We start from the raw sequence: 56,365 nt of genomic DNA on the forward strand, positions 1-56,365 counted from the left end.
TCCAGGTTGAATGCTTAGACACACTCATCCCAGCAGGGCCACGGGCCCTTTTTTCAGCTACGACACGGAATCATTTCCCCACGAACCACGAAGAGCCCCTTTTGTGCACTCCCGGCGGAGTGCACAAGGATCATTTCAGCATTCTGACGATCGGCAAAGCGCGCCGCGTCCGGCACCGCAAACTAGTACAAGCGCCCGGCAACTTGACTATAGGAACATCTCCTCGGCCTGCTGGCACTGGCGCAACCTCTAGGGTTTCACCTTGATGTTTGAGACGGACAGATTAATGGCGCGCCATTTTGAAAAGGCAGATCTTGACGACTTCGCAGCACTTTGCGCGGACGTCGAGGTCATGCGGTTTGTCGGCGATGGTACAACGCTGGAGCGGGCAGAAGTCGCTCATTGGATAGATGTATGTCAGGAAAAGCGAAACGTGGATATGGCACGTCAGCCATTTTCGAACGATCCACCGTCCGTGTTCACCGGGCGTCTGGGACATTGGCGGAATGCGCGAACCCTACGTACATGAGGCCACCGTGGCGATGGGGCCGGACAGTGACGTGCGGGGCCCCGGGGCGGCCGTCACGCTGGAGCTGTGCGGCAGCTGGGCACACCGGCCGCACTCGCCGCCCACCACACCAAACCCGCCAGGGACGGCCAAACGGTGGTCCTGCGCGTAGTTTTCGCCACGGAGCCGGAGCACGAAAAAGACGTGCGCCTGCGGATCGATCGGGCGCTCCGCACGGGTTCGGTCACCGGCCCGGACGGCATCACAACCTATTGGGAATTCCGCGCCAGCAAGGCCGGCGCGCTGAGCCCGGCCGAGGCCGGTCACGGCCGCCGCATCGCGGACACCTAAACGCGCCTCCGCAGATCCTTATCCGCTGCGCAGCTTCGGCCGGCGGCGCATCGTTGATCCGCCGAGGTTTTGTTCCGCTGGCGTGCGGTGAACGGGCCTAGGCCTCGTCGTGCCACCATCCGGCCCAGGCAGTGGACGTCAACTGGCCGCTGGGGAATTCGGAGCCGGCGCCACCAAATTCGTGCCGGTCATACCGGTGGGAGTCAAGAAAGAGGGTAAGGCTGTTCCAGATCATCATGGCTGTGTCCTTCCATTCGCCGTCCTGACGACGGGTTCCAAGTAGGCATCAGCGTAGCCATGCAGTGTTTCGGGGGTTCGACGCCACGTTTCGGATTTGTATCTGGAATCTATCGTGGCTGCGAAAGGGCCCTGTCCGGTCCGTTCAAGACGGGCGGTTTTAGTCGAATCCCATGCTGGACGAAGTGAGGCCGGGGCCCAACCGTTCACCGGGGGCCGGCTCGACCGGGGGCGGCGCTGGCGACCGCCCCCGGTCTCAACTCGCGAGTCAGGCCGTTGAGTGGTCCGCTGCTACGGATATCCGCTGACGGGACGGTGCCGCGGCAATCAGGAGGGCGGCGACAGCCACGGCTGCGCTCAGGATCAGGCCCGGGCGGTACTGTTCCAGCATCGCCGCCGCATCCACGGCGGCACCGGCGACGGGCGCGTTTCCGTGGCTGCTGACCATGGCCGTGGTGACGGCCAGCACCAGGGCTGCCCCCACTTGTGTGCTCGTCTGGATTAGGCCGGCCGCCAGGCCTTGCTCAGTATTTCGGATGCCTGCGGTGGCCTGGACGTTGATGGATGGGAAGGCCAGGGCAAAACCAACGCCCAGCAACAGGACCGACGGCAGAATGTCCGTCACGTAATTGGGCGACGTGCCCACGCGAAGGAACAGCACATAGCCGAGCGCCAACGACGCCAGTCCCGTCAGGATCAGCCGCGGGGCGCCAAACCTGTCGATGAGCCGGTCCGCGAAGGGTGCGCTCGAGGCAACCAGCAGGCCGGTGGGAAGTAGGGCCAGGGCCATGCCGAGGGGACTCCATCCCAGCACAGACTGCAGGTAGAGCGTCAGGATGAACTGGAAGCTCAGGTACGAGCCGAACAGCCCCACGGCGCTGAGGTTGGCCCGGGCAACCCAGCCTTCCTTGAGGATGCTGAACCGGATCAGGGGGTGCCTGACGCGGTTTTCGATCACGGCGAAGGCTGCCAGCACCGCTGCGGAGGCCACGAATCCGGCGATAGTTGCCACAGATCCCCAGCCGTTCCCGGGTGCCGAAACCAGCGTGTAGACCAGCCCCAGCATGCCGGCCGCGAGTGTCACGGCGCCCCAAACGTCATGCCCGCTGTCTTGGTCCTTGCCCGCGGCACTGTCCCGGGGGATGTACTTCAGGCCAAGAATCACGACGGCGAGCGCCACAGGCACCGAGACCAGGAAAGTCCAACGCCAACTCAGGGCAGTCATGAGGCCACCGACGACAAGGCCCAGGGAGAAGCCGCTAGCGCCGAAGGTGGTGAAAATGGACACGGCACGGTTTCGTTCGCGCCCTTCCGCGAAGTTGGTGGTGATGATCGAGAAGCCGGCAGGAGCCGTGAACGCGGCGGCCAGCCCTTTGACGAAGCGCGTGGCGATCAGCAGGGCGGGGTCATCCACCAAGCCGCCGAGCAGGGAAGCGGCGGCGAACACGCTGAGCGCAATGAGAAAGATGCGCCTCCGGCCGAGCAGGTCCGCCATCCGCCCGCCCAGCAGGAGCAGACTTCCGTAGCCGAGCACGTAGGCGGAGACGATCCATTGGAGGGATTCGGTTCCCAGGTGGAGTTCGGTGCCGATCGAGGGCAGCGCCACGCCCACCATGGAGACGTCCAGCGCGTCGAGCGCCAGAACGGTGCACAGGACCAGGAGGAGCATCCACTGCGCACGGGTCCAGCGGACGGGTGTAAGCCGTTCGCCGGCAGATCTTTCAAGGGTGGAAGTTGAAGTCATGGATTCAACTTATATGACACGTCATTGAATGACAAGGAATATTATGACGTGGACTTTTAATTCGTCATGAACTAGAATCGCAGCATGGCAACACCGCAGGACCGCCAGCTGGTTGAGCAATGGCGCAGCATCCAGAGCACCTACTTCCGCACCGCGGCCGCGATCGACCGCGCCCTGGAAGCGCGGTTCAGCATCGGCCTGACCGAGTTTGAAATCCTGGACCTGGTGGCCGAAAGCGCGGACGCGGCATGCCGGATGAAGCAGCTCGGTGAGCGCACGCCCATGACCCAGAGTGCGATGTCCAAGGTGGTGGACAGGCTCGAGAAGGCCGGACTCATATCCCGCCATTCCTGTGCGGATGACCGGCGTTCACTATTTCTGGAACTCACGGACGCGGGCCGCGCCCTGCACGGGGAAGCGGCCGTCGAACACCGCGCCCTGCTGAAGGAAAACCTGGCCTGAGAGCGTCACAGGCTTTTGCGCGATCCTCAAAATCGAAGCCGGACAACCTGAACGGATAGGCGCATGACGAGACTACTGATCATCGGCCCTCCGGGATCGGGCAAAGGCACCCAGGCCCACCGCATCAGCGAACAGCTGGGCATCGTGGAGATCTCCACCGGAGACATGTTCCGCACCCATCTGGCCAACCGCACGCCCTTGGGTGTCGAGGCCCACAAATATCTGGATGCCGGTGACCTCGTGCCGGACCATCTCACCACGGCCATGGTGCGCGAACGGCTGCAGCAGCCGGACACGAAGGACGGCTTCCTCCTGGACGGCTACCCCCGGACGCTGAGCCAGATGGAGGATCTGGACGGCATCCTCGAGGAGAACGGCGACACTCTGGACACCGTCCTGGAAATAACGGCGGACGACGACGAGATCGTCCGCCGGCTGTTGCTGCGTTCCCAGGCCGAAGGGCGCAGCGATGACACCGAGGGCGTCATCCGGCACCGCCTGGAGCTGTACCGGCAGGAAACCGAGCCGGTCATCGCGCGCTGCGCCGAGCGCGGCCTGCTGGTCCGGGTGGACGGGACCGCCGACGTCGACCATGTCACCGCGGACGCGCTGAAGGGCATCGAAACCGCCACAGCGCGCACGGACACCTGACGGCGGCCGCGCCGCCAGGGCGTCACGCGCTCTTCCAGGCGTACCGGCGTTCGGGGCGTCCGACGCCGTACTTAAGGGTCACGTCCACCATCCCCTCGTCATTGAGGTACTCAAGGTAACGCCGCGCGCTCACCCGCGACGTGCCGACGACGACGGCCAGTTCGGCGGCCGAAAGATCGCCCTTGGAGGCGAGCAGCGCCCGCTCCACGAGCTGCAGCGTCTCGGCGCTGCAGCCTTTGGGCAGCGGCCGGTCACTCCGCTCCAGCCCGAAGACCCGGTTGACGTCAGCCTGTTCCGCCACGTCCTTGGAGGAAGCCAGGCTTTGATAAGTATTCCGGTAGTGCTCCAGGCGCTCCTGCAGGTCCGTTTGGGAAAACGGCTTGATCAGGTAGTGAACGATTCCGCCGCGGAGTGCCCGGCGCACCGTGTCCACCTCCCGCGCCGCACTGATCACCAGGACGTCCAGCTCGGGCGCCACCTCCCGCAGCTGGTGCATCAAGTCCAGCCCGTTGATGTCCGGGAGGTGGATGTCCAGCAGCACCAGGTCCGGCTGCAGCCGCTGCGTCTCCAGCACCGCCTGCGCGCCGGTATGGGCGACTCCGACGACGGCGAACCCCGGCGTGCGCTGGATGAACCCGGCGTGGACCTTGGCCACCATGAAATCATCATCAACAATCAGGACGCTGATCATGGCTGCTTCCCCTCGTTGCTCTGTTCGGCGCGCATCTGTTCGGCGCGCATCTGTTCGGCACGCACCGGGCCCGCCCCGAACAGTTCCGCCGTGAACACGGCGCCGCCGTCGTTGTGCACGGTCAGCCGACCGCCGCGGCGCTGGCAGACCACCCGGGCGAGCGCGAGCCCGTAGCCGCGGCCGCCGTCGGGCGAATTCTTCGTGCTGAACCCCTGCCGGAAGATGTCCTCCATGACGTCCGCCGGGACTCCCGGTCCGGAGTCCCGCACAACAACCTGCACGCCGCCGTCGTCCTCCTCGATGAGCACCTCCACCTCCGCGTCGGCAGCGGCGTTGGTGACGGCGTCGAGCGCGTTGTCCACGAGGTTTCCCACCACGGTGGTCAGGTCCCGGGACAGTCCCTCATCAATCCGGCCCAGCCGGGACTCGCCGGCCAGCTGGAGCGACACGCCGCGCTCTGTGGCAAGGCTCGATTTGGCGATGAGCAGGGCGGCCAGTGCCGGGTCCTGGATCCGGCTGGTGACCTCATCGTTGAGGCGGGTGCGGTTCGACGCGGTGCCGTTGACGAACTGCACGACGGCGTCATACTCGCCGATCTGGATCAGTCCGGAAATCGTGTGCAGCTGGTTCGCGAACTCATGCGCCTGGGCACGGAGAGTGTCCGTGGCTGTCCGGGTGGTGCCCAGTTCCCGCTCCAGGGAAGCCAGCTCCGTCCGGTCACGCAACGTGGTCACCGACCCGATGACGCGGCCGTGCGAGCGCATGGGCATCCGGTTCAGGACCACCAGGCTCTCGCCCACCAGCACCAGCCTGTCCGGACCGGGCTGGTCCTGCGTGAGGACCTCCTTGAGCGCGGGCTGCACCGCAAGGCTGCGGAGATCCTTCCCCACGCAGTCGTCGGGGAGGCCCAGCAGGCGCCGGGCGCTGTCATTGACCACGGTGATCCGCTGCTGGGGATCCAGCGCCACCACACCCTCCTTGAGCCCGTGAAGCATGGCTTCCCGGTTCTCGACGAGCCCGGTGATCTCATCCGGCTCCATGCCCAGCGTCTGGCGCTTGACCCGCCGCGCGAGCAGGAGTGAACCGGCCACCCCCAGGACACTCGCCACGCCCAGGTACGTCAGCAGGTTCGGCACGGCATCGCCCAGCCGCTCCAGCACGGACGGGAAATTCCTGCCGACGGCGGCGATGCCCACCATCTTTCCGCCGTCGTCCAGCACGGGAACGTGGGCGGAGAGCGCCTCGGCGCCCCCGATGTCCACCAGGCCGGTCCAGGCCCGCCCGGTCATCACGACGCTGTCGCCGAGCTGCATCTCGCGTCCCTCCTGGGAGGGGTCCGATGAGGTCACCACCGTCCGGTCGGCGCGGGCCAGCGCAACGTGCGAGGAGCCCGAGATTGTCCGCACGGATTCGGCGACGGCGGGCAGCGCGGACCCGCTGCCGGGCTGGGCGTTTGCCAGCAGGTTGCGGACGGCCGGGTGTGCCGCAAGCGTTTCCGCCGCCGACAACGCGCGGCGGCCTTCGATCCGTTCGAACGCGGCCGCGGACTGCGCGAGCGAGATCGCCACCACGGCCACCAGAACGGCCAGCACGATCAGCAGCTGCAGCCGGAGATACTGCCCCGCAAGGGACATTCCTCGCCGTCGAGTCATGTTGCTGCTGTCTTTCTGTGTGTGTTCGGTCCGCGGTGGTGCGGGAGGTGAGGTGCGGGCCGGTTCACCGTGCCCGCGATTCCGCGCCGTTTCCGTCGCGGTGGGGTGAACTATACCGCACGTGCCGTGGCTGGTTTTCGCGGGCCCCTGGGCCGCGTCCGGGCCCAGTTGGGCCCGGATCGCCCGGCATACCAGCTCCACGGAATCAGACGTCGATAATGCCCTGCCGCTGCCTGGCTTCGATGACGTCGTCGACTTCGAGGGCCATTGAGACGCGCGTGAGGTCGGAAACGCGTGAAAGGTTAAGTGCGAGCAGATCCTCGATCCGTCGGCGGGCTTCGGCGACGACGTCTTCCTGGACATGCAGCTGCTCCGCCGTCTTACTCGCATTGAGATTATTGTGAATGAGAGCTGACAAGGTCGGCAGGAGCGCCGGATCCTGGGCTAAGTCGTTGGCGCGTAAAGGGCCAAGCACGTCGTCCGCATAGTGGCTCAGGGCGGACACATCCGGGAGCTGAAGCAGAAGCCCGGTCAATCCCAGATCGCGCAACACCAGGGTTCCGGGGGACCCTTGCGCAGGGCCGCCAGCTCAATGGCTCCGCGGGCCGTTGCAAACGCCGCAGGATAGTCAGCGATGCTTGTGACCGGTCCCGTGATGGCAGCGTGCGCCTGCTCCGTGCTTTGGGCGCGTTCTGAAAGAATCCGCCTGACTTCGTCGCCGACGCCTCGCACGTCGTCGATCGGCGTCGTTGGCCCCAGCGGCCAGAGAGCAACAACGTACCCCTCGTGAGATCCCAGCAGCGGCCTTGGTGAGGTTTGTCGTGCCATCCGTGCGAACGTGGCGGCAAGCCAGTAGGGCAAGGCTCTTTCGTTACGGGGTTCAAATCGGACCGCGACGACTGCGTGGGGAAGTGACAGATCGTGGCCGAGGCGTGCGGCTTCGGCCACGAGCGCCGTGGCCGCGTGCCCTCCGCCTGACAGGAGCCCGGAGAGAATCTCGCCCGTGTCCCGCCACTCTGCCTGGGTCGCTGTCCGGGTCCGGAGGAGTTCCAGGGCCAACGGCGCCGCGGCCCGTTCCATCGCCTGGCGATCCAGCGGTCGGAGCTCGGAGACCTTCCCGCTCGTCCAGATCCACGCGACAACCTTCTCCTTGATCATCACCGGAGCCCGAACAAGAGTCCGCGTCCCTGTTGTATCCGGAAGATGCACATCGGCCAGCAATCCGGCACTGCCTGCGGACATGACATCAGGGAGGGCGAGGCCAGCCGTGTTCGCGAGGAGGGCAGCCGGAAGCGAAACGCCCTCACGTTCGGTGTTGTAGAGGATGGTCCCGTTGGTCTCGCACACGGCGACGGGGCGATCCAGGATCTCTGCCAGGGCTCCGCCAAGGGCCCCAATTCCGCCCCCTTCGAGCGTCAGGGCCGTCAACCGCTCGTGGATCGCTTCGGCTTGCCTTTGCAGTTCATACTGCTCCTCAAGCGACGCGTTCAGCTCGTTGAGGACCGTGATCCTCTTCGCCTGTTCGGAGCGCAGACGATTGGTGGTGATGGCTACGGCCGCTTGGTCTGCCAACATCAAAAGGCGCGATTCTTCTTCCTTAGTGAAGTGATGGGTCGACCGGGTGTAGCAGTTGAGGGTCCCGAGTGTTTCATCGGCGGAGTTCAAAGGCACGGCGATCATGGAGTTAAAACCTTGGTCTCTTGCCGCAGCTCTCCAGATGAGCATCGCCGGATGACTTCCGAAGTCTTCGATCTGCACGGGAACGCCCATGGCGAACGCCTGGCCCGACGGCGTGGGGGTGTGAACGCCATGAAGTCGGATCGGGTGCGTTGCGTTTATTTCTCTGATGTAGTCGGCCGAGAGGCCGTAGGAGCCTTCGATCACCAGGACTTGCGACGCCGCGTCCGGGAGAGTGATCGCGCAGAAGTCGTAGGACATCAATTTGCCGGCGGTCGTGGCGATCAGGTCCAACAGCTCGCTCAGCGAAACGCCACGGTTGACTGCCGCACCGATATCGGCCAGCGCCTGCAGCCATCCCCGAAGCTGCTGGGCCATACGATCCGGTCCCATTTTCACACTTCGAGTTTTTCACGGTTTCCCTGGACGAGCGAGAGACTTTCAGCGCTGGGCGGGAGGCAGTTGGGTGCCACCAATGCTCAAACCCGAAGTGCGAAGGCGGGACCGCTCCCCCATCCCCTAAACACGCGGCGGGTAGGATCGGCGCATGGAATTCGTCGTGATGTACAGCCTCAGCGAGGGCGTCGAAGGCTCGCGCATTCTGGAAACGTACCCCCGCCATAAGGCCTACTTCGAAGCGTTCCGCGCCGCGGGCGGCGGGCTCATCGCACTGGGCCCGTTCCAAACGACGGATCCGGCCGGCGCATCGATGGGGATCTTCACTTCACGTGAGGATGCCGAACGCTTCATCGCCGGAGATCCGTTCACAGTCGAGGGGCTGGCCGTTCCGCGCATCCTTGAGTGGAACGCCGTGCGTTTCGATTAGCGCATCTGATTTTGTAGAGAAGGAGGAGCGGTGGCGCGCATTTTCATCACCGGCTCAACCGACGGACTCGGACGGGCTACCGCACAGTCCCTCGTCGACAACGGCCACCACGTTCTTGTGCACGCCCGCAGCGTCCAACGCCTGACCGCGGTACAGGATCTCCTTGACCGCGGCGCGATAGGCGTGGTCGGCGACCTGTCAGACATCGAGCAAACGCGCGACGTCGCCGAACAGGTGAACCGAGGCGGTCCTGCGGACGCCGTGATCCACAACGCGGGAGTGCTCAACGGCGCACATATCTTTCAGGTCAACGTCGTCGCCCCCTACCTTCTCACCGTCCTCATCCACCGCCCGCGCCGGCTGATTTATGTCAGCAGCGGCATGCACCGCGGCGGCCGCACCGCACTTACCGGCGTCGGCTCGAGTGGACAGAGACGCAGCGTGTCCTACTCGGACAGCAAGCTCTACGTCACCGTCCTCGCCGCGGCCGTCGCCCGGTTATGGCCGGACGTTCTCAGCAACGCTGTCGATCCCGGCTGGGTGCCCACCAGGATGGGCGGCCCCGGTGCCCCGGACGACCTGCGACTCGGTCACCTCACCCAGGAATGGCTCGCCACCAGCGACGACCCGGAAGCACGCACGAGCGGCGGCTATTGGCACCATCAGCACCGGGAGAAAGCACACCCCGCCGTCTATGATCACGGGTTCCAGAGCGAGCTTGTGAATCATCTGGCCCGCATCACCGGGGAACGCCTCACCTAGGGCCAATCTCGCGCAGCGTGAACGTTGGTAAGCAGCCAGAGCTCAAGCAAGGTCCCTGTTCTAGAGGTAGTCGCCGGCTTGTTTGCGGGCGATTTCCAACAGGGTGGAGTGGAAGGCGACCTCTGCCGGAGAGTAGACCTTGTCCTGGCGCTGTGCCAGCAGTATCCGCCGCAGCGGGGCGGCAGGACCGAGGCTGAGCACCCTCACGTCGGGGTGCTGGAGTGCCACGGCGGTCTTGGGCACCATCGCCACGCCCATTCCGACGCTGACCATGGCCTGGGCCTCCTGGTAGTCGTTGGCCAGGAAGCCGATGGTGGGTTCGAACCCGGCGTCATGGGCGGAACGCTGCAGTACCTCCACCACCGGGTGGGCCTCCGCGCGGACGATCCACGATTCGTTGCGCAGATCCTCCATGCTTACCTGCTCCCGGTCGGCGAGCGGGTGGCCGCGGGCTACCAGAATCACGGTGCTCTCGAGGAAGACTTCTGTTACTCGGATGGACTCGTCATGGAAGCGATTCCAGGGGTAGTCCCAGAGCAGGCACAATCCGGTGACCCCGGACTCCAGGTCTGCCACGAGCTCGTCGAAGCGGGCGCTGCGCAGCGAGAGGCTGATGGCCGGGTAGCGCTTCTTGAAGGTCCGGATAACGATGGGCAGGAAGGACCCGGCCAGGGTGGGGAAGGTACCGACGGTCAGGGACCCGCGCTTGAGGCCGGCAATCTGGTCCAGATCGGACTGGGCTGCCTGCATTTGCCGGACGATCTTGCGGGCGTGGCCGGCCAGCACCTGGCCGGCTTCGGTGGGCACCACCCCGCGGGAGCGGCGGTTGAGCAGAGGCTGGCCGACCTCTTGTTCGAGCTTGCGCAGCTGCTGGGAGACGGCCGAGGGCGTGTACATCCTCAACTCGGCCGCGGCCGTGATTGATCCCTGCTCGACCACCTCCAGCAGCAAGGCCAGCCGCCGCATGTCGAACAGATACCCACCCTCTTCGTGAAGCAACCTTTGACCCTTCTGCGAATTTGGTTCATTCCCTGTATGAAGACGTAAGAACCGCAGGACATCGGGCGACTCCGACGGCAGGAAAGGCCGAAGAATCGGAACTATATCCTTTGAAAACCCAGTGAATTAAGCAATTCTACATCCCTATCCAAGAATTGAACATTGTGCTTAATGTGTGATCTGGCTCAATCTCTTCTCAGGCCCTGAACGAAGTCGAGGAACGAGGAGATGTGGAAAGACCATGAAGATCGAAGCGGAATGGATGCGCGGAGGCACCAGCAAGTGCTGGGTGTTCGAAGCCGAGCATCTTCAGGAGCGCGGCACCAGCCTGGATGTGCTGCTGCCGCGGCTGTTCGGCAGTCCCGACCCCCGGCAGATTGACGGGGTCGGCGGGGCGACCTCGACCACCAGCAAGGCGGTGATCCTGCACCGGCCCGCCGGCGAAGACGTCGACGTCGAGTTCACCTTCGCCCAGGTGGGCATCGAAGAGGCCGCGGTGGACTGGGGCAGCAATTGCGGGAACTGCTCGGCGGTTGTGGGTCTGTACGCGATCGAGAAGGGGTGGGTGATCCCCAGCGGCGATGTCACCCGGATCGTCACCCGCAACACCAACACCGGCCAGGTCATCGTCCAGCGCGTGGCCACCCCGGCAGGCGCCCTGCCCGTCATTCCGGATGCGGAGATGCCCGGGGTGCCGTTTCCGGGTTACCCGGTGGGGCTCGGCTTCCAGAACCCTGCCGGCAAGACCACCGGGGCCTTGTTGCCCACCGGCGCGGCGACCGACACGATTACCGCCGGCGGAACCCGCTGGACCGTCTCGATGGTCGACGCCGGAGCACCGGTGGTGATCGTCCGCGCCGAGGAGCTGGGCCTGGACCCGGCCCGGTACGACCGCTGGCGCACCGGCGTGGAACTGCAGCTGGATACTCTGGAGCAGATTCGCCGGCACGCGGCGGTGAGAATGGGGTTGGCCCCCACGATCGCCCAAGCGGCCCGGGCGATCCCCAAGCTCGCCGTCGTCGCCGCCCCCACCAAGACGGACCCCGGCTGCGACGTCAATGTCATGATGCTCTCGATGGGCAGGCCCCACCCGGCCCTGGCCATCACCGGCAGCATCGCCCTGACCCTGGCCGCCCGCACCCGCGGCACCGTGCTGCACACCATCACAGGCGACACTGTGGGAACCATCCTGCGGCTGCGCACCCCCGCCGGGGTGATCGAGACCTGGACCGAGGAGCACGACGGGTCCCCGCTCGTGGGCGTCGACCGCACGGCCCGCACCATTGCCACCACCATCATCCACCTCCCCGAGGCCTCCGGCAGCGCCGCCGCGGCCTCCCTCGCGGGAGCTACTCTCTGAGGAGACCGCCATGACTAAGACTGCGCACCGCACCGATGCCCCCGCCGTCGACACCCGGGACGACCGTCCCGAGCGTCCGGCCCGCCGCCGCCGCCGTATCCTGCTGATGGCGGTGGCCGGTTTCGCGATCCTGGGTCTGATCGCCCTCGTGTTTGGGGGTGACATCTTCAACCCTGCGGCCACCCCGGAACCGGAGCCGACCATGACCGCTATCCAGATCATCCCGCTCGTCATCCTCGTCGTGATGTTCATCGTCGCCACGAAATGGCCGCTGAACATCGGCGTAATGGGGCTGGTCGCGTCCTTCGGCGTCGGCTACTTCATGCTCGGAATGACCGACAAGGAGATCCTTGAGGAGTTCCCCGCCAGCATCGTTCTGACGATCATCGGAGTCACCTACTTCTTCAGCATGGCCCAGAGGAACGGCACCATCGACATCATCGTCCAGACCTGCGTGCGCCTCGTCAGGGGCAAGACGCTGGTGCTGCCCTGGGTGTTCTTCCTGCTTGCTGCCTCGCTGACGGCACTGGGCACCTTCTCCCCGGCCGCCGTCGCGCTGCTGGCACCGGCGGCCCTCGGATTTGCCTACGAGTCGCGCATCCATCCCGTACTGATGGGGGCGTTCATCATCAACGGAGCCCACGCCGGCGGCTTTTCCCCGTTGTCCGTGGCTGGCGTTCTGGTGCACAACATCGCACTGGAGAACGGCTTTCCAATCTCCCAGGGCGCACTCTTCACCGCCAGCTTCGCACTCAATCTCATCCTCTCCGTACTGACCATCGTCCTGTTCGCCCTCCTGGGCAGGCTCCGCGACGGTGAGAGCGGCCAGCATGTCGATCTCGACGCCCCCCGTACCGGGCGTCCTCACGGCCAGCAGATCCTCACGCTGGTGCTGATCGCTGTGATGCTTGTGTGCACCCTGGGCTTCCACATGCCGATCGGCTTTGTTGCCCTCTCCGCCGGCCTCCTGCTGGCACTGGTCAACATCAAGGAACACCGAACGTTCATCGGCGGCATCTCCTGGTCCACGGTTCTGCTGGTGGCCGGCATGATCACCTACGTCTCCCTGCTCCAGCACGTGGGCGTCATCGACACCCTCGCCGAGCAAGCCCTGGCCCTGGGTGCACCGCTGCTGGTCGCACTGGTGCTCTGTTATGTGATCGGCGTCGGCTCAGCCTTCGCCTCCTCCACGGCTTTGCTGACCGCGTTCATCCCCTTGGCCGGTCCCCTGCTTGCCACTAGTTCGCTGAGCGCCTCCGGAACGGTCGCGGCACTGGCCATCGCCGCCACCGTCGTGGACGTCTCCCCCTTCTCCACCGACGGTGCGCTGGTCGTCGCCAACGCCCGCGAGAACGATCGGCAGCGCGTCTACCGCCAGCTGATGATCTACGCCGGGGCAGTCGTGCTGGTCGCCCCGGCGCTGGCCTGGGCCCTGCTGGTACCCACCGGGATTATGTGACCGAACCCGTCCGGCGAACTGGATCCCGCACCCATCAATCGATTAAGGATTGCGCGGCTTCAGGATGGGAAGATTTCTTTGGCCACTGTGATGGCGGACATTGCTTTGGGCCACCCCGCGTAGAAGGCCAAGTGGATGATGGCTTCCTTGAGTTCGGCTTCGGTCAGGCCGTTGGCCCTGGCCCGGACGAGGTGCCCTCGGAGCTGTTCGGTGCTGCCGCTGGTGACCAGACTGGCAACCGTGACGAGGCTGCGGTCCCGTGGGGAGAGTTCCCCGCGCTCCCATATGTCTCCGAAGAGCACATTGTCTGTGAGGTCGACGAGCTTGGGGGCGAAGTCGCCAATGAGTTGCTGGGCGCGGGTCTGATTGGAGTCGTTCAAAAGGTCAGTCCTTCCGTGGGGTGGAGCATGCTGGGCGGATAGGTCCGGGTCTGGCTAGCTTTTGAGGAGCCCGGTGCGTTGCAGCCAGGACTCGATGTCCGGTCCGGCGTCTTGGACTTCCTCGCCCCGCACGGCCAGTCCCTCGCCGATGGCCGCGCCCGGGCAGGACCTGGCGCAGTCCCGTTCGGTGGTGCCGAGCCCGCTCATGGCGTAGGTGGTGACGGGGTAGATTGTCTTGCCGGCGAAGTCGTAACGTTCGGCGAATGTCGTCATGATCATTGGTGCCCGGACGTTCCAGATACCGCTGGCGAGCAGCACGGTGTCGTACTGGTCGATGGATGGCAGCGGGGTAGCGATGGCTGGGCGGGCGTCCGCGTTTTGCTCGCGGACGTTGCGGGCGACGGTGCCGTCGTAGTCGTCGGGGTAGGGGTCGGTTGCCTCGATGCGGTGCACATCGCACGTTATGAGCTTGCTGATCATTCCTGCCAGGACCTCGGTGTTGCCGGTGTTCAGGCCGGTGCGGCCGCCGTAGTAGTAGTTCTCCCCGGCGCGGGAGAAATAGGCGAGCAGGATCCGCCCGTTTTCCCGGGGACTCGGGGTGTCTTGGACGGAGAGGGACGGCGCTGTTTCTTGCGCGGGCATGCGTGCGTTCCGTTCTCCCGTGGCGCAGCCTGACGTTCCGGCGGTGATCATGGCAGCGCCCAGACCCGTGACAGCTGTACGCAGGACGGAGCGCCGATCGATAGTCCTGTGGTTCATGGTCATGACGGTCTTTCTCGTCGGTTTGGTTTACGTTGCTGGCCGGGTTGCCCGCGTAATGCATGCGGGACAGTGCCGCCGTCGGGGTGCCCCAGACGGTCACCCCGACGGAAGGCGGCCGGATCAGTTGATCCTGCGCCCGCCCAACCAGCTCACCATCGCGGGGTCGCGGTGGTCGAAGAACAGGCTTGCGCCTGTGTCCAGGGCGGCGATCCGGCCCATCTGCTCATCGGTGAGGGCGAAGTCGAAGACATCGAGATTCTGGGCCATCCGCTCCGGACGTACGGACTTGGGGATGACGACGACCTCGCGCTGGATGAGCCAACGGAGCACCACCTGCGCGACAGACTTACCGTGTGCCTCGGCGATAGCACTGAGAACAGGATCGGTGAAAAGGTTGTTGCGGCCCTCGGCAAACGGCCCCCAGGACTCGATCTGGACGCCGCGTTCGCGCATCAACGCCTGATCAGCGCCGCGCTGGTGGAAGGGATGGGTCTCGATCTGGTTAACGGCCGGGACGATCTCGTTGTGGTCGATGAGGTCGACAAGCCGGTCGGGGTGGAAGTTCGACACGCCGATCGCACGGGCCAGGCCTTCCTTGTTCAGATCCTGCATGGCCCGCCACTGGCTGTAGTAGTCCCCGAGCGGCTGGTGAATCAGGTACAGGTCGAGGTAGTCCAGTCCGAGCCGGCGCAGGGAGTTTTCAAAGGCACGCCTGGTGTCGTCTTGAACGCTGCCGGCGGGGGCGTGCTGGATCCAGAGCTTTGTAGTGACGAAAAGGTCTTCGCGGGCGATTCCGCTCGCCTTGATCGCCGCGCCGACGGCCGCCTCGTTGCCGTAGGACGCTGCAGTGTCCAAGTGCCGGTAGCCGGCCGCGAGCGCGGCTTCGACGGCGGCCTGAGTTTCGTCGTCGGGGATCTGGAAGACGCCGAAACCAAGGATCGGCATCTGGACGCCGTTGTTGAGGGTCACGTTATTCATGGGTTTCCTTTGTATTCGTAGGTGGCTATCGGCCGGTTTGAGTGTGGGCGGCCGCGTAGTCCGGGTCGCTGACGGGTTCCAGCCAGGTGGCGCTCTCCCCGTGGTGGTGCTCGACCAGGGCCAGGTGGCACATCATGTTGTCCTGGGTTGCTCCGTGCCAGTGTTCCTCGCCGGGCGGGGTGTGGACCGTGTCTCCGGGTCGCATGAGGGTGGCATTGCCGTCGCGCGTGGCGACGATCCCGGTGCCGTCCGTGCAGTGCAGGGTCTGGCCGAGGGGGTGGGAATGCCAGTTCGTGCGGGCCCCGGGGGTGAAGCGGACGATGGCCGCGACGAGGGCCGAGGGAGCCTGGCCATGATGCAGCATGTTCAAATAGACGTCCCCGGTGAACCTGTCCCCAGGGCCTTTAGCGGTGGGGGTGGTGGGTATGAGTTGCATTCTGCCTTCCGTGTCGTTTGGTCGTTAGTGCTGCGGTTGTTTTGCCTGCCGCAGTGGCAGGGACGCGGCGATGAGAAAGAGAAGGACGACGGCGGTGGTGCCGAGGCCGATGCGGAGCCCGTCCATGAAGTCCTGCCCGGCCAGTAGGGCGCCGTAGATTGCGACGCCGAGGGAGCCGCCGACCTGCCGGGCGGTGTTGATGACTCCGCTGGCGGTCCCGGCTTTCTCTGCCGGCACGTGGTCCATGACCAGGGCGATGATCGGGGGCACGGTGAAGGAGCCGCCGACGCCGACGGGGACCATGATGAGCGCCACCAGCAGGGTCGGAGCGTCGGCGGGCAGCGCCCACAGGCCGGCAAGGCCCAGGGCCATGAGCAGTTGGCCGGCGGCGATCATCGCAACACCGCCGTAGCGGACCATGAACCGGGCCGCCAGGGGGTTGAGGAGGGCGACGAGACCGGTCATGGGCAGGAACAGCAGCCCGGTCTCCAGCGCTGTCGCGCCGCGTTGCTGCTGGAAGTAGAGGCTTTGGAGGAAGACGACGCCGTAGAAGGCCGCCATCGTGACGACCGCTATGGCCAAGGCAGTGGAGACAGTGCGCGAACGGAACAGGTCCAGCGGGACCATCGGGTGCGGTCCTCGGGCCTGCGCAAGCACGAATGCGGCCACTGACCCGGCACACACAGCGAACGGGATGAGGATTTCGGGTCTTCCATAGCCGACCGCCGCGCCTTCGATGATGCCGTAGGTCAGGCTGGCCAGGGCCAGCACGGCGGTAATCTGCCCGAACCAGTCAAAGGGCATCGGGCGACGCGGCGAGGGGGCGACGCGGATGAGCACGAGGAGCGCGGCCGCTCCGACGGGAAGGTTGACGAAGAAAATCAGCCGCCAGTCGATTTGGGTGAGGACGCCGCCGAGCACAGGGCCTGCGGCCGCGGCGACGGAGCCGCCCAGGCCCCAATACACGATGGCCCGGCCGCGCTGGGCCGCGTCATGGTAGGCCTCCCGGATGAGCGCCAGAGAGCTGGGGGTGATCATCGCCGCGCCGATGCCTTGCAGGATCCGGCCGGCGATGAGGGCCGGGAGACTCGGGCTGAACGCGCAAGCGGCGGAAGCGGCAGTGAACAGGATCATGCCGAGGCCATAGGCGCGGCGGGCCCCTACCCGGTCGGAGAAGGTCCCGGAGAACAGTTGCAGGGCAGAAAACATCAGGGTGTAGCCGGTGACGATCCACTGCAGGCCGGACAGGCCGCCTCCGAGGTCGTTCCGGATCTCGGGGAGGGCGACGTTGACGATCTGGGCATCCAGGGCAACAACGAAGAACCCCAGCATGGCTACCGCCAGCGAAACGCGCGGCCGGGCCATGGTTGTCGTCGGGCTGACAGCCGACACGGACATGGTGTCCTTTCAGGCAGGGGAAACGGGACTCATTCAAGAAAACCAGCCCATTCCCACGCGTGGGAGTGCCTGCTGTGCGGTGTACTGCCAGTTCCTGTTAGGCCGGCCGGCCCCGTCGTAGCGTAGAGACCATGGACAAAAGCAAAGACGTCCGCGAATTCCTCATGAGCCGGCGATCGCGCATCACCCCCGCCCAGGCCGGGCTGCCCGCCTACGGCGGAACCAGGAGAGTGGCCGGCCTCAAACGCGAGGAAGTGGCCATGCTCACCGGCGTCAGCACCGAATACTACGCACGGCTCGAACGTGGGAACCTGCGGGGAGTCTCCGAGAGCGTCCTAGAGTCGCTCGCCGGCGCCCTCCAGCTCGACGAGGCCGAACGAGCCCACCTGTTCGACCTGGCCAAGGCCGCCGCGCCGTCGCGGGCATCAGGAACGCGCAGGGTCCGGGCAGAAGTGCGCCCCAGCGTTCAAAGGATCCTGGCTGGGATGACCGGCACACCCGCGTACGTCCGTAACTCACGCATGGACATCGTGGCCGCCAACGACCTCTGCTTCGCCCTCTACACGGACATCCTCAGCCCCGATGCGCTGCCATTGAACCTTGCCCGGTTCATGTTCCTTGACCCACGATCCCGAGACTTCTTCCTCGAATGGGAGACCATCGCTGACGATCTCGCCGCGGCGCTGCGTGCCGAATCGGGACGCAACCCGCGCGACCGGGCCTTGAACGGCCTCATCGGCGACCTCGCCACGGGAAGCGCGGAATTCTCAACACGCTGGGCACGGCACAACGTCCGCTTCCACCGCTCAGCCCGCAAGACACTGCACAACCCCATAGTCGGTGACATCGAACTCACAGGCGATGCACTCGAACTCCCCGGAGAAGGTCTGACCCTCATCGCCTACACAGCCGAACCGGGAAGCGAGTTCCAGGAAAAACTCGACTTCCTCACCATGTGGAGCACCACCCACAAGCGTCCGGTTGAACCGGCTTCGCGAACGCCAATGATCTCACCGCCTGAAGCTGACGCACGGGACTGACGGACGGACTGAGTACCTTATTGCGCTGCGAATACCGCGCCAAATGACTCCGCGACTCACGCGCCAACCGACCTTTCATTGGGCACGGAGGCGCCGCATGATAGGCACATGACTGAAATCACATCAGCCGACGAATCCGCCGTGGCAAGGGCACAACGCGAACTCCAAGCGGCCGGTATCCGCACCGTGATCGGCACTGTGGTGAATGCTTCGGGCATCACGCTGGCCAAGAGCGTTCCGTTAGCCCGGCTCGGAACCTTCCACGATTCCGGGATGGGTGCTGCCCCTGTCTGGCATGTCTTCACCATCGACGGCGGGATAGCGTTCACGGACACCATCACCCCCGTTGGGGATATGCGCCTCAAGATCGATATCGCGGGACTCCGTGTCCTGCAGGGGGGCCGGGCGTGGGCACCGGCCAGCCTTTTCGAACAAGACGGAGCCCCCTCTCCGGCCTGTGCCCGCGGCCTTCTGGCCGACGTCGACGGCAGTCTCGACGCGGCCGGATACCAGGCACTCGTGGGCCACGAACTTGAGTTCTTCCTCATCTCCCCGGACGGTTCAGCGCTGGAAACCACGCCCTGGGTTCCGTATGGGGCAACCGGTCTTCTGGACCGATCGGAATTCCTCGACGATCTGCTGTCAGCGCTGAACCAGGCCGGCATTCCCATGGAGCAGATCCACGCCGAGTATGGCAGAAACCAGTTCGAGTTTTCCCTTCCCCCAGCATCGCCCGTCCAGGCCGCGGACACCGTGGTCCTCGCCAAGATCATCGTTGGCATCGTCGCCAGGGCCCACAGCATGCAGGCCTCGTTCTCCCCGTCGCCCTTTCCCGGCACCGTCGGAAACGGTGCCCACCAGCACATTTCGTTGCAAAAGAACGGCCTGCCGCTGTTCTCCGGCGGCAGCGGACCGCATGGCATCTCCGACGACGGGGGCGCAGCCATCGGAGGAATCATCGCAGGACTCCCCGATATCCAGGGTTTCCTCACGGGATCAGTTTTGTCCGGCAGCCGGCTGGCACCCGGCACGTGGTCGGGTGCCTACTTATGCTGGGGCCTGGAAAACCGCGAAGCCTCGGTGCGCTTTCTGAACGAGGGCAAGAGCAATCCGCACGGCGCCAACGTCGAGGTGAAAATCGTCGACCCGTCGGCAAACGTGTATCTGGCCTCCGCGGCCATCCTTGCACTCGCCCTTGACGGCATCCGCAGCGGGCGCAAGCTTCCGGCAGAGATCCCGGGTGACCCGGGAAGGCTTTCCGATGACGAGCGGCACCGGGCCAACGTCCGGTTGCTCTCAGACTCCCCCGCCGCCATCATCAACACCCTGGACAAGTCACGCCTTGCACGCGGGCTTCTCGGAGACGCCATCGTCGATGCCACGGTGGCCGTCCGGCGCTATGAACAGCGGACCTCCGCGGACCTCGCGCCGGATGAGCTTGCCGAGCGCTTTCGACTTGCCTGGTCGATCTAATGGCGGGCGCCTCCTTCCCGGACTTCGTCGAACAAGTCAGCCTCATTGATCACCACGTGCATGGCGCGTTTCACGCCGACGGTGATGAGGCACGCTTTCAGAACTCACTCAACGAGGGGAACAACCAACCCCTGACCAACCCCGAGGACACCTACAACACGCAAATCGGGCTCGCCATCCGGCGCTGGTGCAGCGGCATTCTTGATCTGCCACGGCACGCCTCACCGGCGGAATACTGGAGCCGGCGCTCCGAGCTTGCAGAACTCGAGGTCAGCCGGCGCATGACCCGCGCTGCCGGCGTGAGCGACTGGCTGATCGATACAGGATTAACAACCGCTGACTACCTCGGCCCGGCCGGCATGGCCGACGTCTCCGGCGGGCGAACCCACGAGATCGTTCGCCTGGAAGTGGTCGCCGAGTCGCTGATCCAGGAAATTGCCAACCCGGCAGATTACGTCGAAGAGTTCGGCCAGCGGCTTCAAAACCTCACCCTCAGCGCTGTGGGCGTCAAAACAGTCCTCGCCTACCGCGCAGGATTCGACCAGAATCTCAGCCGACCGACCCCGGCTGCGGTCACTGAAGCAGCCCGCCGCTGGCAGGACAACCTGGGCACCGGCATGAATACGAAGCTCACCGACGTGACACTCATTGCCCACGGGATCCATGCGGCGGTGTCGATGAAGCTTCCGTTGCAATTCCATGTCGGATTCGGTGACCGCGACCTGGACCTCCACAAAACCAATCCCCTGTACCTCCTGGACTTTCTCAGGTCCCCCGAAGTCCGAGACACACCAATCATGCTGCTCCACTGCTATCCGTTCGAGCGCGAGGCCGGTTATTTGGCCCACGCCTTTGAAAACGTCTACATCGATGTGGGCCTTGCCGTGAACTTCACCGGGTCACGGAGCCCGGACCTGGTGGCCCGCTCATTCGAACTGGCTCCGTTTACGAAAATCCTTTACTCCTCCGACGCTTTCGGCCCAGCCGAACTTCACTACCTCGGAGCGAGGCTATGGCGCAACGCAGTCACGAAGGTAGTGGGCGGATGGATCGACGACGACTGGTCAGAGGCGGACGCCCGCAGGATCGTGCAGCTCGTCGCCCACGACAACGCCCGCCGCGTGTACGCGCTCCCCTGAGCCACCGGCCTTGATCGGGACCGCAGTGCGATCCGGGAAACGTGAACGCAATGAACTTAACGTTCTCTGGTTACACAAGAGTGAGCGGCGTCACTTTCGGCCCTAGCATCGGAGAACCCCCGATCAAACGGACCAACGAGAAGAGGAACAACATGCGCGGATTGAGCGCATTGCGCGTAGCTGCAGTCGCGGCAGGCATCGCCCTGATGGCTTCAGGCTGCGGAGCAACCGGCAAGACTGGCGCCGGCCCCTCCACCACCGGCGCGGACACCGCCCCCCTCGCCGGGCTGCGGATCATGGTGCCCAACACCCCCGGCGGCGGCTACGACACCACGGCCCGTGCAGCAGCGAAGGTTCTCGAAGACGAGAAACTCGCCACCAACCCCGAGGTCTTCAACCTCGCCGGCGCCGGCGGCACCGTGGGCCTGGCCCGCATCGTCAACGAAAAGGGCAACGGCGACCTGGCCATGCTGATGGGCCTCGGCGTCGTCGGAGCGAGCTACACCAACAAGTCCGAGTCGAAGCTGACCGAGACCACCCCGCTGGCCCGGCTCATCGAAGAGCCCGGCGCCATCATGGTGTCCAAGGACTCCCCGTACAAGACCATCGACGACCTCGTCAACGCCTGGAAGAAGGACCCGTCCAAGATCAGCGTCGGCGGCGGCTCATCGCCCGGCGGACCGGACCACCTCCTGCCCATGCAGCTCGCGGGCGCAGTCGGCATCGACGCCACCAAGGTCAACTTCGTCTCCTACGACGGCGGCGGCGACCTGCTCCCGGCCATCATCGGAAACAAGCTGGGCTTCGCGGCCTCCGGGGCCGGCGAGTACCTCGAGCAGATCAAGTCCGGGGCCATCCGCGTCCTGGCAACCAGCGGCGAGAACCGGCTTGAGGGAGTGGATGCCCCCACGCTCAAGGAATCCAACATCGACCTGGTCTTCACCAACTGGCGCGGCATCGTGGCCCCTCCCGGCATCAGCGACGCCGACCGCGACGCCCTGATCGCCACGCTGAAGAAGATGCACGAATCTGCGTCCTGGAAGGAAGCCCTGAAGACCCACAGCTGGACCGACGCCTTCATCACCGGTGACGAATTCAAGTCCTTCCTCACGGACCAGGACAAGCGCGTAGCCGACGTCCTGACGAAGCTCGGCCTGGCGTGACCTCCTTGTCATCCCGCCTCAAAGGCCGCTCCGAGCTGGGCATCGCAGCCCTGCTCGGGGCGGCCGGCGCCCTGGTCCTCATCGACGCAGCGCGCCTGGTCACGCCCTACTCCCAGTCAGACCCGGTGGGCCCCAAAACCGTGCCCATCATCGTGGGAGCACTCCTGCTGGTCTCTGCCGTGATGCTGGCAGTGAACGTCCTCCGCGGCGGCCACGGCGAGGCCGAGGCCGGCGAAGACGTCGACCTGACCCACCCGAGCGACTGGAAAACCGTCCTCCCGCTCGCCGGTGCCTTCATCGCCAACATCCTCCTGATCGACTGGGCCGGCTGGGTCATCTCCGGCACGGTGCTGTTCTGGGGCAGCGTCTGGGCACTGGGAAGCCGCCACTACGTCCGGGACGGCCTGATCTCGCTGGCCCTGTCGCTGCTGACGTTCTACGGCTTCTACCTCGGCCTGGGCATCGCCCTCCCGGCCGGACTCCTGGAAGGGATTCTCTAAATGGACATCCTGTCCTCACTCATGGGCGGGTTCGCGACGGCGCTGACCCCCATGAACCTCCTTTACGCCCTGATCGGCGTCATCCTGGGCACGGCCGTCGGCGTCCTTCCCGGGATCGGTCCGGCCATGACCGTCGCGCTGCTCCTGCCGGTGACCTACGTCCTCGAGCCCACCAGCGCCTTCATCATGTTCGCCGGCATCTACTACGGCGGCATGTACGGCGGCTCCACCACCTCGATCCTGCTGAACACACCCGGAGAATCGTCGTCCGTGGTCACCGCGATCGAGGGCAACAAAATGGCCAAGGCAGGCAGGGCCGCACAGGCCCTTGCGACGGCGGCCATCGGTTCGTTCGTGGCCGGCACCATCGGCACCACGCTGCTGGTGGTCGTTACCCCCATCGTGGTCGAGTTCGCCGTCAGCCTCGGCTCCCCCAGCTACTTCGCGATCATGATGCTGGCGCTGCTGGCCGTCACCGCGGTCCTGGGCGCATCCCGGCTGCGCGGCTGCGCGTCGCTGGGCCTCGGCCTGGCCATCGGCCTCGTGGGCATCGACTCCGTCACCGGCCAGCGGCGCCTCACCTTCGGCCAGCCGCTGCTGGCGGACGGACTGGACATCGTCGTCGTCGCCGTCGCGATCTTCGCGGTCGGCGAGGCCCTGTGGGTCGCGGCGCACCTGCGCCGCACACCGCTGCAGATCATTCCCGTGGGCCGCCCGTGGATGGGCAAGCAGGACTGGAAGCGGTCCTGGAAGCCCTGGCTTCGCGGAACGGCATTCGGTTTCCCTTTCGGCGCCCTGCCCGCGGGCGGCGCCGAGATCCCCACGTTCCTCTCGTACGTGACGGAAAAGCGGCTCTCCAAGCACCCCGAGGAATTCGGCAAGGGCGCCATCGAAGGCGTCGCCGGACCGGAGGCGGCCAACAACGCCGCGGCCGCCGGCACCCTGACGCCCATGCTCGCGCTGGGCCTGCCGACGAACGCCACGGCCGCCGTCATGCTGGCGGCGTTCACCCAGTTCGGCATCCAGCCCGGACCGTTCCTGTTCGCCAACGAAGGTCCGCTCGTCTGGGCACTGATCGCCAGCCTCTTCATCGGCAACACGCTGCTGCTGCTGGTCAACCTGCCGCTGGCGCCGGTGTGGGCGAAGCTGCTCCGGCTGCCCCGCCCCTACCTGTACGCGGGCATCCTCTTCTTCGCCACCCTGGGTGCATACTCGGTCAACCTCCAGGCGTTCGACCTGATGGTCCTGCTGGTCCTGGGCGGCCTCGGCTTCCTGATGCGGCGCTACGGCCTGCCCGTGCTGCCCCTCATCCTCGGGCTCATCCTCGGGCCGCGCGTAGAAGGCCAGCTGCGGAAGACGCTTCAGCTGAGCGCCGGTGACGTCTCCGGGCTCTGGAGCGAGCCGATCGCCATCATCGTCTACATCATCATCGCGCTCATCCTGCTCTGGCCCCTGCTGGCCAAGGTCTTGCGCCGCGTGCGGCCCCGCACCGCAGCGCCGGTCGCTTTTGCGGAAGCCGCTTCAGCGCCGGCTGCTCGCGATTCAGTTGCGGCACAGGGTTCAGTTACGGCGCAGGGCACGTCGACAACGGCGAATGGCGCCCCCGCCGCCGGCACGGCAGCTGACCAGGAGTCCCCGGCCACGGGCACCCGTCACGCTGCAGACGCCACACCCGCCAACCACGGACAGGAGAAATCGTGAGCATCATCGTCGGCTACGTCCCCACGGCAGAGGGCACGGCAGCGCTCGACCGCGCCATCAGCGAGGCGCACAAGAGCCAGAGCCGCCTGGTCATCATCAACTCCTCACGGGGCGACGCCATCGTGGACAAGCGGTACGCCCAGGCACAGGACATCAACGAGGTCACGGAACGGCTGGAGAAGGAAGGAATCGACCATCTGGTCCTGCAGCCGGTCCGCGGCAATGACGCGGCCAGCGAGGTCCTGGAGGCCGCGGAGAAATACCGGGCGGAACTGATCGTCATCGGCCTCAGGAAGCGAACCCCGGTGGGGAAGCTGATCATGGGCAGCACGGCGCAGCAGATCCTGCTCGAAGCGTCCTGCCTTGTGCTGGCGGTCAAAGCCGGCGCCTGAGCCTGCGGCCGGGCACTCACCAGCCAGCGCCACTAACCATGCCACTAACCACGCCTCGGGCCGGGGTCCGGATCCATCGCGATCCGGACCCCGGCCCGCGGCACTGTGAAAGGACCACCCATGACTGTTTGCGCCCCCGATCTCCGCGCCCGTACACCGTGGCCGGCCCGCGAACCCGTTGCCAACTGGGCAACGCTCTCGCCCGCTGACGAGGTAGAGATCCGCCTCAACGGGCGCGCGGTTGCGTCCGGCCGCGTCGACATGCGGGCTCCGGACGGCAGCGTCATCTGGCTCATCCAGGACGCCGGGCGGGGGCGTGCGCTGTTTCTGCAAAGCGACGGCGTAATGGTCTTCCGGCGCGCCCGGAGGCACGTCGCCGGCCCGGGCCGCACCCGGATTCCCGGCGAATCTGGTCAGGCCCGCCGGTCCTGACCGCCACCGTCCGATACCGTAAAGCCATGAACCAGTACCGGCTAGCCATTTTGGACGACTACCAGGGCGTCGCGGAGGACTTCGCCCCCTGGAGCTCCCTGAAGCAGCGGGGCGTCGCCGTCACGGTGTTCGGCGGGCATTTTGGCTCGGAGGCCGAAACACTGGCGGCCCTCGCGGACTTTGACATCGTCATTGCAATGCGGGAGCGCACGCCGTTTCCCCGCAGCGTCATCGGGGGGCTGCCCCGGCTGAAACTGCTCGTGACCACCGGCGCCGCCAACGCGGCCATCGATCTGCAGGCGGCGGCCGACCACGGAGTCGTGGTGTGCGGAACCGGCGGCTCACCCACCGCGGCGCCGGAACTGACGTGGGCATTGCTGCTGGCCTTCGCCCGGAACCTAACGGCGGAAGAGGCCTCCTTGCGCGCCGGCCATTGGCAGAACGCCATCGGGTTCGAGCTGTCCGGAAAGACGCTGGGAATCGTCGGGCTGGGGAAGATCGGCACGCGTATCGCCGCCTATGGCCGCGCCTTCGGGATGGACGTGCTGGCCTGGAGCCAGAACCTGACGGAGGAAACCGCCGCGGCGGCCGGCGCCCGCAGGGTCAGCAAGGAAGAACTCTTCACGGAGTCCGACGTCGTGTCCCTGCATCTGCGCCTGTCGCCGCGTTCGGAGGGGACGGTAGGCGAACGTGAGCTGCAGCTCCTTGGGCCCGAAGGTGTCTTGGTGAACACCGCCCGCGGCCCGCTCGTGGACCAGCAGGCAATTGTCACCGCCCTGCAGGAGGGGTGGATCCGCGGGGCAGCCATTGACGTGTTCGATGAGGAACCCCTTCCGGCAGGGCATCAGCTGCTGGCCGCTCCCCGGACACTCCTGACACCCCACCTTGGCTATGTCACACAGGAGAGCTACCGGGCGTTCTTCGGCGGCGCGTTCGAGGACGTGACAGCCTGGCTGGACGGCGCCCCGGTCCGGACGCTGACGCCTTAGCCGGATTCACCTAGCGCCGGGGGGCGGCCGTTTCGGCGCGCCCGACCGCCGGGGCAGTCACGCTTCGACGCGCTCAATCGTGACCGTGCCCGCGTCGCCGTCGACCCCGACCTGCCGGCCGCTCGTCAGCCGCTGCGTGGCCACGCCGGTGCCGAGAACGGCGGGGATGCCGTATTCGCGGGCCACGATCGAGCTGTGGCTCAGCGGTCCGCCCACGTCGGTGACCACTCCCGAGGCCATGGCGAACAGCGGCGTCCATGCGGGCGTGGTCATGCGGGCAACCAGGACCTCGCCCGGCCGCATGCTGGCGAAGTCCTCGGGGCCGCCGAGGAGGCGCGCCGGCGCGGTCACCTGCCCGGAACTGGCGCCGACTCCCGAGAAGGTGTCGCCGCGCTGGTCCTGGGAGCGGGCCGGCATCATACTTCCGAACGCCCGTTCCATCCATCGGCTCTCGGGCAGGAGCTGCGGCGCGGCGGCCTTCCGCTGTCCGCGCCACACCATCTTGCGCTGCTCCACGGCGTCAGCCCGTACCGGCCGTTCGGTGCCGGTGATGGCTGCGCCCGGCGTGGCAAGGCCGAAGTCGATGGCATTGCGCAGCTCGTCGAGCCGAAGCCAGAAGATGTCGGCGGGCTCTGCGATGATGCCCGAGCCGACCAGCCGCTGACCAAGCTCCAGCAGCATCCGCCGCATCAGCGGCCATGCCAGGCCAATATCGGCCAGCGCGTCCTCTCGGACGGGCGCCGCCTTCTGCGCCCAGCGCAGCAGACGGGTGAAGACGGCGCGGCGGGCGGGGCCAAGCCTGCCGCGGATCGCCCTGCTCTGGTCATCCCGGCGGTCGGCCGAACGCTGCTGGCGCTCATGCGGGTCGTTGCCCTGGCCGCTCAGGAAGAACTTCAAGGTCTCCAGCAGGGCCGAGGGATCGTCGGCGGGCACCGGGTTGACGAAGTCAAGGTTGTACACCGCATGCCCGAACCGGTCCAGATGCCGCTGGAAGCGCGTCCGCCACTGCTCCCATTCCCCCGCGCCCACGCCGGCTGGCCTCTCTCCCGTCCGCAAGGACGCGGCGATCGATGCGGCCGGTCCGGAGGTCATGGCTGCGGCCAGTTCCGGGTTTCCGCGGGTCCACGCCGCAAGGTCGTACAGTGACTTCTCGGCACGGATGGGCTCGCTGTCGTACCCGAGCAGGAACGTCTGGCCGGGCGGGTCGCCGGCACGGCGGACCAGCCGGTCGTAAAACGCCCGGAACAGGATCTCGCTCGTTGCCGCGATCGGGATGACGGACTGCACCGCCGTGTAATAGGCGGTTCCGGCGTCCAGCAGCGCGGAGATCCCGCCCAGCAACTCGGAGGACGGAAGGTCCTTCACCGGTTTGGCGGCCCAGCGCCGCACCAGCCCGCGGTAGCTGGGGTGGGAATGGTCCCGCCAACCCTTGATGCCCATGTGCGCCTTGCCGCGGGCGAGGGCACCCACCGCCGTCAGGGACTTGCCCATCACCCGCCACATTCCGCTGGAGCTGTAGTAGTAGTAGGCGTAGCCGTTGATCGTAGGCAAGGAGACGTCGCCCTCCCGCACGACGTCACGCCCCACGGCCTCGGACAGAAGGGCCTTAATCGACCGCGTCACCGAGCCGTCGATGAGGTCGGCGAACAATGGTGAGAGCGGATCGGGCAGCTGCTCCACAATGCTCGCCCGGAAGTACATGCCCTTCGGATAGGGCAGCGGCCATTCTGTCGGGGTCTCGCCCGCGGGCTCGGGCAGCGCGGTGACCGGGCGGGACTGGACAATGAAGAAATCACCGGCCGAAAGCGCCCATTCGATGTCCTGCGGCGAGCCGAAATGCTCCGCGATGGCCACGCCCTGCCGTGCCAGCTCGGCCGCCGCCGCGTCATCCAGGACCGGCTGGCGGCGCTGCCGCTCAGGAACCGGCAGCTCCCTGGTGCCCTTTTCCGAGTAGGCCGTCATGACCTCCTTGTCCGCGGTCCGCCGCGACTCCACGCGGCCGGTGGCGGGATCCACCACGACGTCGTCGGTGGTGACGGCTCCGCTGACCACCGACTCGCCCAGACCCCAGGCGGCACTGATCACCACCTGGTCGCGGCGGCCGTTGGAAGGGTTGGCGGTGAACATGACCCCGGCTGCGTCCGACTCGACCATCCGCTGGACCACCACCGCCAGGCGAACCGTGGCGGGATCTAGCCCCTCACGGGCCCGGTAGGCCATGGCGCGCGCATTCCACAGGGACGCCCAGCAGTCAATGACCGCAGCCGTCACGGCATCGGGGCCCCGGACGTTCAGGTAGGTGTCCTGCTGTCCCGCGAAGCTGGCCGAGGCAAGGTCCTCTGCGGTGGCCGAGGACCTGACCGCCACCGGCGCATCGGCCTCGCCGCCGTCGCCTGGGGCCGCAGTCCTCCGGGAGAGCCCGCTGTAGGCCTCGCGCAGCTCGCGGGCGATCTCCTCCGGCATCACGCCCCCGGTGAACAGCGCCCGGATCCGCTGCGCAGCGGCGTCGTAGCCGGTCCCCAGGGCACCGGGAGGAAGCGTGGCAAGTTCCAGAATCCGCGGGGCGAGGCCGTTGGCGTCGACGAAGTCCGCATACGCTGCGGTGGTCAGCACGAAGCCGGGCGGAACCGGAAATCCTGCCTGGGCCAGCTCCCCGAGGTTGGCGCCCTTGCCGCCGGCCGTGCCGACGTCGCCGCGCCCCACCTGGCCAAAGTCCTTGATGTAGGTCATGACCGTGCGTCCCTTCTGCCCGGCCCAGTTAGCAGCACCGCCCAGTTTGCAGCCCTGCGCCTGGCTGCTCCCATTTTGGCACGGCCGAATGCACGGTCCTATGGCCCGACGCGACCCGTCAGAAGCGGGCGGCGGGCCCGTGAGACCGTCCCTTTACTCCGTGCCGTGCGGGCGCCACACCACCACGGCCTGGGACCTGGCCCGCGGCCGCTGCCCCCTCGCCAGGCTGACCACGTCGCCGGCCGTGCCGGCGGCGAAGATGCGGGAGTCCAGGGGCTGACGACGGCGGCCCAGCTCCTCGGTCAGTTCGCTCACCCGCCGTTGCAGCGCGGCCACCTGATTCTCCAGTTCGAGAATGCGCTTGATCCCCTCGAGCGAGACGCCCTCGTGGGAGAGCCGCTGCACCTCACGGAGCATGGTCACGTCGCGCTGGGAGTACCGGCGGGACTTGCCCGGGGCGCGGCTGGGGGAGACGATGCCCAGCCGGTCGTACTGGCGGAGCGTCTGCGGGTGCATGTCAGCGAGTTCGGCCGCCACCGAGATGACGAAGATCGGCTGATCGAAGTTGATGTCCACGGCTGACGCCCGTCGCTAGAGCCGGGCCTTGGCTGCCAGGCCCTCGCGGACATCCGCGCCGGCGGTGGCGGCTGCGAATGCTTTCACGGCCTCCTCGGCTTCCTTGCTCAGGTTCCGCGGAACGGCGACGTCGATGGTCACCAGCAGATCGCCGGTGCCCTTCGAGGTCTTCACGCCGCGGCCCTTGACCCGGAGGGTGCGCCCGGACGGCGTGCCGGCCGGCACCCGGACCCGGACGTGTTCGCCGTCGATGGTGGGGACCTCGATGTCGGCGCCCAGTGCGGCCTCGGGGAAGCTGACCGGCACGTGGATGCGGAGGTTGTCGCCGTCGCGCGTGTAAAAGTCGTGGGGCTTGACGTTGACCGTCACCATCAGGTCGCCGTTGCCCGAGGGCCCGTACTGTCCCTTTCCGCGGACGCGCACCTTCTGGCCGTCCTTGATGCCGGCCGGTACCCGGACGTCGATGACATCGCCGTCCGGCTCGCGCAGGCCAATCGTGGTGCCGCGGATGGAACCGGCGAAGGAGATGCTGGTGCTCGCCGTCCGGTCGGCGCCCTTCTGGGGCGCGCGCTGGTAGCCTGCCGGACCGCCCGCGCCGCCGAAGCCGCCGCCGAACAGGTCCGCGAACTCGGGCGGGATGCCGCCGGCAGTGCTGAAACCGCCGGAGTGCCGGCCCGCGTTGCCTGTGAACAGGCCGCCGAAGAGGTCCTCGAAACCGCCGTTCGCGGTGCTGCCCGCACCGTGGGGAGCAAAGCGTGCCCCGCCGCCCATGGCGCGGACGGCGTCGTACTGCTGGCGCTCATCGGGGTCGGACAGCACGGAGTACGCCTCGGAGATGTCCTTGAACTTCTTCTCCGAGGCAGGGTCACCGGAGTTGGTGTCCGGGTGGTGCAGGCGTGCGAGTTTCCGGTAGGCCTTCTTGATGTCAGCGTCGGAAGCGTCCTTGGCGATGCCAAGGATCGCGTAAAAGTCCTTGTCCACCCAGTCCTGGCTAGCCAATGGCGTTTCCTTTCAAAAGTACAAAAGCGTTAAGGCGAGATTACCGCTGAACGCCGTAGCGGATGAGGGGGCCTGGCGTGGCCCCCTCATCCGCGAAGGCGTGGAGGTGACTACGCCGGAACGGCCACAATCACTTGTGCCGCGCGGAGGACGCGCTCGCCCGACTTGTAGCCGGAGCGGAGCACCTGGCTGACGGTGTCAACCTCGATGTCCTCGCCGGGCTGCTGGATGAGGGCCTCGTGGATGGTCGGATCGAACTCCACGCCGGTCTCATCGATGCGGGTCAGGCCGTACGTCTTCAGCGCGCTTTCCAGCTTGGCGGCAATCGCGGCGAACGGGCCGTCCGCGAGGTCACCGTGCTGGCGGGCGGCGTCGACGTCGTCCAGCACCGGGAGCAGCGAGTTCAGGACGCCGATGACGGCCATCTCCCCTGCCACGGCACGGTCGCGCTCAACGCGCTTGCGGTAGTTGACGTACTCGGCCTGCAGGCGCAGCAGATCGTTCTTCAGCTCCGCGGCCGCGGCGGCTTCCGTTCCCTGGGCCACCGATTCCTCCGCCGGCACCTCCACCCGGTTGAGGATTTCCTCGGCCTGGGCGAGGGCGTCGCCGTCGGAATCCGCGGCGGTCTCGACAGGCTCGACCACCGGTTCACGGTGGTGCTCGCCCTTCGGGTGCCGTGCCTGCCCGGTCACCGGGTCCACCTTGCGGTGGTCCCGGATGACCGGCTCGTCACGCTTGCTGCCCTGATCGCGGGAAGAACCGTGCTCCTCTTCGTTACCGTGATGCGGCATGGTTACTTCTTCTCGTCTGCGGCGTCTTCGTCAACGATCTCGGCGTCGACGATGTCCTCGTCAGCCTTGCCGCCGCCTGTGGCACCACTAGCGGCGCCTTCGGCACCGGCAGCGCCGGTTGCACCGTCCGGCGAGCCGGCCTGTGCGTAGATGGCCTCGCCGAGCTTGGACTGGGACGCCTGCAGCTTCTCAAACGCGGTCTTCACGGCTGCGTCATCGGTGCCTTCGAGCGCCTTCTTGAGGGCGTCGACGTCGGCCTTGACCTCGGTCTTGACCTCTTCCGGCAGCTTGTCGCTGTTGTCGGCGATCAGCTTGTCCACGGAGTAGGCGAGCTGTTCGGCCGTGTTGCGGGTGTCCGTGGCCTCACGGCGGGCCTTGTCCTCGGCTGCGTGCTCCTCGGCGTCCTTGACCATGCGGTCAATGTCTTCCTTGGAGAGCGCGGTGCCGCCGGTGATGGTCATGGACTGTTCCTTGCCGGTGCCCTTGTCCTTCGCCGAGACGTGCACGATGCCGTTGGCGTCGATGTCGAAGGTGACCTCGACCTGCGGGACGCCGCGGGGAGCCGGGGCGATGCCGGTCAGTTCGAACGTGCCCAGCGGCTTGTTGTCGCGGGTGAATTCACGCTCGCCCTGGAAGACCTGGATGGCCACGGACGGCTGGTTGTCGTCGGCCGTGGTGAAGGTCTCGGACCGCTTGGTGGGGATGGCCGTGTTGCGCTCGATCAGGTGCGTCATCACACCGCCCTTGGTTTCGATGCCCAGGGACAGCGGGGTGACGTCGATGAGGAGAACGTCCTTGCGCTCGCCCTTCAGCACGCCGGCCTGCAGGGCAGCGCCGACAGCAACGACCTCGTCCGGGTTGACGCCCTTGTTGGGCTCCTTGCCGCCGGCCAGTTCCTTGACCAGTTCGTAGACGGCGGGCATGCGGGTGGAACCGCCCACCAGCACGATGTGGTCGATCTGGGAGAGCTTGATGCCGGCTGCCTTGATGACGTCCTGGAACGGCTTCCTGGTGCGCTCGAGCAGGTCCTTGGTGAGGTCCTGGAACTTGGCGCGGGTGAGCTGCTCGTCCAGGTGGACCGGGCCGTCGGGGGTGACGGACAGGTACTGGAGCGAGACGTTGGTGCTGGAGGAGGAGGAGAGTTCCTTCTTGGCCTGCTCGGCAGCTTCACGGAGGCGCTGCAGGGCGATCTTGTCCTTGGACAGGTCGATGCCCTTGACCTTGAGCTGGTTCAGCAGGTACTCAACAACGCGCATGTCCCAGTCGTCGCCGCCGAGGTGGTTGTCACCGGCAGTCGCCTTGACCTGGATGGTGGAGAAGTTGTCTTCATCCTTGCCGACTTCCAGCAGGGAGACGTCGAACGTTCCGCCGCCGAGGTCGAAGACCAGGATGAGTTCGTCTTCCTTGCCCTTGTCCAGGCCGTACGCCAGCGCAGCGGCGGTGGGCTCGTTGACAATGCGGAGGACGTTGAGGCCAGCGATTTCGCCGGCTTCCTTGGTGGCCTGGCGCTGGGCGTCGTTGAAGTACGCCGGAACGGTGACCACCGCGTCGGTGACCTTCTCACCGAGGTAGGACTCGGCGTCGTTCTTGAGCTTCATCAGGATGCGGGCGGAGATTTCCTGGGCGGTGTACTTCTTGTCGTCGACCGGGACGCTCCAGTCGGTGCCCATGTGGCGCTTGACGGAGGCGATGGTGCGGTCGATGTTGTTGACGGCCTGGCGCTTGGCGATCTCGCCGACAAGGACTTCGCCGGACTTGGAGAACGCAACGACGGACGGCGTGGTGCGGCCACCCTCGGCGTTGGCAATAACGGTGGGCTCGCCACCTTCGAGAACGGAGACGACGGAGTTGGTGGTTCCGAGGTCAATACCTACTGCACGTGACATGTGTTGCTTCCTTCTTTCCTTGGAAACTTTCTGGCCCCGACCGTGGGCCCGCCGGCCGGGCTTTCACCCGCCGGGAGGACTGCAGGCCCGCTGACCGGGCCTGACGAGATCGAGGTTCGCCCACTCCTTGAGCGATCTACACTCAACTTTACCCAGGAGCGGGTTTAAGTCAATCCAAACTTGAGTCAACTACGCTCAACTTTGGATTTCGGACTGCTCTGCGTCCAAGGAAAGGCCCCCGGTGTTCCGCGGATATCCGCGGAACACCGGGGGCCACGACGACGGCGCCAGTGCGGTTTCGCTGAGCGTGAACCCGCGGGGCGTCGCCCGCCGGGCGGGGAGCTACCCTCCGGCTGAGGTGCCGCCGTCGTCCTTCCTTGGTGCGTTGACCTGGCCGTCCGTCAGTTCATCCTTCAGGTCATCGGCCGTGCCGCGCTCCGGGGTGGTGCCGGCGGCACCGTAGTCGCCTTCGGGATACTCCCCCTCTTCGTCGGCAGGCAGTTCCTGGCCCACCGTGCCGGCCTTCCCGTAGTCGCCTTCCGGGTATGTGCCTTCCTCGGCGTCGGCCGAGACTTCAACCGTTCCGGCGTCGCCATAATCGCCGGCCGGGTATTCGCCTTTCGCATCAGCGCGAGCATCGTCACCCACCACGCCGGCGTCGCCGTAGTCGCCTTCAACATACTGGCCGCTCTCACCTTCGAGCGCCGGTTCCCCTGTGCTGTTGTCGGCCTTTCCCGGGGCTTCAAACTCGCTGTTTTCGGTCATCGCGTGATCACTCCTTCGGAGGACTGGGCGCGCCCATCCGGGCGCATTGGCAGTCTACTCAGCCGCGGCAGGCGGCAACAGTGTCCCGGAACGGGGCTCCGATCGGCGCGGCTCAGGTCCCGGCGAGGCCCGTGGTGGCCACCCCCTTGATGATCTGCCGCTGGAAGAACAGGAAGACGACGATCAGCGGCAAGGCGGCCAGCAGCGCGGACGCCATGTTCTGAGCGTACTGGATGCCGTAGGCGCTCTTGATGGTCTGCAGGCCCACGGGAAGGGTCAGCAGGGAGCTCTCATTGGTGGCGATGAAAGGCCACAGGAAGTTGTTCCAGGCCCCGATGAACACGAAGATGGCCACTGCGGCCAGGATGGGCCGGGACAGCGGGAGCACGATGGTGGTGAAGATCCGCAGCCTGCCGGCACCGTCCATCAGTGCCGCCTCCTCCAGCTCGCGCGGGATCTGGTCGAAGAACTTCTTCAGCACGAACACCATGGGCGGGTGGATCACCTGCGGCAGGATGAGCGCCCAGTAGGTGTCGATCAGGCCAAGGGACTGCATCTGCTGGAACAGCGGGATGATGAGCACCGGCGGCGGAATGATGATCGAGGCCACGATCACGCCCATCAGTACGTTCTTGCCACGGAAGTTGATCCGTGAAATGGCGTAGGCCGCCAGGGCGGAGATCACCAGGGTCACGGCCGTGATCGCCGCGGAGGTGAAGATCGAATTGAACGTCCAGGTGGGGATGTTTCCGCTGCCCAGGACCTTCGCGAACGCATCCAGGGTGAAGCCCGACGCCGGCAGCCAGGTGATGGGAGTGGCGGCCGCTTCAGTTTCGCTCTTCAGCGCCGTAACGGTGGCCCAGGCGAAGGGAACCAGCCAGGCCACGGCAAGAACGGCGACGACGGCGGTGGCCGCCACACGGGCCAGCGGCGGTTTACGCCGCCGGGCGCCTGAAGCTACCGGCGGCGGGGTGCTGGCCGACACCGCAGGCCGGGGAATTGTCTGGGTTGCCATGGCTATGCGCTCCTTTTCCGGGTGATGAACAGCTGTGCGACGGAGATCAGCAGGATGAGCCCGAAGAAGATGTAGGAGATGGCCGCGGAGTAGCCCAGCCGGTACCCCGTGAAGCCTGCCTCGAAGATGTACTGCACCACCGGGCGCGTCGCGCCCCCGGGGCCCCCGCTGGTCATCTGGTAGATCTGGTCGAAGACCTTCAGCGACGCGAGCACCTGGAGAATCACGATCATGGCGGTGGTCGGGCCCAGCTGCGGGAGCGTGATGGAGAAGAGCTGCCGCCAGCCGCCGGCTCCGTCTAGTGATGCGGCCTCGTAGTGCTGCTGCGGAATGTTCTGCAAGGCGGCCAGGTACAGCAGGAAATTGAAGCCCGTGGTCCACCAGACGGTGGCGATGACGATCGCCCACATGGCCATCGAAGGATCATTCAGCCAGGCGACCGGCGGCAGTCCGATTTTCGCGAGGATGTCGTTGAACAGGCCCAGCTGCGGGTTGTACATCCAGGAGAAGAACAGGGAGACCACCGTGGAGGCCAGCAGGAACGGCGAGAAGAAGGACAGGCGCCAGAGCCACTGCGCCGGCAGTCCCATGTTCACCAGGGCCGCCAGCGCCAGCGCTATGACCACCAGCGGGACCGTGCTGATCAGGGTGAAGTACAGGGTGTTGCCCAGGGACCGCCACATGTCGGGATCGGCGAAGGCTTCGGCGTAGTTCGCGAGGCCAATGAAGCCGTCGTTTGCTCCTGTCAGCGACTTTCCGGTGAGGCTCATCAAGGCGCCGGACAGCAGCGGCCAGACCAGGAACATGAGGAAGAACGCCACGAACGGCGCCACGAACGCCCAGCCCTGCCAGTTGTCGCGGAAGCTGCCGCGCGGCGCGGCGGTGCGCGGGATGTCACGGGGCGCGGTGCCGCGCCGCGGGATGTCGCGGGGCAGGACGGCCCGGGGCAGGCGCCGTTGGGGCGCGGTCAGTCGTGAAGTGGTCATGCGGACTCCTTTGTCACGGGCGGTGGTTCACAGGGCGGTGGTTCACAGGGCGGCTCAGTGGACAGAGCGGCTGTTCACAGAGCGGTTACTGCGTGTCAGACGGGATTGGGCTTGGCGAGCAGGGCGTTGATCCGGGCGATGAACGCATCCCACCCCTCTGCCGGCTTGATCCTGCCTAGGAAAACGTTCTGGACGTTTTCGGCAAAGTACTTCTGGAAGTCGGATCCCGATCCGGTGAACCAGGCCTGGGGGTCGTAGTTGATGATGTCCGCCGCGTGGGCGTAGTGGGACTGCGGCAGCAGGGCGGCGTATTCCTTGGACCGCACCACCGGCTGGTACGCCGGAATGTGGCCGGCTTCGGCCCAGTCGAGCGAACCTTTGAGCATGGACGCCACAAACTTGTACACATCCCGCCGCTTGGCATCGTCCGCCCTCGCCTGATGCGGCAGCACGAACGCATGCGAATCCGCGAACGCCGCCGGCGTGCCGAAGAGCGTGGGGATGGTGGTCGCGTCGAGCGGGACACCGGCCGCCTTCATGGTGGGCAGCTCCCAGACGCCGGTGAAGAGCATCCCGGAGCCCTGCGAGGCGAACTCGGCAATGGCCGTCCCGCCGTCACCGCTCCTGGTGGCAATGCTGTCGTCCAGCATTTGGGTGATGAACTGGAGGCAGTCGACGGCGACATCGCGGTCCACCTGCGCCGGCTTCCCGGGCTCCAGGACCATGTCCGCGCCGTGCTGCTTGTAGAAGGTGTAGAACATGCGCCACATCTGGGCGCCGTCGCCAAGGAAACCGTAGGACAGCCCGTGCTTTCCCGTGACCCGCTGCAGTTCCCGTGCCACGTCGAAGAACTGCGCGGGCGACGAGATCTCAGCCAGCTGGCCGTTGCCGCCCAGGACTCCCGCCTTACCGGCCACCTCGGTGTTGTAGAGCAGGATGAACGGATGCGAGTCCAGGGCGATGGAGAACACCTTCCCGTCAAGCTGGCTCTTCTCCCAAATCCGCTGGGTGAAGTCTTCCGGCCTGACGCCGTACTCCGCCAGAAGGGACAGGTCCCACGGGTCCAGGAGGCCGCCCGGCGCATAGCCGGCAACGCGGGCCGCGTGCATCACAGCCACCTCGGGAGGACGCCCTCCGGCGGAGGCCATGGCAAGTTTCGTGTAGTACGGCGGACCCCAGGCGAGCACTGTGGGCTTCACGGTGAACTCGGGATGGGCCGCGTTGGCCCGGTCGATCATGGATTGCATCTTGATGCCGTCGCCGCCGGACAGCAGGTGCCAGAAGCGGATGTCATTGCCTGCGGCCTGCGCCGCCCCGCCGCAGCCCGTCAGGCTTGCCCCGAGCGAAATGCTGCCAACCAGCGCACCCCCTCCGAGCAGCAATTGCCTGCGGGAAAGATGCATCAGGCGTGAATCAACTTGCTTCACCGTCACTCCTTTGGACGTAGCCGCTGGCAAATGTGCGGCCCCGGCGACCGCCGGCGCCACGCTCAACGGCTGTGGGCTGAAGACGACTTTATATCGTTGTAGATTCGGTGGCAAGAGATTTTTGTTAGCGTTCACAAATTCGTTGGGCACCGCCATTCCCTGGCCTGACTACCCCAGGCCGGCAACCCTGGCCAGGATGTCCACATGATGCTGGAACAGTGCGTCGCGGGCCGAAAAGGTGTCGGCGCCGTACTGACCGAAGACTTCGAAGCTGATGGCCCCGAAGACCGACGTCCACGCCAGCGCACCGCGGGCCAGCAGCGCGTCCGGCACAGCCAGGTCCATTTCGCTGCGGATTGCCTCGAGGTCCGCAGACAGCGCGGGAACCACAGCCGCGGCGTCCGGCGCAGCCAGCTTGCCGGCCCTGTAGGCGGAGTCCAGGATCCCCATCAGGCCGATGACCACCCGCGTGCCGGGGCCGGTGGTACGCTCTGCCGGCGCCTGATACCCGGGCACCGGACTTCCGAACAGGAGCGCGTAGCGGGCAGGCTCGCTGAGCGCCCATTTCCTGACGGCGTTGGCCAGAGCGGCAAAGCGGCCCCGGAAGTCGTCGGCCGGGACAGACCCGACGGCAGCCTCCACCGCATCTCCCAGCTCGCCGTAGGCGTCAATGAGCAGAAGCGTCAGGAGCTCGTCGCGGCTCTCCACATAGCGATAAACGGCGGATGAAACGACGCCGAGGTCGCGGGCGACGGCGCGGAGCGAAAGTGCGGCAGCTCCGTGCAGCGCGAGATGCTCCCGGCCCAGCCTGATGATCTGCTCGATGGTCCGGGCGCGGGCCTGCTCGCGGGGCGTCTGGGGCTTGAGGGGATCGGCCATCTTCCAAGGATGGCATGGAATAGAGCAGCGAACACAACAGCGAGCAGTGCTCTTGACTTTCAGCCGCGGGTTGGCCATTCTGGATTCAGAGAGCACCGCTCTCACCAACTTCGAATGAAAGCGGGCACACCATGCCAGAAGAACTATTCGTCGTCACGGGCGCCGGGCCGGTGGGCTGGACGGTCGCCGAGCAGCTCGCCGGCCAGGGCCACCGCGTCCGCGTCCTGACACGTTCCGGCAGCGGCCCGGAACACCACCTGATTGAAAAGCGCGCCGTGGACGTATCTGACCGGGCACAGGTGGCGGAGTCACTGGCCGGCGCCAGTGCCGTTTTCCATTGCATCCACGGCTCCGCTTACAGCGTCAAGGCCTGGGAGCGGGAACTTCCCAGGGCAGAAGAGGCCATACTGGCGGCGGCAGGCGAGGCGGGCGCCGTCGTCGTCTTTCCCGAAAGTCTCTACTCATACAGTGAACCGACCCGGGTGATGACGGAGGACGGCCCGCGGGGGGCGCGGGGCGGGAAGCGAGGAGTGCGGACGGCGCTGCTGCAGGCGCGGGCGGCGAGCGCCACAAATACCGTGAGCGTGGTTGCGGGGGACTTCTTCGGACCCCGGGTCCGGACATCGCACGCCGGCGAGCGCATGGTGCCCAGGCTTCTGGCACAGCGGCCGCTGCAGGTGGTGGGCAGCGCGGACCAGCCGCATTCGTTCACATTCGTGCCCGACCTGGCGGCGGCGATGATCAAGGCTGCGCAGATGCCCGCGCTAGGGAACCGCGTGCTGCATGCCCCCACCAATCCGGCCCTCACCCAGCGGCAACTTGCTGGCGCTTTGGCTGAAGCGGCTGGTCTGCCCCGGCCAAAGGTCGGCGTGCTGCCGGGCTGGCTGCTGCGTGCCGTCGGAGTGTTCTCGGCCGACGTCCGCGAGCTCGCAGAGACGCTCTACCAGTTCCAGCGGCCGTTCGTGATGGACTCCGCAGCCAGCGAGGCGGCGCTGGACCTTCGCCCCACTCCCCTGGCGGCCGCGGCCCGGATGACAGTGGAGTGGTGGCGGTCGGAACCCTCCGCAGCGGCATCAGGATCCTGACGCGCGGAGTTGGGTGGTAACACGTTCAGTGGCAGCAGGTCCAGTGCCAACCCCGGTGGGGGCGTCCCCGGCCGCCACCCGAGTACCCTGGCGCTGCGCGCGCCCGCCGGCCGCCACGGCCGCCGCGCCGAGGAGGACCGGGACCAGCAAGGCCCACCCGCTGAACAGCAGGACCAGCACCATTACCGCGGCTGCAACGATGACGCCGTACCAGGCGGCCGTCCCCGGGCGAAGCAGCCGGACGCCGGACGCCAGCCCGAATGCCGTCACTGCCGTAAAGCAGGCCGACGCCGCTCCGATCTGGAACTGCATGCTTGCCAGCCCGGCCGCCGCCGCACCGAAGGACACGAACGTCATCGCCGCCAGCACCGCAAGGCTGGCGGCCGGCACCTGCCCCGGGGCTCCGCCGCGCGCCAGGCGCCGCGGCAGCACGCCATCGGACGCCAGCTTGGCACCCAAGCGGCTCGCGCCCGCAATGAAGGTGTTCAGCGGGCCGAAGGTGAGGACCGCCGCCGCGACCGCGGTGAGCGGGGCGGCCAGTTCTCCGAGCCCCTTCTCCAGCAGGTCCGCCACGGGCACCGCGCTGCCGGGCAGCCCGGGGCCGAGGACCGCGACGGCGGCTGCCACCACGCCGATGTAGACGACGCCCACCACGATCAGCGTCAGCCAGGTGGCCCGCTTGAGGTCCCGCTCCGGGTGGCGGAATTCCGCGGCCAGATGGGTCACGGCCTCCCAGCCGGCGAAGCAGAAGAACAGCAGGCTCGCGGCGCCGCCCACAGCCCAGTAGCCGTGAGGTGCGAAGGGCTCGAAGTTCTCCGCTTTCGCGTAGGGTGCGGCCACCGCCACGGCCAGCGCCAGCAGCCCCACGAGAACCACCATGAGCGTGAGCTGGATGCGGCTGGAGAGCCTGATTCCGACGGCGTTGCTCGCGAAGCCTGCCGCCAGCAGCAGCACTGCGGCCGCCAGCGCCGTTCCGCGGCCCCCGCCCAGGGCGTGGGCGATGTAGTTGCCGCCGATCACGGCGGTGGCGGGAGCCCCGAACGGGATGGCGAAGTAGAAGAGATAGCCGGCCACGGCCGAGGCGCGCCGCCCGAATGCGCGCGTCACGAAGTGGGCTATCCCCCCGGCGTCGGGCTGCTGACGGCTCATCTCGGCGAAACTGAAGGCCACGGGAGTGCAGAACACCAGCAGCAGCGCCCAGGCGAGGAGCGACGCCGGCCCCGCCTCCTGCGCCGCGATGGCGGGAAGCACCAGCACGCCTGACCCGAGGATGGCACCGACGTAGATCCCTGTCGCCCGGAAGACGCCGAGCCCTGCCTTGTTGCTGCCCCTGTTGTTCTCCACTCCTCTAATCATCCGCAGAACCTGGGCGGGCAGAAGCAGGGAAACAGTCGGCCAACGACAAAAAACTGCCTGTCTCGCTTCGGCCGATCCCGGGCGCGGAGGAGTAGCGTTTCCCTATGAGTGCGCAGCAGCCAGACGATGTGTACACGCACGGCCACCACGAGTCGGTGGTCCGGGCCCATGCCTCCAGGACGGCGGAAAACTCCGCCGCGTTCGTGATTCCGCACCTCACCCCCGGGGTCTCGGTGCTGGACGTTGGGTGCGGGCCGGGCAGCATCACGTGCGACTTCGCCGGCCTGGTGGCCCCCGGAAAGGTGACCGGGCTGGACCGCTCCCCGGATGTGATTGCCCACGCGCGGGAGCTGGCGGCCGACCGCGGCGTGGAGAACGTGGAGTTCGTGGCCGGCAACATCTACGATCTGGACTTCGAGGACGACACGTTCGACGTCGTCCACGCCCACCAGGTCCTGCAGCACCTGACCGATCCCGTGGAGGCGCTGCGCGAGATGCGGCGGGTGGCCAAGCCGGGCGGCATCGTGGCCGTGCGCGACGCCGATTTCCACGGCATGAGCTGGTACCCCGCCATCCCCGAACTCGACGAGTGGATGGACCTGTACCAGCGGATCGCCCGGAGGAACGGCGCCGAGCCCGACGCCGGACGCCGCCTGGTCTCGTGGGCGCAGGCCGCCGGCTTCACCGACGTGGCGCCCACGAGCAGCAACTGGCTCTACGCCACCGGGCAGCAGCGGCGCTGGCAGGCCAGGGTGTGGGGCGAGCGCGTGCTGCACTCTGCCTTCGCCGAACAGGCCCTCGAGTACGGGTTCGTGCAGGAGGCGGACCTCACACGCATCTCCGCGGGGTGGCACCGCTGGGGCTCCACGGACGACGGCTGGTTCCTCATCCCCAACGGCGAGGTCATCGCCCGCGCCTAAACGCAGCGCCTGAACGTGCGCCTGATCGTGGGTGCGCCCGGCGTTCTGCGGCACCCACCATGCACCGATTCACCAAGAATGGCCGCCTAAGGCACCGTCCGGGCGGCCGTTTTTGGTGAATCGCCGTGGAGCGACCCGCCGGCAGACCGCACTAAGCTTGTTTGGTGCAATTCTCCCTGTGGCTGGCCCTCGCGGGCGCCGGCGTCCTCATCAGTTTCACCCCCGGCGCGGGTGCCATCAACACCATGAGCAACTCGCTGACGTCCGGCTTCCGCCGCTCCATCTGGGGAATCCTCGGCCAGCAGGCGGCGCTGATCATGCATGTAGTCATCGTGGCGCTGGGCGTCGGAGTCCTCGTGGCGGGGTCCCCCGTGGCCTTCAACGTCATCCGCTACGCCGGGGCCGCCTACCTGGTGTACCTCGGGATCCGGCAGTTCCTGCACAAGCCGGACCTGGACCAGGAAAAGGCCGCCGCCCTCAGGAGCGAGCCCGCCTGGTCCATGTTCCGCCGCGGCCTCTGGGTGAACCTGCTCAACCCCAAGGCGATCGTGTTCTTCCTGGCCTTCATGCCCCAGTTCATCCGGCCGGAACAGCCGCTGCTGTCGCAGTACCTCGCCCTCACGGCCACGGTGGTCATCATCGACATTCTCGTCATGTGGTTCTTCTTCGCAGCGGCGGCGAAGTCGTTCCAACGCTTCACCCACGATGTCCGGGGCCAGACCAGGCTCAACCGGATCTTCGGCGTCCTCTTCGTCGCCGTGGGCATCCTGCTGGCGCTCATGCACTAGATCCGGGGAGTGCAATTTCGCGAATTATGACCCGGTCAGCAGGCAACTTTACGGATTCCCGGGATCATAAGGGCCCTTACTAGCCAAGGAGGACGCTCATCCTCCATGCTTAGCACCATGACCTCAATGACCAGCCCCTACCGGATCATCGCGGTCTGCACCGGCAACATCTGCCGGTCCCCCATGGCCGAGCTGATGCTCACCGAGGCCTTCGCCGCGGCGGGGCTGGCCGGGGACGTCGTGGTCGACTCCGCCGGCACCACGGCCTACGAGGCAGGGCGCCCCATCGACCCCCGGGCGGCGCGGAAACTGACCGCCAACAACCTCGCCTCGGACCGTCACACCGCCAGGGAATGGCGCGCCGAATGGTTTACCGAGCGCCACCTGATTCTCGCCCTGGACGTGGACCACTACGGCTGGCTCCGCGCGTCGGCGCCGGACGCAGAATCGCTCGCGAAGATCCGCATGTTGCGCAGCTTCGACCCCGCCCTCGAATCGAAGGATCCCCTGGAGCAGGGCATCGAAGACCCCTGGTATGGCGGGCATGCGGACTTTGATGCCGTGTGGAACCAGGTCCAGGCGTCGGTGCCGGGAATCGTCCGGTATGTCCGTTCGGCCATCGCTGCAGCGTCAGAGGAAGACGCCCCGCTCCAGCTTCAGAACAGCGAGCAGGTACGCTCTATTTCATGACCCCCGCTCCTGTGATCATCGCCATTGACGGGCGGTCCGGCGCAGGCAAAACCACGTTGGCCATCGAACTGGCGGCACGGCTGCGGAACCACCACAAGGTCTCCCTGTTTCATCTGGAGGACATCTACCCGGGCTGGAACGGGCTCGCCGCAGGCGTTGAACGCTATGTGACCACGGTGCTGGCGCCCCTGCGGCGCGGCGAACCGGCAACGTGGGTCAGCTGGGATTGGGCACGGCATTACGACGGCGATGCCCGGGTCACGCTGCCCGCCGAGATCGTGATCGTGGAAGGCGTGGGGGCTGCGGCTGCCGCGGCCAGGCCCCTCCTGGACGCCGTCATCTGGGCCGATTCGCCGGAAAACGAACGCCGCACCCGTGCCCTCGAGCGCGACGGCGACACCTATGAGCCCTACTGGGACCTGTGGGCCGCCCAGGAATCGGAGCTCCTTGCCTCGGACAACGTGCGGGAGCACGCGGATATCCGGGTCCTGAACCGCGCCGACGACGCCGCCCCGGCTGATGTCCTGCAGGCGCTCACCTACCTCCCGGCCCTCGCCACCGTGCTGGTTCCGGAGCTCTCCGCGCGCCGTGGCCTCCGGCTCCTGGCCGAGCGCATCGAGGGCCGCCCGGACGCGGCCGCCCTCTTCGGGTCGCTGTACGGCGACTCAGCGAATGCGGTCTGGCTGGATTCGTCCTTCGTTCCGCCCGCCGACGGGGAGGGGACTCCCGCCGCGGAGCGCAGCCGCTTCAGCATCCTCGCGGACGACGGCGGCACGTTCGGCCAGTCGGTCCGGCACCGTTCGGGGACCAACCGGATTACAGCTGGCTGCGCCACGGCCGAGGTGTCCGGCACGTTCTTCCGCTGGCTGGAGACCGTCTGGGGCCGGAAAGCGGTCCGTGGCCCGGAGAACTATCCGTGTGACTTCACCCTGGGCTGGCTCGGGTACCTCGGCTATGAGCTCAAGCGCGAAACCGGCGGATCCGACATCGCCTCGGATACGCCTGATTCGGCCCTGATATTCGCCGGGCGGGCAGTGGTCCTGGACCACGCCGAAGGCGCCGCCTGGCTGCTTGCCCTTGACGCGCCGGATGCGGCCGACTGGCTCGCCGACGCCCGCGCCGCCGTAACCGCGGCCGGCCAAACGGCCACTGAGCGTGCGGCCGGCAACGAAGCCGGCACCGGCGGGGAGGCGGGCACCGGCAACCCCGCCGGCGGCAGCAACGGCGTCGCGGGTCAGGCGGTGCCGGCGTTCACCAGCCGCGATACCGAGGCCGGCTACAAGCGCAAGATCGCCGAGGCCCAGCACGAGATCGCCGAGGGAAACACCTACGAGGTCTGCCTCACCACCACCCTCACGGCCGAGATGCCCGCCGCCGGCCTCGATCCCTGGCCGACGTACCTGGCGCTGCGGAGGCGGAACCCGGCACCGTTCGCGAGCTTCCTGCGCTTCGGCGGCCTCACGGTGGCCAGCACGTCGCCGGAGCGTTTCCTGCGGATAGCGTCCGACGGCGGCATGCGCGCCGAGCCGATCAAGGGCACCCGGCGCCGGGCTGCCGACCCGGAGCTCGACGCGGCGCTGCGGCGCGACCTGGAGACCTCGTTGAAGGACCGGGCCGAGAACATCATGATCGTGGATCTGCTTCGGAACGATCTGAGCCACTTTGCCGAGCCGGGCTCGGTGACCGTCAGCAGGCTGTGCGAAATCGAAAGCTACGCAACGGTCCACCAGCTCGTGAGCACCATCGATGCAACCCTTCTGCCGGGGTCGCCGCGGGCCGAGGCCGTGGCCGCGTGCTTCCCCGCCGGCTCCATGACGGGCGCGCCGAAAATCAGCACCATGGCCATCCTCGACCGGCTGGAGGACGGCCCGCGCGGTGTCTATTCCGGGGCGATCGGATACTTTTCGCTCAACGGGGCCACGGACCTTGCAGTGGCCATCCGTACCCTGGTAATCCAGTCGGACGGCGGCGACGACTGGGTGGCCGCCGACGCCCACGGAACCGGCGCCGAAGAGGGGCGGCGGGCGACACTCAGTCTCGGCGTCGGCGGCGCGATCACGGCGGATTCGGCGCCCAAGGAGGAATACGAGGAAATCCGCACCAAAGCCTTCGGCGTACTGTCCGCGCTGGGCTCGGAATTCCCCCGCAGCTGAGCCGGCGTCTACTGCACCGTCGCCGTGAGCCGCGCGACGTTGTCCACGTACCTCGCCGCGAGCGGCCGGCGCATCCAGGCGTCGAGTCTCAGCTCATGGGAGATGTCCCGGTAGGTGTCCTCCACCGCGCGCATGCTGTCCACGATCTGCGTGCCCAGGAGCATCACCGAGACCTCCATGTTCAGCGAGAAGGAGCGCATGTCCATGTTGCTCGAACCGAGGACGGCCACTTCGTCGTCAATGGTGAAGTGCTTTGCATGCAGCACGAACGGCGCCTTATAGAGGTAGATCTTCACGCCCGCCTCCAGCAGCGCCTTGTAGTACGACTGCTGCGCGTGGTGGACCAGGAACTGGTCGCCCTTTTCGGAAACGAAGAGTTCGACGTCGACGCCCCGCTGCGCCGCGGTGGTGATCGCATAGAGCAGGGAGTCATCCGGGACGAAGTACGGGCTGCAGATGGAGATCCGGTGCTGGGCGGAGTAGATGAGCGTGTTGAACAGGCGGAGGTTGTTTTCCGTGCTGAACCCGGGGCCGCTGGGTACCACCTGCGCCGTGACATTGCCCGGGGCGGACTCGGCGGGAAGCTGCAGCTGGGCCTCGAGCTGCGCTTCCAGGGATTCGTCCGTCTCGCTGAGCCAGTCGGTGGCGAAGACCACGTTGAGCGTCGGCACGATGGGGCCGCGCAGCCGGGCCATCAGTTCCACCCATTCGCGCCCCACCTTGCGGTGCTTGGGGTTGTTGTAGGACGGCTCGATCAGGTTCTGCGATCCGGTGAACGCCACGTCGCCGTCAATCACCATGATCTTGCGGTGGTTCCGCAGGTCCGGCCGGCGCCACTGGCCGTGGATAGGCAGCAGCGGGAGCATCCGCCGCCACTGGATCCGGCTGGCCCTGAGGCGCTCGAGGAGCCTGCGGTAGCCCTTGATCCGGAGGGTGCCGATGTGGTCAAACAGCACGCGCACTTCAACGCCGCGGTCGGCGGCCTCTTCCAGCGCCGTGAACAGTTCATCCGTCACGTGGTCCGTGCTCATGATGTAGAACTCGGCGTTGACGAACCGTTTGGCGTTCCGGACGGCCTCGGTCATGGCCGCGATGGAGTCCGGGTACCCGGGGATCAGCTCCACGGAGTTGCCGTCCACCATGGGAATGGACCCCAGCCGGCGGTTGAGTTCGGCGGCGGACTTCACCCATTCGGGCCCCGGGTATTCACTTCCGACGTCGGACAGCACCGACGTGCGGGCCCGCACCCTTTCGCTGACCAGCTGCTGCTGCTCCACGCGGCGCCGGGAAAGGCGGAAGTTGCCGAAGAGCAGGAACAGGATCAGGCCGACGGACGGCACGAAGAAGATGCCCAGCAGCCAGGCCATGGCGGTGGTGGGCCGGCGGTTGCCGGGGATGATGCCCACTGCGAGGATCCGGATGATGAAGTCGGCGGCGCTCAGCAGGAAAATCAACCAGGACGGTAGCGTTCCGGCGAGCGGAAATGGCCACAACACAGGCGAACCCCCGATATTTCTTGCCCTCGGAGCCATTCCGGAAGGCGCGGACCTGCCCAGCCTATCGGGCGCGGTCCGCACTAAGCTGGAGGCATGACTTCTCCTGCCGCCGCCACCGTGCTGGTATTCCTCGACCCGGACTACGAATACGGCCGGATAGCCGACCCCACGCAGCCGCAGCTGATGGCAACCGACCAGGGCGCCACGCGCGGCGACGGCGTTTTCGAGTCCATGCTCGCCGTGGCCGGCCGGACCCGGAAGGTCCAGGCGCACCTGGACCGCCTGGGCGGCTCCGCGCGGGCCCTGGACCTTGAAATCCCCGGGCAGGATGTGTGGCGGCGGGCCATCGAAACGGGCGTCGCCGCTTTCCGTTCAGACAACCCGGCGTCCTCCCCCGATGAGGACGAGGCCGTGGTGAAGCTCCTGGTGACCCGCGGTGTGGAGGGTGCCTTCTCCCCCACGTGCTGGGTGCAGGTGTCCGCCGTCGGGGCGGCCGGCCGGCGGCAGCGCGAAGCGGGCGTCGACGTCATCCTCCTGGACCGCGGTTACGACAGCGATGTTGCCGAACGCGCTCCGTGGCTGCTGCTCGGCGCCAAGACGCTGTCGTACGCGGTGAACATGGCGGCCCTGCGCCACGCGCACAAGCAGGGCGCTGACGACGTCATCTTCACCTCGTCCGACGGCCGCGTGCTGGAGGGCCCGACGTCGACCGTTCTGCTGGCCCACGTCGAAACGGGCGACGGCGGCGCAACGGTCAAGCGGCTCATCACCCCGCAGCTGGACAGCGGCATCCTCGCCGGCACCTCACAGGGCGCCCTGTTCGCCGCAGCCAAGGCGGCCGGATGGGAGCTGGGCTACGGCCCGCTGGAACCCCGGGACCTGTTCGACGCCGACGCCGTGTGGCTGATTTCCAGCATCCGGACGCTGGCGCCGGTCAACCACATCGACGGGAAAGAGATCGGCACGCCGGCCCTCCGGAAGCAGCTGACGGCCGAGCTCAACGAGCTGTTTGCCGGGATCGAATAAACGCCCGCGGGCCGTTGTGGTGCCGGCCGGCCTGGAGGAAAATAGCGAACCATGGCCAGCACAGTGGAAATCGACGGGCACCCACGTGGGTCGAAGACCGCGGTGGTTCCGGCACGCCGCTCCTGCTGCTGCATGGTGGCCTCAGCAACAGTGACGAACTGCTCAACAGCATCGGGCGGGGCCTCTCCAAAAGCTACCGCGTTGTCGCCTTCGACCGCCGGGGCCACGGCTATACGGCGGACACCGACGCCGACTTCCACTACGCCGGCATGGCAGCCGAAACCATCGGGGTGCTGGAAAAAGTGGTGGACGGGGCGGCCCACCTGGTGGGGTGGAGCGACGGCGGGGTCATCGCCCTGCTCGTCGCCCTGCAGCGGCCCGATCTGGTGCGGAAGCTGGTGGTCATCGGGACCAACTTCCACTCGACGGCATGGTCCCCGTGGAGATGGATCCCGATTCGCCGATGGCGCAGGAACTGGGCAAGGCATACATCGAACGCTCCCCTGACGGGCCGGGGCATCTGAGTGAGGTCTTCGGCAAGAGTTTTGCGATGTTCGCTGCAGAGCCGACGCTCACCGCCGCCGACGTCGCGCACATCAGCAGTCCCGTGCTCGTGGTGTCCGGCGACGACGACCTCGTCTCTCTGTCCCATACCGTCGCCCTCTACGAAGCGCTGCCTGAGGGCCAACTGGCCGTCGTACCGGGCGCATCGCACGCGCTTCCACTCGAGCAGCCGGACGCAGTCAACGCCCTTATCCTCAAGTTCCTGGGTACCGCCGGGCCGCCGCAGACGATGTTTCCGATCCGCCGCGCGCGCCCGGCCAACGCATAACTTCGAGCCCGTTCCTTCCCGGACGCCTTAGAGGTATCGTCTGGCACAGGAGGAGCTCACATGGACTGGATAACCCTGGTTTTCCTTGCCGGGCTGATCGTGGCGGCTCACCGTTGAACGGCTGTGCCGGTATTCGGCCGCCATCCTTGCTGCCGCCCGTGACGAATTACTGTCATGAGCAAAGCGGACAAGCAGAACCTGCGGTATTGCGACTACTACTGCTTCATGTCCCTGGCGGATTTCATGGCGTGGGTCCAGGAGGACGGCGGCAGTGAACCGGACATGTCCTACTCCCGGTAACGCGCCCGGTAGCCGGCGGAGGGCGGGCCGTGAGTGACCGGCCTGTAAGTCAGCAGCCCGGGGTAAGCCTCTTTCCCTCTGGGTAGCCACCGCCGGCTCCACCGCCTATGCCGCCCTGGATGCCGACATTGACGTCGACGTTGCCGTCATCGGCGGCGGCATCGCCGGACTTACGGCGGCGTTGGCCCTCAAACGCGCCGGCCAGACGGTTGCGGTGGTCGAGGCCGCACGGGTCGGCACGGGAGTCACCGGACACACCACCGGCAAAGTCACGTCACTGCACCGCCTCGCCTACACGGAACTCGCCGGCAGCCACGGAGACGATGCCGCCCGCACCTACGGGCGAGCCAACCAGGCCGCGATCGAACACATTGCACGCACCGTTTCCGGGGAGGGGCTCGACTGCGGCTTCCGCCGCGTGGCCAACTACACCTACGCCGAGACCGACGACGCCCTGGTCCGCGTGCGCGACGAAGCCGCCCTTGCTGCCAGCCTCGGCCTGCCGTCCGCCTTCACGTCCGATGCCCCGTTGCCCTTTCCCGTCAAAGGCGCTGTCCGCTTCGACGGCCAGGCACAGATCCACTCGGTGAGGTACCTGCAGGGCCTGGCGGGCGCAGTCCATGGGGACGGCAGCTTCGTGTTCGAGGAGTCGCCTGCGGTCTCGCTTCGGGACGGGTCACCGGCCGTGGTCACCACCGAGCGGGGCTCCGTCCGGGCGCGGGACGTCATCGTGGCCACGAATGTGCCGTTTGGCGACCGGGGCGCGTTCGACGCCCGCTGTTATCCGCACCGCTCCTACCTCACCGCCAGCCTGGCCACCGGGCCACGGCTCGATGACGCGTTCAGGAACTCCTCGTTCATCAGCGTTGACGAGCCGATGCGCTCCATCCTGACTGTCGATGTGGACGGAACCAGCTACGTGCTCCCCGGAGGTGAGGGCCACCGGGCGTCCGACGTCGGCGACGCCGCCGAGCGGTACGGCCGGCTCGCCGCCTTCGCCCGGGACCGCCTCGGCGCCGGAGAGACGGCATTCCGCTGGTCAACGCAGGACGCCATGCCCGTGGACGGGCTGCCGTACGTCGGGCTCATGTCGCCGGAGGCCCGCCACGTCCACGTGATCACCGGCCTGCGGAAGTGGGGCCTGACCAACGGCACCGCCGCGGCGCTCATTCTCACGGACACCCTTTGCGGCCGCCATAGCGCGTGGGCTGCAGTGTTCGACAGCAACCGGGCCGTCCCGGCCATGGACGCCGTCGCCCCCGCTCCCACCGGCACGGCGCCGCCATCCCATGCGCCCGGCCAACCGGGGCCCAGCCAACCGGTGCCCGGAGCCGGCCCCGCCCGCCCCGCTCCGGGTGAAGGCAAGGTCATCGAAGTGGACGGAGAGCCAACAGCCGTCTACGCCCGCCCGGGCGGGCAAATGGAAGCGGTCTCGGCCATCTGTACGCATCTGGGCTGCACCGTCGGGTTCAACGCGGCCGACGTGAGCTGGGACTGCCCCTGCCACGGTTCCCGCTTTGCCACCGATGGCACCGTCATCCAGGGTCCGGCCACGAAGAACCTCCCGCCCAGGCCCCTGCCCTAGCCGGCCGGGTACACCCGGTGCCCGCTTGCCGCCGAAGGCCCGGCGGAAGAAGTGTGGCGCAGTGCACAAATAAGAGACATCGCAGTCTTTCCCGTTGTATGCTCCTACCACGGCCATACCGTCAGCGCCTCGCGGCGAAGCGGCGGAGTGGCCCGGTTCCGGGCTCAGCCGGAATCGTGAACCTATAAAGGAATAGCCGATGTCTAGGGACGAGACCTCCCTTCCTGCATTGACAAACTCACTACCCAAGGGTCTGGGGGCCCAGGCAGAACTGCCGGGGGATGTGGGTGACATGACTGTGCGCTGGCAGGCGCAAGGAATCATCGACGAGCTGTTGGCCGACTCCGATCCGGAGAGTCAATGGACCCGGGTACAGTTGCGCGAGCTCGTGGAGGCGCATCCGGACAGCCCTGAGCAGGCGCTGCTGGAACACCTCACCGCCACCACCGCAGTGACGAACGCCCAGGATGACGGCACGCAGGGCAACCAGGCCGAGCAGCCAGTGGAGGCGCCCGCCCCCGTTCCCTTTACCAGGCGCAGCAGGAACCGGATTGAAGCCGTCCTCGGCGACAAGATGCTCATGACGGCCTTCCAGCCCGTCCGCCAGCTTCCGGCCGGGCACGTGATCGGCGTCGAAGCCCTCACCCGGTTCGTCAGTGATGACGGCGCCAGCGCTGACCACTGGTTCACCGAAGCCCAGTCCGTGGGCCTCGGCGCCGACCTTGAAATCGCCGCCCTCCACCGTGCCCTCACCGCGGCCCAGGCTGTCCCGGAGCACCTGTTCATCGCCCTGAACCTGACTCCCGCCACCTGCATGGATCCCCGGATCCAGGGATTGCTCGAGCATTCCCAACTGGCCGTGGACAGGATCGTCATCGAGCTGAACGGCCACGTCCCCGCCAACCAGTACGCTTCGCTGACGGCCTCCCTTGCACCGCTCCGCGGGCGAGGACTGCGGATCGCCGTGGACGGAGCCGGCGCCGGCTTCACCTCGATGGACCAGGTGCTGGAACTCCACCCGGACATCATCAAGCTGGGCCGCCCCTTCATTGACGGAATCGAAAGCTCCGAGTGGCAGCGGCTGCGGGCCGCCGCGATGGTTGAGCTCGCCCGGCACATCGGCGCAGATCTCGCCGCGCAGGGCGTCGAAACCCAGGCGGAACTGGCTGCAGCGACCGAACTCGGGATGGTAGCCGCGCAGGGTTATCTCCTGGGCCGCCCCTCCGTCCATCCGCTGGACTGGAACGCCTGGAAGCGCTCGGAAAGCGAAGCGGCCCCGAGCGGTTCCTGACGCCGGCAGGCAACGGAAGGCCGGCAGGCGTCGGAAGTCCGGAAGACCGGAAGGATCAGTCCTCCGCCAAGTCCGTGGCGAGGCGGATGTGGTTGTCCGCCAGCCACTCCGGGTTGAAGGCCTTGCTCAGGTAATTGCTGCCCGTGTCGGGGGCTATGGCCACCACCACGGAACCGTGCGGCGCCGCCCGCGCCACCCGGAGTGCCGCAGCCACCGTCAACCCGGACGACGGCCCAAGGGACAGCCCCTCCTCGTTGAGAAGCCGGTGCACGGTGGTGTACACCTCGTCGTTGGGGATCCGCAGGAACCGGTCCAGCAGGCTGCGGTCAAAGACCTTGGGCCAGTCCGGCTTGGGCCAGGAATTGCCCACGCCGTCCACCAGGATCTGGCCCGGGTGCCCGCCGCTGTAGACCGAGCCGTACGGGTCCGCGCCGATCACCTCCACATGCCCGGCCGATTTCTCCTTCAGGTACCGCCCATTGCCCGTGATGGTGCCGCCGGTTCCCACCCCCGCCACGAAGTGCGTCACCCTCCCTGCCGTCTGCTCCCAGATCTCCGGCGCGGTCCCCTCGTAGTGCGCCTGCGGATTGGCGGGGTTGTCGAACTGCAGCGGCCGCCATGCACCCGGCGTTTCCGCGGTGATGCGCGCAGCCACGGCCCTCGCATTGGCCGGTGAATCCGAGGGCGCGGTCCAGTCCGTGAACACCACACGGGCACCGTAGCGCTGCAGAAGTTCCAGCTTTTCGGAGGAAATGGAGTCGCCGGTCACCACCACCACCGGATGGCCCGTCAGCGCCCCGATCAGCGCCAGCCCGATCCCGGTGTTCCCGGACGTGCTCTCCACGATGGTTCCCCCGGGCTGCAGTTGCCCGCTGCGCTCGGCCGCACGGACCATGCTCAGCGCGGTCCGGTCCTTGATGGAGCCACCCGGATTCTCCGATTCCAGCTTCACGAAAACCGTGCTGCCCAGCCCCCGGCTGAGCACCTCCAGCGGTACCAGGGGCGTGTTGCCCACCTGCGCCAGGACAGCCCCGGCGTCGGCCACAAGGTCTACCGCTGGCCCCGCATGCCTGGGTGGCCGGTGCCTGCCCGTCACGGTGCTCATGCCTCTCCTCCCGCATCGTATTCCTCGCCCGGGGCGGGCGTGCGCAGCTCCGGCAGCCCGGCGAGCAGTTCCCGCAGCTCGTTCCGGGCCTTGTCCACCAGCACCGCCGCCGGCAGCTGGTCCGCCAGCAGCACGGAGAGGCGGTCGACGACGGCGCCGGCCCCCTTCCCGAGCGGCCTCACCTCGGCGGCGGGCACGCTTCTCCCAGCTTCCGCGCCCTGCGCCTCGGCCAGGAGGTACGCGGCCGTCAGCGCCTCGATGGTGAGCAGCTTGTCTGCGGCTTCCACGGCCCGTTCCAGCTGCTGGAGGGCAAGCGGTGCCAGGGTGGAGTGGTCCTCCACGTCGGCGGAAAGGGTCGGGGCGCCGAGCGTGGCAGGGGCAGCGAGGAACTTCAGCTCGGCCAGGAGCCCCGCGGCCGAATACCAGAGCAGGCCCGGGAGGTCCTCGGACGCCAGCGGAGTGCCGCTTCGCGCGGCCTCCAGGTTGAGCTGCCGGATGAGCCGCTGCGGCGGATAGAGCTTCGCGATCCGCCGCTCGCTGCTGATCCCCACGTGCGCCAGTCCCAGCCGCAGCGCCTCGAAGGCCAGGGCCAGCTGCATCGGCTGGAAGTTCCCGCCGGAGACCATCCGGCCGGACGCCAGGTCCGTCAGCGGGTTGTCGCCGCGGCCGTTGAGCTCCACCTCCAGGGCGTCGGCGAGCGCCGTGACCTGGGCCCTGAAGGCGCCGTGCGTCTGGGGCGCGGCCCGGAAGGACAGGGCGTCCTGCACCGACACGTCGCGCCGGGGATCCTCCAGCCAGCCGCCCCGCAGCAGGTGCCGGACCTTGGCGGCGGAGACCCTCTGGCCGTCCACGGCCTTGGCCGCCTGCACCGCCGGCGAAAACGGGCTGAGGTTCCCGCCGCCGTCGTACCGTGCGGTTGCCTCCAGCGACAACGCGAGCGCGGTGTCCGCGAGGTCGGCAAGCTGCAGGAGCCGGCCGAGTTCGAGCGCGCCGGCGCCGATGGAGTACGCGTTGGCGCTGACGACAGCGAGGGCCTCGCCCGGCGCCAGGACCAGCGGTTCCAGCCCTGCCCGGGCGAGCGCCTCGGCACCGGCCACGAGGGTGCCGTCCGCCGCGAGCACCTGCCCTTCCCCGATGGCGACGGCGGCCACGGCCGCCAGCTGGGTCAGGTCCGACGATCCCACGGACCCGTCGCGCGGAATGGCCGGAACCACTCCCCTGTTGAGCAGTTCGGCATAGAACCTGGCCGTGTCCGGGCGGACTCCGGAACCGCCGCGGGTGAAGCCGATGAGCCTGGCCAGGATCACGGCGCGCACCTCGTCGGGGGCGAGCAGCGCTCCCACTCCGCTGTGGTGGTACCGGATCACCTGGATCTGGTAGTCGAGGATGGACTCTTCCTCGACGGCGGTGTCCCGGCCGGAGCCGAGCAGGGTGTTGAGTCCGTACACCTTGTGACCGGAGTCGATGGCTGCCTGGACCACGTCGCGGGACAGCCCCACCAGTTCGAGGGCCTCGGCGCTCAGGACAACCTCGACCGCCGGATCTGCCGCGGCCCTGGCCACTTCCTCCGCCCGGATGTGCGCCGTGCCGATCAGGAAGGCGCCCCGCCGGGCGCCCGGCTGGCGGCCCTCGGATGCTCTGGCCCCGTCCATGGCGCTAGAAGTCCAGCAGGTTCCGGCGGAACCCGCCGTCGCCGTAGCTTGTCCGCAGCAGCCCCCGGCGGCGCAGCACCGGCGCCAGCTTGTCCAGCACGCCGTGCACGGTGGCGGGGTCCACGAATCCGGAGAACAGGAAGCCGTCCCCGCCCACCGCCGCCCCGGTCTCCTCCAGGTAGTCGGCGATTTCCTCGGCCGTGCCGATGATGCTGTCGCCGGCGCCGCCGCTCCTGGCCTGCAGGAGCTGGCGCAGCGTGGAACCGGGCGGACCTGCCTTGGCGAAGTGGTCCAGCGTGCCCTGGTTGCTGTTGGTGGTGAGCTCCGGGAGGGGCTCGTCCAGGTCGAACTGTTTGAAGTCGATCACGGAAAGGTAGGAGATGGAGTTCAGCTGGCTGTCGATGTCCCGCTGCGTGAGCTGGCGGCGCTGCTCCCAGAGCTCATCAGCCTCGGCCCGGGATCCCACCACAGTGGGCTTGAAAACGAAGAGGACCTTGACGTCGTCGGCGTTCCGCCCGGCCGCGGTTGCCTCGGCCCGGATCGAATCGCGGTAGGCCTTCATGCCGTCGGCGCCGCGGGCCAGGGCGATCGCCACGTCCGCGTTTCCTCCGGCGAACGCCTTGCCGCGCGGGGAGGCGCCGGCCTGCACCAGCACGGGCTCCTCCGGCAGCGGTGCCGTGTTCAGCGGGCCGCGGACCTTGAAGAACTCGCCGCTGTGGTGGATGGGCCGGACCTTGGTGTGGTCAGCAAAGACGCCCGCTTCCGCGTCCTCCACGATGGCGTCCGGCTCCCAGCTGCGCCACAGCTTGCGCACCACGTGCACAAATTCCTCCGCCTTCTCGTACCGGAGGTCGTGTTCGATCTGCTGGTCCAGGCCGTAGTTCTGCGCGGCGAGGTCACTGCCCGAGGTCACCACGTTCCAGCCGAGCTGCCCGTTGGAGAAGTGCTGCAGAGTGGCCAGGAGCCGGGCCGCGGTGAACGGCGGGTAGAAGGACGCGCTGACCGTGGGCACGATCCCCAGGTGCTCCGTGGCGGACAGCAGGTACGGCACCAGGGCGAGCGGATCATGCTTCGGGGCGAAGGACGCCTGGGCCAGGCTCACCTGCGCGCTGCCGCCGTACGTGTCCGGGACGGTGAGCGAATCCTCGATGATGAACAGGTCCAGGCCCGCCCGCTCGAACTCCCGCACGGCATGCTGGTACAGCGCGGGTTTCTTCCAGTCGTAACCGATCCCGTAGCCCGGCGTCCCCCATCCCTGGACTCCGAAGCCATGGCCCACAAACCATCCAAAGTGCAGCATGGGACTGACTGTATTGCCGCTCGACTCGTTCACTGCTGCCTGGTTTCATCCGGCGTTACGGTGGTTCATCTCCCGTCATTATCCCCCCGGGCGGCGCCCATGCAACCGGACTTCCGCGGCCCCAGCGTTACGCAACATGACGACGACGGCGGTGCGCGCCGCCGTCGTCGGTGTTACGTTTTTGGGGAGTAATGAGAACCGGCGCCAAGCCCTGACTGGCCGGTCGGCAACCCTCCCTTTCGCGGCGGGGTGCCTCAGGTGAATACTCGGCATATCGACCACTTCGAGCTGCAAGCGTGAGAGAAGGAGATCCGTTATGACGGACGCCCCCGCCGGCGTAACCCTGCCGACCCAGCAGGACAAGCCTGAGGAAAAACTGTCCTACCGCCTGATCACGGGACCGGACGACCGCGCCTTCTGTGAGCGCATCTCCACAGCCCTGGCCGAGGGATACGTGCTTCACGGCAGCCCCGCCGCCGCGTACAACGGCATCAATGTGATCGTGGCGCAGGCCCTCGTCCTGCCCGCCGCGATCGCCAGCGCCGACGCCGCCGTGGCCACCGCCGTGGA

55 protein-coding genes and 1 riboswitch (1 of these 56 cut by a window edge) are annotated in these 56,365 nt (G+C 67.1%); of the genes, 28 read left to right on the forward strand and 27 right to left on the reverse strand.

Annotated features, from left to right (window positions below; translation table 11 throughout):
• Window positions 1-595: 595 nt before the first annotated feature.
• Window positions 596-859: a hypothetical protein gene (locus ASG92_RS05055; protein ID WP_200951883.1), complete on the forward strand. Its 264-nt coding sequence runs from the start codon at window positions 596-598 to the stop codon at window positions 857-859.
• A 97-nt stretch (window positions 860-956) separates the two neighbouring features.
• Here ASG92_RS05055 and ASG92_RS29135 read toward each other — a convergent pair whose 3' ends face one another.
• Together ASG92_RS29135 and ASG92_RS05060 are read right to left on the reverse strand one after the other, a co-directional pair.
• Entirely contained in the window at window positions 957-1,097 is a 141-nt protein-coding gene (locus tag ASG92_RS29135) for a hypothetical protein (RefSeq protein ID WP_200951884.1), read from the reverse strand.
• A gap of 267 nt (window positions 1,098-1,364) precedes the next feature.
• Window positions 1,365-2,840 (reverse strand): MFS transporter, encoded by a 1,476-nt coding sequence (locus ASG92_RS05060; RefSeq protein WP_056625358.1) that lies wholly within the window; start codon window positions 2,838-2,840, stop codon window positions 1,365-1,367.
• An 84-nt stretch (window positions 2,841-2,924) separates the two neighbouring features.
• Here ASG92_RS05060 and ASG92_RS05065 point away from each other — a divergent pair, with 84 nt between their 5' ends.
• Window positions 2,925-3,302 carry a MarR family transcriptional regulator gene (locus ASG92_RS05065; RefSeq protein ID WP_056625362.1) on the forward strand — a complete coding sequence of 126 codons (378 nt, stop codon included), beginning with the start codon at window positions 2,925-2,927 and terminating at the stop codon, window positions 3,300-3,302.
• A 63-nt stretch (window positions 3,303-3,365) separates the two neighbouring features.
• On the forward strand, window positions 3,366-3,953 hold the full coding sequence (locus tag ASG92_RS05070; protein ID WP_056625365.1) for an adenylate kinase: 588 nt from the start codon (window positions 3,366-3,368) through the stop codon (window positions 3,951-3,953).
• Window positions 3,954-3,975: 22 nt separating this feature from the next.
• On the opposite strand, the gene ASG92_RS05075 is transcribed toward ASG92_RS05070, so the two are convergent.
• The 4 genes from ASG92_RS05075 to ASG92_RS05090 form a co-directional block, all read right to left on the reverse strand.
• Window positions 3,976-4,644, reverse strand: coding sequence for a response regulator (locus ASG92_RS05075; protein WP_056625367.1), 669 nt, complete (start codon window positions 4,642-4,644; stop codon window positions 3,976-3,978).
• Window positions 4,641-6,278 carry a sensor histidine kinase gene (locus tag ASG92_RS05080; RefSeq protein WP_056625370.1) on the reverse strand — a complete coding sequence of 546 codons (1,638 nt, stop codon included), beginning with the start codon at window positions 6,276-6,278 and terminating at the stop codon, window positions 4,641-4,643. Before ASG92_RS05080 ends, ASG92_RS05075 begins: the two co-directional genes overlap by 4 nt.
• 223 nt (window positions 6,279-6,501) lie before the next feature.
• On the reverse strand, window positions 6,502-6,849 hold the full coding sequence (locus ASG92_RS05085; protein WP_056625374.1) for a helix-turn-helix domain-containing protein: 348 nt from the start codon (window positions 6,847-6,849) through the stop codon (window positions 6,502-6,504).
• Window positions 6,828-8,351 carry a GAF domain-containing protein gene (locus ASG92_RS05090; protein ID WP_056625378.1) on the reverse strand — a complete coding sequence of 508 codons (1,524 nt, stop codon included), beginning with the start codon at window positions 8,349-8,351 and terminating at the stop codon, window positions 6,828-6,830. Before ASG92_RS05090 ends, ASG92_RS05085 begins: the two co-directional genes overlap by 22 nt.
• Window positions 8,352-8,520: 169 nt before the next feature.
• On the opposite strand from ASG92_RS05090, the gene ASG92_RS05095 reads away from it, so the two are divergent.
• Both ASG92_RS05095 and ASG92_RS05100 read left to right on the forward strand, forming a co-directional pair.
• Window positions 8,521-8,799, forward strand: a complete 279-nt coding sequence (locus tag ASG92_RS05095; protein WP_056625380.1) for a YciI family protein — start codon at window positions 8,521-8,523, stop codon at window positions 8,797-8,799.
• Window positions 8,800-8,829: 30 nt separating this feature from the next.
• A complete protein-coding gene (locus tag ASG92_RS05100; protein ID WP_056625384.1) occupies window positions 8,830-9,561 on the forward strand; it encodes an SDR family NAD(P)-dependent oxidoreductase in 732 nt (243 codons plus the stop codon).
• Between the two features lie 60 nt (window positions 9,562-9,621).
• Here the strand turns inward: ASG92_RS05100 and ASG92_RS05105 are convergent, their stop codons facing one another.
• Window positions 9,622-10,560 (reverse strand): LysR family transcriptional regulator, encoded by a 939-nt coding sequence (locus ASG92_RS05105; RefSeq protein WP_056625387.1) that lies wholly within the window; start codon window positions 10,558-10,560, stop codon window positions 9,622-9,624.
• A 241-nt stretch (window positions 10,561-10,801) separates the two neighbouring features.
• On the opposite strand from ASG92_RS05105, the gene ASG92_RS05110 reads away from it, so the two are divergent.
• Window positions 10,802-11,920 (forward strand): PrpF domain-containing protein, encoded by a 1,119-nt coding sequence (locus ASG92_RS05110; protein WP_056625390.1) that lies wholly within the window; start codon window positions 10,802-10,804, stop codon window positions 11,918-11,920.
• Window positions 11,921-11,930: 10 nt separating this feature from the next.
• The gene (locus ASG92_RS05115; protein ID WP_056625392.1) at window positions 11,931-13,379 is read left to right on the forward strand and encodes an SLC13 family permease; all 1,449 of its coding nucleotides are present in this window, start codon (window positions 11,931-11,933) and stop codon (window positions 13,377-13,379) included.
• A gap of 59 nt (window positions 13,380-13,438) precedes the next feature.
• Here ASG92_RS05115 and ASG92_RS05120 read toward each other — a convergent pair whose 3' ends face one another.
• From ASG92_RS05120 to ASG92_RS05140, 5 genes are all read right to left on the reverse strand, one after another.
• Window positions 13,439-13,759, reverse strand: coding sequence for a carboxymuconolactone decarboxylase family protein (locus tag ASG92_RS05120; RefSeq protein WP_056625394.1), 321 nt, complete (start codon window positions 13,757-13,759; stop codon window positions 13,439-13,441).
• Between the two features lie 54 nt (window positions 13,760-13,813).
• Complete coding sequence (locus ASG92_RS05125; RefSeq protein ID WP_240987011.1) at window positions 13,814-14,518, reverse strand: flavodoxin; 705 nt, start codon at window positions 14,516-14,518, stop codon at window positions 13,814-13,816.
• A 123-nt stretch (window positions 14,519-14,641) separates the two neighbouring features.
• On the reverse strand, window positions 14,642-15,499 hold the full coding sequence (locus tag ASG92_RS05130; protein ID WP_056625396.1) for an aldo/keto reductase: 858 nt from the start codon (window positions 15,497-15,499) through the stop codon (window positions 14,642-14,644).
• A gap of 25 nt (window positions 15,500-15,524) precedes the next feature.
• Window positions 15,525-15,935: a cupin domain-containing protein gene (locus tag ASG92_RS05135; RefSeq protein ID WP_056625400.1), complete on the reverse strand. Its 411-nt coding sequence runs from the start codon at window positions 15,933-15,935 to the stop codon at window positions 15,525-15,527.
• 24 nt (window positions 15,936-15,959) lie between these two features.
• A complete protein-coding gene (locus ASG92_RS05140) occupies window positions 15,960-17,327 on the reverse strand; it encodes a DHA2 family efflux MFS transporter permease subunit (protein ID WP_240987012.1) in 1,368 nt (455 codons plus the stop codon).
• Window positions 17,328-17,464: 137 nt separating this feature from the next.
• Here ASG92_RS05140 and ASG92_RS05145 point away from each other — a divergent pair, with 137 nt between their 5' ends.
• From ASG92_RS05145 to ASG92_RS05185, 9 genes are all read left to right on the forward strand, one after another.
• Window positions 17,465-18,373, forward strand: a complete 909-nt coding sequence (locus ASG92_RS05145; protein WP_056625404.1) for a helix-turn-helix transcriptional regulator — start codon at window positions 17,465-17,467, stop codon at window positions 18,371-18,373.
• Window positions 18,374-18,481: 108 nt separating this feature from the next.
• Window positions 18,482-19,846, forward strand: a complete 1,365-nt coding sequence (locus ASG92_RS05150) for a glutamine synthetase family protein (RefSeq protein ID WP_056625407.1) — start codon at window positions 18,482-18,484, stop codon at window positions 19,844-19,846.
• Window positions 19,846-20,985: an amidohydrolase family protein gene (locus tag ASG92_RS05155; RefSeq protein ID WP_056625409.1), complete on the forward strand. Its 1,140-nt coding sequence runs from the start codon at window positions 19,846-19,848 to the stop codon at window positions 20,983-20,985. The genes ASG92_RS05150 and ASG92_RS05155 overlap by 1 nt, the downstream gene beginning before the upstream one ends.
• A gap of 152 nt (window positions 20,986-21,137) precedes the next feature.
• Window positions 21,138-22,148 (forward strand): tripartite tricarboxylate transporter substrate-binding protein, encoded by a 1,011-nt coding sequence (locus tag ASG92_RS05160; protein WP_056625608.1) that lies wholly within the window; start codon window positions 21,138-21,140, stop codon window positions 22,146-22,148.
• The gene (locus ASG92_RS05165) at window positions 22,145-22,648 is read left to right on the forward strand and encodes a tripartite tricarboxylate transporter TctB family protein (protein ID WP_056625413.1); all 504 of its coding nucleotides are present in this window, start codon (window positions 22,145-22,147) and stop codon (window positions 22,646-22,648) included. The genes ASG92_RS05160 and ASG92_RS05165 overlap by 4 nt, the downstream gene beginning before the upstream one ends.
• Complete coding sequence (locus tag ASG92_RS05170; RefSeq protein ID WP_056625415.1) at window positions 22,649-24,349, forward strand: tripartite tricarboxylate transporter permease; 1,701 nt, start codon at window positions 22,649-22,651, stop codon at window positions 24,347-24,349. It abuts the gene before it with no gap.
• A complete protein-coding gene (locus ASG92_RS05175) occupies window positions 24,346-24,741 on the forward strand; it encodes a universal stress protein (RefSeq protein ID WP_056625418.1) in 396 nt (131 codons plus the stop codon). The genes ASG92_RS05170 and ASG92_RS05175 overlap by 4 nt, the downstream gene beginning before the upstream one ends.
• Before the next feature lie 120 nt (window positions 24,742-24,861).
• Complete coding sequence (locus tag ASG92_RS05180) at window positions 24,862-25,173, forward strand: hypothetical protein (RefSeq protein ID WP_056625421.1); 312 nt, start codon at window positions 24,862-24,864, stop codon at window positions 25,171-25,173.
• 26 nt (window positions 25,174-25,199) lie between these two features.
• Window positions 25,200-26,162, forward strand: coding sequence for a D-2-hydroxyacid dehydrogenase family protein (locus ASG92_RS05185; RefSeq protein WP_056625424.1), 963 nt, complete (start codon window positions 25,200-25,202; stop codon window positions 26,160-26,162).
• Between the two features lie 57 nt (window positions 26,163-26,219).
• Here ASG92_RS05185 and ASG92_RS05190 read toward each other — a convergent pair whose 3' ends face one another.
• The 10 genes from ASG92_RS05190 to ASG92_RS05235 all read right to left on the reverse strand — a co-directional run bounded on the left by ASG92_RS05190 (window position 26,220) and on the right by ASG92_RS05235 (window position 38,216).
• A complete protein-coding gene (locus tag ASG92_RS05190) occupies window positions 26,220-28,892 on the reverse strand; it encodes a PEP/pyruvate-binding domain-containing protein (RefSeq protein ID WP_056625428.1) in 2,673 nt (890 codons plus the stop codon).
• Window positions 28,893-29,045: 153 nt separating this feature from the next.
• The gene (locus ASG92_RS05195; RefSeq protein WP_056625429.1) at window positions 29,046-29,468 is read right to left on the reverse strand and encodes a helix-turn-helix transcriptional regulator; all 423 of its coding nucleotides are present in this window, start codon (window positions 29,466-29,468) and stop codon (window positions 29,046-29,048) included.
• A gap of 15 nt (window positions 29,469-29,483) precedes the next feature.
• Complete coding sequence (locus tag ASG92_RS05200) at window positions 29,484-30,467, reverse strand: DnaJ C-terminal domain-containing protein (protein ID WP_200951885.1); 984 nt, start codon at window positions 30,465-30,467, stop codon at window positions 29,484-29,486.
• A gap of 110 nt (window positions 30,468-30,577) precedes the next feature.
• A complete protein-coding gene (locus tag ASG92_RS05205) occupies window positions 30,578-31,258 on the reverse strand; it encodes a nucleotide exchange factor GrpE (RefSeq protein ID WP_056625432.1) in 681 nt (226 codons plus the stop codon).
• A 2-nt stretch (window positions 31,259-31,260) separates the two neighbouring features.
• Window positions 31,261-33,144: a molecular chaperone DnaK gene (gene dnaK / locus ASG92_RS05210; RefSeq protein ID WP_056625434.1), complete on the reverse strand. Its 1,884-nt coding sequence runs from the start codon at window positions 33,142-33,144 to the stop codon at window positions 31,261-31,263.
• Between the two features lie 342 nt (window positions 33,145-33,486).
• Window positions 33,487-33,909 carry a hypothetical protein gene (locus ASG92_RS05215; RefSeq protein ID WP_056625438.1) on the reverse strand — a complete coding sequence of 141 codons (423 nt, stop codon included), beginning with the start codon at window positions 33,907-33,909 and terminating at the stop codon, window positions 33,487-33,489.
• A gap of 112 nt (window positions 33,910-34,021) precedes the next feature.
• Window positions 34,022-34,924 carry a carbohydrate ABC transporter permease gene (locus ASG92_RS05220; protein WP_056625441.1) on the reverse strand — a complete coding sequence of 301 codons (903 nt, stop codon included), beginning with the start codon at window positions 34,922-34,924 and terminating at the stop codon, window positions 34,022-34,024.
• Window positions 34,925-34,926: 2 nt separating this feature from the next.
• Window positions 34,927-35,910 (reverse strand): sugar ABC transporter permease, encoded by a 984-nt coding sequence (locus ASG92_RS05225; protein ID WP_082579316.1) that lies wholly within the window; start codon window positions 35,908-35,910, stop codon window positions 34,927-34,929.
• Window positions 35,911-36,005: 95 nt separating this feature from the next.
• Window positions 36,006-37,313, reverse strand: coding sequence for an extracellular solute-binding protein (locus ASG92_RS05230; RefSeq protein ID WP_157372110.1), 1,308 nt, complete (start codon window positions 37,311-37,313; stop codon window positions 36,006-36,008).
• A gap of 192 nt (window positions 37,314-37,505) precedes the next feature.
• On the reverse strand, window positions 37,506-38,216 hold the full coding sequence (locus tag ASG92_RS05235) for a TetR/AcrR family transcriptional regulator (protein WP_056625447.1): 711 nt from the start codon (window positions 38,214-38,216) through the stop codon (window positions 37,506-37,508).
• 131 nt (window positions 38,217-38,347) lie between these two features.
• Between ASG92_RS05235 and ASG92_RS05240 the strand changes: the two genes are divergently transcribed.
• Complete coding sequence (locus tag ASG92_RS05240; RefSeq protein ID WP_056625449.1) at window positions 38,348-39,301, forward strand: NAD-dependent epimerase/dehydratase family protein; 954 nt, start codon at window positions 38,348-38,350, stop codon at window positions 39,299-39,301.
• Here ASG92_RS05240 and ASG92_RS05245 read toward each other — a convergent pair.
• Window positions 39,290-40,645, reverse strand: coding sequence for an APC family permease (locus ASG92_RS05245; RefSeq protein ID WP_240987013.1), 1,356 nt, complete (start codon window positions 40,643-40,645; stop codon window positions 39,290-39,292). The two genes, ASG92_RS05240 and ASG92_RS05245, sit on opposite strands and share 12 nt — an antisense overlap.
• A gap of 116 nt (window positions 40,646-40,761) precedes the next feature.
• On the opposite strand from ASG92_RS05245, the gene ASG92_RS05250 reads away from it, so the two are divergent.
• The 4 genes from ASG92_RS05250 (at window position 40,762) to ASG92_RS05265 (ending at window position 45,208) form a co-directional block, all read left to right on the forward strand.
• Window positions 40,762-41,577 carry a class I SAM-dependent methyltransferase gene (locus tag ASG92_RS05250; protein ID WP_056625452.1) on the forward strand — a complete coding sequence of 272 codons (816 nt, stop codon included), beginning with the start codon at window positions 40,762-40,764 and terminating at the stop codon, window positions 41,575-41,577.
• Between the two features lie 164 nt (window positions 41,578-41,741).
• Complete coding sequence (locus ASG92_RS05255) at window positions 41,742-42,365, forward strand: LysE family transporter (protein WP_056625616.1); 624 nt, start codon at window positions 41,742-41,744, stop codon at window positions 42,363-42,365.
• Between the two features lie 117 nt (window positions 42,366-42,482).
• Window positions 42,483-43,055, forward strand: a complete 573-nt coding sequence (locus ASG92_RS05260) for a low molecular weight protein-tyrosine-phosphatase (RefSeq protein ID WP_056625455.1) — start codon at window positions 42,483-42,485, stop codon at window positions 43,053-43,055.
• Window positions 43,052-45,208, forward strand: coding sequence for a chorismate-binding protein (locus ASG92_RS05265; RefSeq protein WP_056625459.1), 2,157 nt, complete (start codon window positions 43,052-43,054; stop codon window positions 45,206-45,208). The genes ASG92_RS05260 and ASG92_RS05265 overlap by 4 nt, the downstream gene beginning before the upstream one ends.
• A gap of 8 nt (window positions 45,209-45,216) precedes the next feature.
• On the opposite strand, the gene cls is transcribed toward ASG92_RS05265, so the two are convergent.
• Window positions 45,217-46,704, reverse strand: coding sequence for a cardiolipin synthase (gene cls / locus ASG92_RS05270; RefSeq protein ID WP_240987014.1), 1,488 nt, complete (start codon window positions 46,702-46,704; stop codon window positions 45,217-45,219).
• Window positions 46,705-46,797: 93 nt separating this feature from the next.
• Here cls and ASG92_RS05275 point away from each other — a divergent pair, with 93 nt between their 5' ends.
• From ASG92_RS05275 to ASG92_RS05295, 6 genes are all read left to right on the forward strand, one after another.
• Complete coding sequence (locus tag ASG92_RS05275; protein WP_056625465.1) at window positions 46,798-47,730, forward strand: aminodeoxychorismate lyase; 933 nt, start codon at window positions 46,798-46,800, stop codon at window positions 47,728-47,730.
• A 14-nt stretch (window positions 47,731-47,744) separates the two neighbouring features.
• Window positions 47,745-48,254, forward strand: coding sequence for an alpha/beta hydrolase (locus ASG92_RS29140; RefSeq protein WP_056625467.1), 510 nt, complete (start codon window positions 47,745-47,747; stop codon window positions 48,252-48,254).
• 26 nt (window positions 48,255-48,280) lie between these two features.
• Window positions 48,281-48,562: an alpha/beta hydrolase gene (locus ASG92_RS29145; protein WP_056625470.1), complete on the forward strand. Its 282-nt coding sequence runs from the start codon at window positions 48,281-48,283 to the stop codon at window positions 48,560-48,562.
• Between the two features lie 174 nt (window positions 48,563-48,736).
• Window positions 48,737-48,862 (forward strand): hypothetical protein, encoded by a 126-nt coding sequence (locus ASG92_RS30245; RefSeq protein WP_277308055.1) that lies wholly within the window; start codon window positions 48,737-48,739, stop codon window positions 48,860-48,862.
• 127 nt (window positions 48,863-48,989) lie between these two features.
• Window positions 48,990-50,447, forward strand: coding sequence for an FAD-dependent oxidoreductase (locus ASG92_RS05290; RefSeq protein ID WP_346762978.1), 1,458 nt, complete (start codon window positions 48,990-48,992; stop codon window positions 50,445-50,447).
• A 199-nt stretch (window positions 50,448-50,646) separates the two neighbouring features.
• A complete protein-coding gene (locus tag ASG92_RS05295; RefSeq protein ID WP_056625472.1) occupies window positions 50,647-51,738 on the forward strand; it encodes an EAL domain-containing protein in 1,092 nt (363 codons plus the stop codon).
• A 55-nt stretch (window positions 51,739-51,793) separates the two neighbouring features.
• Here ASG92_RS05295 and ASG92_RS05300 read toward each other — a convergent pair whose 3' ends face one another.
• Genes ASG92_RS05300 through ASG92_RS05310 form a run of 3 tightly spaced genes read right to left on the reverse strand, consistent with a single transcriptional unit; the run spans window position 51,794 to window position 55,795 of the window.
• Window positions 51,794-52,843 (reverse strand): cysteine synthase family protein, encoded by a 1,050-nt coding sequence (locus ASG92_RS05300; protein WP_157372109.1) that lies wholly within the window; start codon window positions 52,841-52,843, stop codon window positions 51,794-51,796.
• The gene (locus ASG92_RS05305) at window positions 52,840-54,495 is read right to left on the reverse strand and encodes an aromatic amino acid ammonia-lyase (RefSeq protein ID WP_056625479.1); all 1,656 of its coding nucleotides are present in this window, start codon (window positions 54,493-54,495) and stop codon (window positions 52,840-52,842) included. Before ASG92_RS05305 ends, ASG92_RS05300 begins: the two co-directional genes overlap by 4 nt.
• Window positions 54,496-54,499: 4 nt before the next feature.
• Window positions 54,500-55,795 (reverse strand): NtaA/DmoA family FMN-dependent monooxygenase, encoded by a 1,296-nt coding sequence (locus ASG92_RS05310; protein ID WP_056625481.1) that lies wholly within the window; start codon window positions 55,793-55,795, stop codon window positions 54,500-54,502.
• A gap of 187 nt (window positions 55,796-55,982) precedes the next feature.
• Window positions 55,983-56,098: riboswitch (SAM riboswitch) on the forward strand.
• 13 nt (window positions 56,099-56,111) lie between these two features.
• On the opposite strand from ASG92_RS05310, the gene ASG92_RS05315 reads away from it, so the two are divergent.
• Window positions 56,112-56,365, forward strand: partial view of a DUF1737 domain-containing protein gene (locus ASG92_RS05315; RefSeq protein WP_056625484.1) — the 5' portion only. 55 nt of this gene lie beyond the right edge of the window; 254 of the gene's 309 nt are visible here — the first part of the coding sequence; it begins with the start codon at window positions 56,112-56,114; the stop codon falls past the right edge of the window.

The organism is Arthrobacter sp. Soil736 (assembly GCF_001428005.1).
In the GTDB taxonomy this organism is placed as follows: domain Bacteria; phylum Actinomycetota; class Actinomycetes; order Actinomycetales; family Micrococcaceae; genus Arthrobacter.

Excerpts from the sequence above, each read along its gene's own strand:
- ASG92_RS29135 (WP_200951884.1), bottom strand. The coding sequence starts at position 1,097 with ATGATGATCTGGAACAGCCTTACCCTCTTTCTTGACTCCCACCGGTAT.
- ASG92_RS05060 (WP_056625358.1), bottom strand. The coding sequence starts at position 2,840 with ATGACTTCAACTTCCACCCTTGAAAGATCTGCCGGCGAACGGCTTACA.
- ASG92_RS05065 (WP_056625362.1), top strand. The coding sequence starts at position 2,925 with ATGGCAACACCGCAGGACCGCCAGCTGGTTGAGCAATGGCGCAGCATC.
- ASG92_RS05070 (WP_056625365.1), top strand. The coding sequence starts at position 3,366 with ATGACGAGACTACTGATCATCGGCCCTCCGGGATCGGGCAAAGGCACC.
- ASG92_RS05075 (WP_056625367.1), bottom strand. The coding sequence starts at position 4,644 with ATGATCAGCGTCCTGATTGTTGATGATGATTTCATGGTGGCCAAGGTC.
- ASG92_RS05080 (WP_056625370.1), bottom strand. The coding sequence starts at position 6,278 with ATGTCCCTTGCGGGGCAGTATCTCCGGCTGCAGCTGCTGATCGTGCTG.
- ASG92_RS05090 (WP_056625378.1), bottom strand. The coding sequence starts at position 8,351 with ATGGCCCAGCAGCTTCGGGGATGGCTGCAGGCGCTGGCCGATATCGGT.
- ASG92_RS05095 (WP_056625380.1), top strand. The coding sequence starts at position 8,521 with ATGGAATTCGTCGTGATGTACAGCCTCAGCGAGGGCGTCGAAGGCTCG.
- ASG92_RS05110 (WP_056625390.1), top strand. The coding sequence starts at position 10,802 with ATGAAGATCGAAGCGGAATGGATGCGCGGAGGCACCAGCAAGTGCTGG.
- ASG92_RS05115 (WP_056625392.1), top strand. The coding sequence starts at position 11,931 with ATGACTAAGACTGCGCACCGCACCGATGCCCCCGCCGTCGACACCCGG.
- ASG92_RS05125 (WP_240987011.1), bottom strand. The coding sequence starts at position 14,518 with ATGAACCACAGGACTATCGATCGGCGCTCCGTCCTGCGTACAGCTGTC.
- ASG92_RS05130 (WP_056625396.1), bottom strand. The coding sequence starts at position 15,499 with ATGAATAACGTGACCCTCAACAACGGCGTCCAGATGCCGATCCTTGGT.
- ASG92_RS05135 (WP_056625400.1), bottom strand. The coding sequence starts at position 15,935 with ATGCAACTCATACCCACCACCCCCACCGCTAAAGGCCCTGGGGACAGG.
- ASG92_RS05145 (WP_056625404.1), top strand. The coding sequence starts at position 17,465 with ATGGACAAAAGCAAAGACGTCCGCGAATTCCTCATGAGCCGGCGATCG.
- ASG92_RS05150 (WP_056625407.1), top strand. The coding sequence starts at position 18,482 with ATGACTGAAATCACATCAGCCGACGAATCCGCCGTGGCAAGGGCACAA.
- ASG92_RS05155 (WP_056625409.1), top strand. The coding sequence starts at position 19,846 with ATGGCGGGCGCCTCCTTCCCGGACTTCGTCGAACAAGTCAGCCTCATT.
- ASG92_RS05160 (WP_056625608.1), top strand. The coding sequence starts at position 21,138 with ATGCGCGGATTGAGCGCATTGCGCGTAGCTGCAGTCGCGGCAGGCATC.
- ASG92_RS05170 (WP_056625415.1), top strand. The coding sequence starts at position 22,649 with ATGGACATCCTGTCCTCACTCATGGGCGGGTTCGCGACGGCGCTGACC.
- ASG92_RS05180 (WP_056625421.1), top strand. The coding sequence starts at position 24,862 with ATGACTGTTTGCGCCCCCGATCTCCGCGCCCGTACACCGTGGCCGGCC.
- ASG92_RS05185 (WP_056625424.1), top strand. The coding sequence starts at position 25,200 with ATGAACCAGTACCGGCTAGCCATTTTGGACGACTACCAGGGCGTCGCG.
- ASG92_RS05190 (WP_056625428.1), bottom strand. The coding sequence starts at position 28,892 with ATGACCTACATCAAGGACTTTGGCCAGGTGGGGCGCGGCGACGTCGGC.
- ASG92_RS05205 (WP_056625432.1), bottom strand. The coding sequence starts at position 31,258 with ATGCCGCATCACGGTAACGAAGAGGAGCACGGTTCTTCCCGCGATCAG.
- dnaK (WP_056625434.1), bottom strand. The coding sequence starts at position 33,144 with ATGTCACGTGCAGTAGGTATTGACCTCGGAACCACCAACTCCGTCGTC.
- ASG92_RS05215 (WP_056625438.1), bottom strand. The coding sequence starts at position 33,909 with ATGACCGAAAACAGCGAGTTTGAAGCCCCGGGAAAGGCCGACAACAGC.
- ASG92_RS05220 (WP_056625441.1), bottom strand. The coding sequence starts at position 34,924 with ATGGCAACCCAGACAATTCCCCGGCCTGCGGTGTCGGCCAGCACCCCG.
- ASG92_RS05225 (WP_082579316.1), bottom strand. The coding sequence starts at position 35,910 with ATGACCACTTCACGACTGACCGCGCCCCAACGGCGCCTGCCCCGGGCC.
- ASG92_RS05230 (WP_157372110.1), bottom strand. The coding sequence starts at position 37,313 with ATGCATCTTTCCCGCAGGCAATTGCTGCTCGGAGGGGGTGCGCTGGTT.
- ASG92_RS05235 (WP_056625447.1), bottom strand. The coding sequence starts at position 38,216 with ATGGCCGATCCCCTCAAGCCCCAGACGCCCCGCGAGCAGGCCCGCGCC.
- ASG92_RS05240 (WP_056625449.1), top strand. The coding sequence starts at position 38,348 with ATGCCAGAAGAACTATTCGTCGTCACGGGCGCCGGGCCGGTGGGCTGG.
- ASG92_RS05250 (WP_056625452.1), top strand. The coding sequence starts at position 40,762 with ATGAGTGCGCAGCAGCCAGACGATGTGTACACGCACGGCCACCACGAG.
- ASG92_RS05260 (WP_056625455.1), top strand. The coding sequence starts at position 42,483 with ATGACCTCAATGACCAGCCCCTACCGGATCATCGCGGTCTGCACCGGC.
- ASG92_RS05265 (WP_056625459.1), top strand. The coding sequence starts at position 43,052 with ATGACCCCCGCTCCTGTGATCATCGCCATTGACGGGCGGTCCGGCGCA.
- ASG92_RS05275 (WP_056625465.1), top strand. The coding sequence starts at position 46,798 with ATGACTTCTCCTGCCGCCGCCACCGTGCTGGTATTCCTCGACCCGGAC.
- ASG92_RS29145 (WP_056625470.1), top strand. The coding sequence starts at position 48,281 with ATGTTCGCTGCAGAGCCGACGCTCACCGCCGCCGACGTCGCGCACATC.
- ASG92_RS30245 (WP_277308055.1), top strand. The coding sequence starts at position 48,737 with ATGAGCAAAGCGGACAAGCAGAACCTGCGGTATTGCGACTACTACTGC.
- ASG92_RS05295 (WP_056625472.1), top strand. The coding sequence starts at position 50,647 with ATGTCTAGGGACGAGACCTCCCTTCCTGCATTGACAAACTCACTACCC.
- ASG92_RS05300 (WP_157372109.1), bottom strand. The coding sequence starts at position 52,843 with ATGAGCACCGTGACGGGCAGGCACCGGCCACCCAGGCATGCGGGGCCA.
- ASG92_RS05305 (WP_056625479.1), bottom strand. The coding sequence starts at position 54,495 with ATGGACGGGGCCAGAGCATCCGAGGGCCGCCAGCCGGGCGCCCGGCGG.
- ASG92_RS05310 (WP_056625481.1), bottom strand. The coding sequence starts at position 55,795 with ATGCTGCACTTTGGATGGTTTGTGGGCCATGGCTTCGGAGTCCAGGGA.